This is a genomic window from Pseudomonas sichuanensis, assembly GCF_003231305.1.
In the GTDB taxonomy this organism is placed as follows: Bacteria; Pseudomonadota; Gammaproteobacteria; order Pseudomonadales; family Pseudomonadaceae; genus Aquipseudomonas; species Aquipseudomonas sichuanensis.
The window spans coordinates 1-53,859 of record NZ_QKVM01000012.1 but is presented as its reverse complement, the minus strand read 5'-3'; the positions used below and the strand labels follow the sequence as shown (position 1 = coordinate 53,859).

Sequence of the window (53,859 nt, the reverse complement as noted above, 5' to 3'; positions counted from 1 at the left end):
CTGCTTGGCGGCAGTGGCAACCTGGCGCTGGACATCGACCCGAAACTGGCCTGGGCGCTGGCCAACCGCGAGGTGTTCCCGCTCGACGTCAACCGCGCAGAACCGGCGCTTCTGGCGCGCATCCCCGGCATCGGCCTGCGCAGCGTGCAACGCATGGTGGCCTTGCGCCGCGAACGACGGATCCGCTACGACGACCTGATCCAGCTGCGCTGCGTGCTGGAAAAAGCCCGCCCGTTCATCGTCACCAGCGACTACCGACCGGCCCAGGCCGAACTGCGCAGCGGGCTGTTGCGCGAGCGCCTGCGCGAACCCCAGGCCCCCGTGCAGATGGGGTTGTGGGGGTGATCGCGCTGGATTGCGACGACTGCTTCGCCACCTGGCGCGACCAGGCCAGGCGCCTGCTCGGCCACGGCATCGACCCGGCCGAAGTCACCTGGAGCCAAGGCCCAATGGACGACCTGCTGGCCGTCCCACAGGCACCGCCCGAAGGCCCAGGCCCCTTCCAAGCGCGGGTGCCGGCGGCCTTGCTGGCCCAACTGGAGCAGGCCGGGCGCTACCGCGGTGAACAGCGCTGGAACCTGCTGTACGAGGTGCTCTGGCGCGTCGCCCACGGCGACCGCACCGCCATGCTCGCCGGCGACCGCCTGGGCAGCGAGCTGCAACGGCGCATCAGGCAGGTCGGCCGCGAAGCCCACCACCTGCATGCCTTCGTGCGCTTCGTGCCGCTGCCTGCGGCGCTGGCCGAACACCTGCAGCTGGACCTGGTGGCCTACCACGAACCGGCCCACGACATCCTCGACAGCGCCAGCGGCCACTTTGCCGAGCGCCTGGGGCGCCAGCGCTGGCTGATCGCCACGCCCCGCGACGGCGTGCGCTACGACGGTACGTCGCTCGACTACCAGCGGCGCTGCCCCGAAGCCTGGCAGCAATGGGCACGCACTGCCGAAGACCCCGACGCCGAGCTGTGGCTGACCTATTACCGCCACACCTTCAACCCGGCCCGGCTCAACCCCGACGCCTTGCGCCAGCATCTGCCCGGGCGGTTCTGGCGCCATTTGCCGGAAGGGCCGCTGATTCCGCAACTGGTGGGCCAGGCGCGCCATGGCAAGCAGCGGGACGGCCAGGCACGGGAAGTGGCGCAACAGCGTGGCAAACAGATCAGCGCCAGCCCCGCGCGGCCTGTCAGCTCGCCCTCCCCCAAGGCTTGAGCAGCGTGCGTCAACCCTGCAAAAACCATTCGCCCGAATGGCAATTGTGAAAATTACGTCAAATTTATATCCGGCCGGGCTATGACCGGGAAAGGAATCCTGACAGACTTATTGCTAATCGTTCTCATAAGCACTAGCAATAAGGATAAAGCCCGGCATGTCTCCGCTTCGCTTGCCCCGTCGCTTCACGCCCACGCGCAACCTGCTGGCCATGGCTGTCTGCATGGCTTCCCTGCCCCTGGCAGTCGCCGCCGAACCGCCGCAAACCGAGGCGCCAGCCGTGGTCGAGCTGGGCGCCACGGCCATCGACGACAGCCGCCTGGGCAGCACCACCGAAGGTTCGCAGTCGTACACCACCGGGGCCATGTCCACCGCTACCAAGCTGCCGCTGACCATGCGCGAAACACCCCAGTCAGTGACCGTGATCACCCGCCAGCGCATGGACGATCAGGCCATGACCAGCATCAACGATGTGGCCAGGTACACGCCGGGCCTGTTCCTCAACCAGTCCAGCGGCCCGGGCCGCCAGACCTACACCGCCCGCGGCTTTGACGTCGACAACATCATGTACGACGGCATCCCCAGCACGTACACCGGCTGGGTGGTCGGCGCCCAGCCCAACCTGGCGATGTTCGACCGGGTGGAAGTGGTGCGCGGCTCCACCGGCCTGGTCACCGGCGCCGGCACACCCTCGGCAGCCATCAACCTGGTGCGCAAGCGCCCATTGGCCGAGCAGAAAGTCACCCTGACCGGCGCCGCCGGCAGCTGGGACAACTACCGCGGCGAAATCGACGCCTCCAGCCCGCTCAACGACAGCGGCACCCTGCGCGGCCGGGTGATCACCTCATACCGCGATGCCAACGGCTTTCGCGATGGCCAGGAAGAAGACCATGGCCTGTTCTACGCCATCACCGAAGCCGACCTGAGCGAAGACACCACCCTCACCCTTGGTTTTTCCCACCAGAAGGACAAGACCAACTTCTTCTGGGGCGCCATCCCCAGCGACCTCGGCGGCCATCACCTGGACGTGTCGCGCTCGTACAACCCGGGCACCGACTGGGAGAACAAGGACCAGCAGATCAACACCCTGTTCGCCGAAGTGCGCCAGCGCCTGGCCAACGACTGGAAGCTGCAGGTCAACGCCAACTACAGCGAGCAGGACGCACTGTTCCGCGGCTCGTACCAGTCGCGCTGGAACGCCGCCAAGACCCTGAGCCGCACGGTCTACCAGTCGAAGCACGACGAGAACCAGCTGGGCCTGGATGCCTTCGCCAGCGGCCCGTTCCAGGCCCTGGGCCGCACCCACGAACTGGTGGTCGGCGCCAGCAAACGCCTCTACGACATGAACGAGGACAACTACAGCCCGTACGACACCGACTACCCGCTCAGTGGCGGCAAGCCCGGCTTCGTGCACACCGGCAACAACCGCTACCTGATCAACCAGGAAGGCGTCTACAGCACCACCCGCCTGAGCCTGGCCGACCCGCTCAAGCTGATCCTCGGCGGGCGCCTGGACTGGTACGACTACGACCAGCGCGACAACGATGCCGGCGACTACAAGGTGACCCGCAAGGTCACCCGCTATGGCGGCCTGATCTACGACCTGGATGACCACCATTCGGTCTACGTCAGCTACACCGACATCTTCACCCCGCAGGACGGGCGCGACGGCGCCGGCAAGCCGGTTACGCCGATCGTCGGCAAGAACTACGAGGTCGGCATCAAGGGCGAGTACTTCGACGGCGCACTGAACGCCAGCCTGGCCGTGTTCCGCATCGACCAGGAAAACCGCCAGGTCGAGGTGAAACTACCGGACTGCCCGCAACTTAGCTGCTACCAGGCCTCGGGCGAAGTGCGCAGCCAGGGTATCGACTTCGAACTGCAGGGCGCGCTGACCGACCAATGGCAAATCGGTGGTGGCTACACCTATGCCCGCGTCCACACCATCAAAGACCAGAACAACCCGCAGAACATCAACAAACCGCTCAACTCCGACACCCCCGAGCACCAGTTCAAGCTGTACACCACGTACCGCTTCCAGGGCCCGCTGGAAAAACTGCGCGTGGGTGGCGGCGTCACCTGGCAGAGCCGCATGTACAACGACATCGCCCTGACCGATGGCAGCAGCTACCGCTTGATCCAGGGCGCCTATGCGGTTACCGACCTGATGGCCGGCTACCAGGTCAGCCCGCACCTGGACCTGCAGCTCAACGCCAACAACGTGTTCGACAAGCACTACTACTCGTCGATTTCCGATTCGGTGGACTACGGTGGCGACACCTTCGGCGACCCACGCAACTTCATGCTGACCGCCAAGTACAGCTTCTGACGTTCGCAGGCGCATGGATGCGCCGCTTCCCTCCTCCCCCTGTCGCCAGACTTGTATACAAACTGTCTACCCGGTTAGACTCCGCGCCTTTTCCAGCGAGCCCGCCCATGGCCAGGATTACCGGACGCAACGCCACCCTCTGCGGCCTCGCCGCCATCCTGCTGTGGAGCACCGCCTCGGGCCTGATCCGCAGCGTCAGCCAGCATTTCGGTGCCATTGGCGGCGCGGCGCTGATCTACACCCTGGGCGCGCTGTTGCTGCTGGTATTGCTGGGCAAGCCACGTTTGCGCAAGGCCTCGCCCTGGTACCTGCTCGGCGGCTCGGCGCTGTTCGTCGCCTACGAGATCTGCCTGTCACTGGCGCTAGGCTATGCCCTGGACAGCACCCAGGCGATCCAGCTGATGGTGGTCAACTACCTGTGGCCGAGCCTGACCGTGCTGCTGGCGATCGTGATGAACCGCCAGGCGGCGCGCTGGTACATCGTGCCAGGCACCGCGCTGGCACTGCTCGGCATCCTCTGGGTGGTCGGCAGCGATGGCCTGTCGCTGGCCAGCGTGCTCGCCAACATCCGCTCCAACCCGTTGGGCTATAGCCTGGCGGCCAGCTGCGCGATCACCTTCGCGCTGTACTGCAACATCACCCGCCGCTACGCCGACGGGCAGAACCATGTGGTGCTGTTCTTCCTGCTCACCGCGGCGGTGCTGTGGCTCAAGTACGCCATCAGCGCAGAAATGCTGCCGGCCTTCAGTACCGGCGCCAGCCTGGAACTGCTCGGGGCGGGCCTGTCCATTGCCGGCGGCTATGCGTTGTGGAACCTGGGCATCCTGCGCGGCAACCTGACCCTGCTGGCCACCGCCTCGTACTTCGCCCCGGTGCTGTCGTCGGCGTTCGCCGCCCTGTGGCTCGGCGCGCACCTGGCCCTGCAGTTCTGGCAAGGCGCCCTGCTGGTCACCCTGGGGTCTTTGCTGTGCTGGCAGGCGACCCGCCAACCTCGGTCGGGCGCCTGACGGCGAAGCGGCATACCTGCCCACCGCGCAGCATGCATTCCAGGTGCTGCGCCTCGCCGCCCCCCAGGGCGCCGATCAACGCCAGGTCCAGCTCGCACACCGACGGGTGCGCCTTGGCCAGGTGATGGAACACGCAGTTGTGGGCGACGATCTCCGGCTCGCCGGATGTGCGGAAGAACACCGCCGCTTCATAGCCGGCCTGGTTCATGTGCTGCACGATCCGCGCCTCATCGACCACCTCATGCTCAAGGTCCGCAGCCAGCTTGCGCCCCAGGCCACGCAGCAGCGCCAGCAACGCGTCGTTGCCAAGCAGGCCGGCGACCTCGTCGATCAGCAGGTTGGCCAGCAGAGGGTACTGACGCGGGAACAGCTCACGGGCCTGCTCGGTGAGCTGGTGCAGTTGCTCCGGCCGGCGCCCGGTGGGCCGGGTGGCCCCGCGCTGCACCAGGCCGTCGCGCTCCAGCGCCGCCAGGTGCTGGCGCACCGCGGTACGGGTGATCGCCAGCGCCTGGGCCAGGTCATCGATGCTCATGCCCGCGGGCTGGTGCAACAGCGCATACAGCAGGTCACGCTGGGTACGGCCCAATCCTTCCAGCATTGGCGCAGGCTCCTGTTCAGAACTTGTCGGGGAACTGCTTGACCAACGCCCCGGCCAGGGCGTCGGCCAGCACCAGCATGTGTTGGCGCATCATCTGCCAGGTCTGTGCTTCGCCCGCGTAGTCACGGGCCGCCAGTTGGTCGATCTGCGCCACATGGTGGCCGCCGTGGGCGCTGAGCAGGGTCAGCAAGGTCGGTTCGGGCAGGTAGGGGTTGGCCTTGGCCAGGAACCCCGCGATGGCCTTGGCGTTGCCCGACAGCTCGTTGACCGCCGCCTGCTGCCCGGCCTTGTCCCTGGCCACCGTGGCATCGCTGTAGTGCTTGACTGCGCCCCAGTGCCCGGCCAGCAGCTTGAGCATCTGGTCCGCCGCCGGTTGGCCATACAACGGCGCCAGGCTGTTGGCGATGGTGGTGGCGTTGCTCACCACCTGCCTGGCCGCCGTGTCGGCCTGAGCCTGGTTGCCAGCCTGGTTGGCAACGGCGTAGTTGCGCACCCAGAACACATGCTCGACCCACAAATCGCGCAATGCCAGGCGCGTGCTCAGTGCCGCAGGCTCGGCGGCGGGCGCATCGGTGCTGGCCAAGGCCTGGTTGAATAGCGGCTGCGCGCACAGGGCGAGCAACAGCAGTGCAGCAATCTTGATGTTCATGACGACACCCTCGAAGTGGATGGCCCCCAACAAAGGTAATTTAAGCATCAAAATATGTTTTTATTGGCCGAAGCGCTGGATTCGGACCAATGGTCCACGGCTCATCCCTTGATGGCTTTCTCGATGGTTGCGATGTCGATCTTGCCCATGTCCATCATCGCCTCCCAGGCCCGCTTGGCCGCCGCCCGGTCACTGCCGGCTACGGCCTGGGTCAGCACGCGCGGGCTGATCTGCCACGACAGCCCCCATTTGTCCTTGCACCAGCCGCACACACTTTCCTGACCACCGTTGCCTACGATGGCGTTCCAGTAGCGATCGGTCTCCTCCTGGCTGTCGGTCGCCACCTGGAACGAGAATGCCTCGCTGTGGCTGAACGCCTTGCCGCCGTTGAGGCCGATGCAGGGGATGCCCATTACCGTGAATTCGACGGTGATCACATCGCCCTGCTTGCCCGACGGGTAGTCGCCGGGGGCCTTGTGCACAGCGATCACCTGGCTGTCGGGGAAGGTCCGGGCATAGAAATTCGCCGCCTCTTCGGCATCGGTGTCGTACCAGAGGCAGATGCTGTTCTTCGGGGTCATGTGCAGGTCTCCTGTGGCCTTGCGAAGGTCCCACGAGTCTAGCCCCCGTGCCCGCCCGCACTGGCGGTGCGCGATCAGCGGCTGGCCAGGGGTATCCACAGGTCGACGTAACCGCCACCGTGCAGCGGGTCGAAATCGGCGCTGTACAGCTCGAACTCCGGCGCATCGGCCGCCTGGTAGCCGGACGCCGGCAACCACTGGTTGAACACGGTGTAGACCGTCTGGTGGATCATCGACACATGGCCCTGGTGGCGGAACACCGCATAGTCCCGCGCCGCCAGCCGGAAGTGGCTGAAGTTCGGCGGCAGATCGCCGGCACGGGCCACCTCGACCCCGGCGATGTACTCGAAACTGCCGTCGTCGCCGGGGTTGCAGCACACCCCGTAGGTGGCGTCGCCGACCTGGCCGGGCACCCGCCCCACGTATGGGTCGAAGGCCTGCCACAGGCCTGGGATGCCTTCGTTGCGCTCGAAGGTGAAGCGCCCGCCGAGGCCAGCGATGATGAAGGCATCGCGGTGTTCGAAACGCGGTTCGGCAAGCGGGATGAAGTCGAGGGTTTTCATGCGCAGTGGCTCCAGCAAGGCAGAGGGGTCGTGGGCCTGGCCGCGCAGCTGGCTCGGCGGCATGCCGAACAGCTCGCAGAAGGCCCGGGTGAACGCTTCGTGAGAGCTGTAGCCAGCCGCCAGCGCTACTTCAAGGATGTCCGGGCAGCCGCCGCGCAAGGCCTGTGCGGCACGGCTCAGGCGCCGGGCCCGCACATAGCGCATCACCGGCCAGCCGGTGGCGGCGGCGAACTGGCGTGCCAGGGCGAACGGCGAAAGCCCGAAGTGCCGGGCGACACGGCCCAGGTCCAGGTCGGTGTCCAGGGCCGTCTCGATGTACCACAGGATATGTTCGATGCTTCGCATTCCCTTGCTCCTCAGTCGGCGCAGCCACATTACCAAGGGTGTTGGCGGACGACTTGATCGTTCTTGCGCTTGGCCATCGCAACCTGTCTCAGCGAACCTGCGGCTCGATGCTGGCTGCCGGCCAGGCGGCAACCGTTGCAGCCACGCCCCCGAACTCCAGGCGACAAGGGCTGGCAGCAGGCAGCGATACTGGCACAATGCCTCGCTCACCACCCGCCCCTATCAAGGAGGATTCATGTTGTCGCGCTCCATCCCGGCCATCCTCACACTGGCCGCCACACTGCTGCTCGGTGCCTGTGCCACAGCCCCGCAGCCCCCCGCTCCACCGCTTGGCCCCGTGCTGCCGAGTACACCGCAACGCAGCCAATGGATCGAACAGACCCTGGCCAAGGACCCGCTCGTCAAGCCCAAGGACAAACCGGCTGTCTATCCGAACAGCGACGAGACTGTGGCCAAGCTGCGCAAAGAGCGCAACCTGCCTGTGCCGGATGAGTATTGGGCGCTGTACAAACAGAACCTCGACACCCTCCACGCCGACATGCAACAGCAGAAGGTTACCGGGCGCGCCGCCTACATCGCCGTCTACACCGACCAGCTCAACCGCGCCGACGACCAGACCCTGCAACGCCTCGCCACTGCGCCCGACAGCCTGGACAAGGCCAGCAGCCGGGCCTGGACCCAACGCATGGTCGAGCGCCTGCTGACCTACATGACGGATGACAACAAGGCCACCGTCACTACCCTGCAAAATCACATGCAACGCATGGCACTGATGGACCGCCAATACAAGGTCTGCGCGCTGTACAGCGACTGCTGGGACAAGCCGCCGTCCAAATGACCTGGCCGGCGCCAGGTTTGACGCCGGGCGCCGCAGCGTTCAAGGTCGGTGCTGCACAGAGCAACCCAGCCTTACCCTGACGCGGAGACCGACATGCATTTCGACCTGATCCAGACCCTGAGCCTGGCCGGCAAGCCGGATGTGCCCAACGATGACCGCCTGGGCTGCGCCGAGCGCCATGCCTGGGTCATCGACGGTGCCACCGACCTCGGCCCGGCCGGCCTGCTCGGCGAGCGCGGCGGTGCGGCCTGGCTGGCGGGTGCGGCGCAGCGTGCCTTCGCTGGCGCTTGCGGGCCATTGCAAGGTATCTGCGAGCAGGTATTCGACACCCTGGCCAAGGCTTACGAACAGGCCCGTCAGCGCGAACCGCTGGCCCCGTGGGAACTGCCCCGCGCGGCCTTCGCCGCCGTGGCCTTGGAGGGCGAGGCGCTGGTCTGCGCGCACCTGGCCGACTGCGTGGTGCTGCACCGTAGCGCCGAGGGCGTTGCCTTCCTCACCCCGGCCCCCGACCGCGAGGCCGAACGTGCCGAAGCCGCTGCCCTGGGCCCTGGCACTGGCGCCTTCGGTGTGCGCACACCCGCGGTGCTGGCCGACCGCCGCGCCGCCCGTGAGCGGCCCCGGGCCGTGCTGGGTGTTGAGCCCGAACAAGCCCGCGCCGGCACCTGCTACAGCCGCACCCCGGTGGCCAGGGGCGACGATGTGCTGCTGATGAGCGACGGCTTTGCCGCGCTGTTCGACACCTACCGGGCCTACGACCCGGCCGCATTCATCACCCACCTGCTGGGCCACGGGCTGGCCGACCTGGCCCGCACCCTGCGCGAAATCGAACAGGAGGACGCCGCCTGCGTGCGCTACCCGCGCTTCAAGATGAGTGACGATGCGTCAGCGATCTGGTTGAGAGTGGGCTGAAGCCAGCCGCAGAGAAAGGTAGGCCATCAGAAAAGGACTACACGCAAAACGGAAAGCATGAAGTCGATTGCACGCAAAGTCGGACGCAAAATGTTTCCGCGAACTACAAGTGCAGCGGATAAACACCCGCCCTATCGACTCATGTACAAGGAAGCACGCAATGCTGATCCAGCCCCTCCCCTCCCACGGCCCCTGGGACCAAGCCATCAGCCTTGACAGGCACACCGTACTCAGCACCCCCATCGGCCTGAATGCACAGGGCCATATGCAGTTTGAAATCCTGCGCACCGACATCGGCGAGGCGCTGTTCCAGCTCAAGTACCGCGACGACTTCCAGCAGGTCGCCTTCCTCGCCCGCTCGGTGGCCGCCGCGCTGGCCGGGCAACGCTTCGACCTGGTCATCCCCATGCCTGCCAGCAGGCAGCGCCCCTGCCAGCCGGTCCACGAAGTGGCCAGGCAGGTGGCGGTATTGTTGGGCAGCACTTACAGCGACCAGCTTTTGCTGAAAGCCTGGCGTACCGAATTGATGTCCGACCTTGCCAACTATGAACAACGGGTCGAGGCACTGGCCGGCTGTTTCATCGTCAACGACACCCTGCACCATGGCACCGATGTGTTGCTGCTGGACGACCTGGTCGACACCGGTGCTTCGCTGGAGGCTGCCTGCACCGCCCTGCGCGAATGCGCCAGCGTTCGCAGCATTTCGCTGGTTGCTCTGACGCGCAGGCACTGATCAGGCAAAAAAAAGGCGCCTCACGGAGGCGCCAAAACATTCACCTGTAACCAAAGGAGCGCGTGGGCTTCTAAAGGTGAATTCGGGTAGTCACAGAATCGACAGCGGGTATTCGACGATCAGCCGCACCTCGTCCAGGTCAGACTCGAACGCCGTGGCCCGGGTGGTGGCCTGGCGCACCCGCAGCGACAGGTCCTTGGCCGCGCCGGTCTGCACCACGTACTTGACCTCGATGTCGCGCTCCCAGCGTTTCTGGTCGGTGAGCGGGTCGCCGTTGCCGTCGCGGCGCATGTAGAAGACGTTGGCATTGCTGTAGTCGGCGTCGCTGCCTCGCCCGTATCGGGTCATGAACGTCAGCCCCGGCACGCCGTAGGTGGCCATGTTCAGGTCGTAGCGCAGCATCCAGGAGCGCTCCTTCGGCGAGTTGAAGTCGCTGTACTGGATGGAGTTGTCGAGGAAGATCGAATCGGACTGGCGCAGGTAGTCGAAATCATCGTCGCCGTTGTTGCGCTGATGGGACAGCGCCAGGGTGTGGGCGCCGTAGCGCACGCCGAGCTTGGCGCTCCAGATATCGTTGTCGAACTGGCCGAGGCGCTGACGACCTTCATCCTTGGCGTTGTAGAAATTGAACCCGCCGATCAGCGCCAGCTCGTCGCTGAGCGGCCAGGTCACGCTGGTGCCGGCGTAGTACTGGTTCCACACATCCTTCAGGCGGCTGCCGAACAGGCTGACGCTGACGTAGTCGTTGATCGCGTAGTCGCCACCGCCGTAGGCAATCCAGGGCGAATCCACCGGGCCGCCATAGAAGGTGACGAAGTTGTCGCGCAGGTCGCTGGACACCGGCTGGCTCATGGCATGCAAGCGCCCGCCCTGCAGGGTGAGGCCCTTGAGGCTGGTGTTTTCCACGGTCACGCCACGGAAGCTCTCCGGCAGCAGGCGCGAGTCGCCGGCGGCCACCACCGGGTTGGCCGGGAACACATCACCCACCCGCAGCACGGTGTCGTACAGGCGCAACTTGGCGGCGCCGCCGACCTTGCTGTACTCGTCCCGGGCCTGGCCGTCGCGGTCCACCGGCAGCACATCGAACGAGCTGCGCCCGCCATTGCGCCCACCGCCGGTGTCGAGTTTGAGCCCGAGCATGGCGAAGGCATCCAGCCCCACGCCCACGGTACCCTCGGTGAAGCCGGATTCGAAGCGGGTGATGATGGCGTGGGCCCAGGCCTCGGAGTAGCCGTTGGCGCTGGCCTTGCCGCTGTTGTAGGTCGGCGCCGGGCCGTCGCGGTGGTCACGGTTGAAGTAGAAGTTGCGGTTGAGCACATTCAGGCGGCTGCCTTCGATGAACCCCTCTTGCTGCGCGTCGCCGGCCCAGGCGGCGGGGCCGGCCATTGCCACCAGGGCGGCCAGGGAAAGTGTCGGACCGTTTCTCATGCGATGCTCCTTCGCTGCGGCTGTTGTAGTTGTATGGCCTCGGCGCTGGAGCGTCCCTGGTCTGGCCAGATGCGCGCGCACCCAGCCCCTTCGGCCGAGGCTGATGCTCGCTGCCGGCGGATAACGGCAAGGTGATGGGCGGATTACAATTGCGTCATGCGCGCGCTTGCGTCCGGGATTGGGGGTACTGGCTTCACGGGCGTTCAACGTGGTGAGCGAGAGTGTCTTGCGTGGGATCGCCGCTGAAAGCTATGACGTAACTGGCCACGATGACGTAACACCTCCCCCCCGTCACCTGGCATTTCTACCAGTAGACACGCGCCAGCCCCTCCCGAAACATGCCAGCTGCCGGCCCGAAGGGAGTGCCCGCCATGCAAAGCGCCACGTTGTTCTGGAAAGTTGCCAATGGCGACCACCCCTGCCCCCATGCGTCTTCGCTGCTGGGCTGGGAGTTCATCTTCTATGAGCCGGACAAGCGCCAGGTCCGGGTGCGCTTTCATGCCTCGGCTTCGTTGACCACGCCACTGCAGTGCATCCACGGCGGCATGCTCGGGGCCATGCTGGATGACTGCATGGGCGCGGCGGTACTGGCCGCCCTCGGCCCTGAAGAGGTGGCGCTCAGTGCAAGGCTCGAGACCCGCTTGCTGGCCCCGGCCCTGCCGGGCCACCTGGCCGGCGTGGCCAGGGTCACCCGCCGCACCGGCAAACTGCATTACACCAGCGGTGAGCTGCACGCCGAAGACGGTACGCTGCTGGCGACCGCCAAGGCCTGCTACAAGGTCATCCCCATGCCGCCGGGCGGGGTCTTGCAGGGTGCCGGCGAACCGGGGTGACGCCCTTGCCGTGCATGGGCCTGGCTAAACCTTGCGCATCTGTAACCCTGGCGTCATGCCCCTGTTGGCTGGCGCTGGCTAGCCTGGGCTTCGAAACCTCACCCCTTTCGGAGGCCCACCATGCTACGACTGACCCTGAGCGCCGCGCTGCTGGCGCTGTCCCTCTCGGCCCAGGCCACAGGTTTTACCACCCGGCCCAACGAGCAACTGCTGGAGGACCACCAGCAAGCCGTGGCCGCCTACGCCGCGGAGCGCGCCAAGCCCATGCCGAAGATCGTCGACTACCGCTACGGCATGCGCCTGGACGTTGCCCGCCTGGTGCGCCAGTCAGCCGACCCGCGCAACTGCAACGTCGTGCCCCGCCTGATGACCTACGAGGACAGCCAGGGCACCCTGCGCACCGTGCGCTACGTGATGCAATCGCAGTGCATCAACAACAAATGACCTGCTGGCGTGGCCTCAGGCGTTGACGCGCCCTCGTTGTACCAGGTTGCGATAGCCCAGCCACAGCACGCTCAACAGCAACACGCCCAGCAGCACCATCAGCTCGACGCTGTAGCGTGCCACCAGCGCCGCAAAGCCGAGCACTTCGCGGTACACCTGGATATCGGCGCTGCCGTCGGCATGCCGGATGCTGATGCCGCCCTGGCGGACCTGCGCGTAGTCCGTGTCGAAATACACCCATATCCGGCTCTCGCCCGCTGCTTCGATACTGGGGATTTCGATACGGTTGGTGGGCGCCTCCAGCAAGGTGTCGTTGCCAGCGGCATCGCGAATCTGCACCAGGCCCTTGGCCGGCAGGCGAATCTGCACGGCCTGCAGCGGGCGCTGCCGGTGGTTGAACAGCTCGATCAGCAGCCCGGTGCGGTGGTCCACCAACCCTGCCTCGAAGGGGTTGGCGAACAACTGCAGGTATGGCGCCTGGGCCAGCTCCACCAGCTTGTCGACCTGCGGGTCGGCGAGCGCGCCGTTGCCGATCTCGCGGACGAGCCCATGCAGGCGCTCGTACTTGAGCAGCGCGTTGGCCGTGCTGATACGTTCGCTGAACTGGCCCGGGTAGGTAAGGTGGGCGTAGGTCAGGCGCGCTTCGAGGCGGTCGTCATCGCGCAGCAGGGCGTAGAGCGCGGTGGCGGTGACCGCGACGACCAGCAGGCCCACGAGGGCTTTACCGACTTTTTCCCAGCTCACCTTGGGGTTCCTTGTACTGCAGGGTTGGCGACAGGCAATGGCGGGCAAGGGTGCCAAGAAGCGGGGGCCGGGGCAAGGCATCTTTGCCGTGGCTGGCCCCTTGGGCGCAAGGCCGGCTCAGCCTCTGCCGAGCAACCCCGGCACCGCCACCACCAGCATCGCCACCCCGGACAGGGTCAGCAGCCCCAGCACGATCCGGCGAAACGCCAACTCGCTGATGCCCAGGTACAACCGTGTGCCGAACAGGGTTGGCAGCGCCATCGCCAGCGCCACCACGGCAAACGACGGCAGCAGCGCCGCAGTCACCAGCCCGCTGCCGATGTAGGTGAGCAGGGTCACCGCCAGCATCGACAGGTTGAAGTTCTGGATCACCGCGCGCTGGGTGTCGCGCTCGAAGCCGCGCAAGGTGCACCACAGTGTCGGCACGGTGCCGGTGAAACCGCCGATACCGCCCAGCACACCCCCGACCATGCCCACCGCGCCATCGGCCAGGCGCCCGCCGCGCAACCTGGGCAGGCGCGGCGCCAGCAGCATCAGCGGGCACCACAGCACCAGCAGGCTGCCGAACACCGCCTTGAACCACAGCATGTCCAGGTAGGGCAGCACCCACACCCCCAGCGGGATGCCAGCCAGGCCACCAAGCACGAAGGGCCACAGCAGGGCCCAGCTGAACCCCCGGCGCACACTGAACACGGCGATCAACTGGCCGCTGAGGCTGCCGAACACGGTCAGCACCGCCGCCGCCTGGGGTTCCAGGCCCCAGGCCCAGAACGACATGGCCACCATGCCGAAGGCAAAGCCTGACAGGCCTTGGACGAAACCGGCAACGACAGCGCCGAGGGCGATCAGTAACAGCGGGTCCATGAATACTCCGTACAGGTGGCCAGTGGGGCAGCATTCCCCACCCATCAGTGGGTGACTATCCCCAGGTTTGCGGCAAAACCTGAGCGTATCGCGTTCGCATATCTTGCAACATCTTGAAATATCTGGCCCTTGGCCACATTGCCTTTGGCACAGCCGTTGCTCATCCCTCCTACAGGGCACGGCGCCACCCCCGAGGGTGGGCAACAGATGCCCGTTGCACAACACGGGGCATACCGCAATGAAGAAACCCGCAGCCACATCCCTACAGGTGTTCAGGTTGTCCTCAATCACGGCGCTGCTGCTCAGCTTCGGGCTGGTGGGCGCGGTAGCCGGATCACTGGACGATGTCAGCCAGCCACCGCCCGGCGACCCTTCCGCCTACAGCGACCCACCCGCCAACCCAGTGGCCGCGGCGGCGGCCCTCGAAGCGCTGAAAAGCATGCCAGAAGCCAACGAAGGCTCGCTGGAGCTGACCAATGGGGTTTACGGCGACCGCTCCACGGTAACCATCGACAACGTGCTGCAGCCAGCGCAGCAGACCTCGCGCAAGTACCCCACCAACGGCAAGCCCAGCCCGTTGTTCGGCGCCGAGCCGTTCACCCAGCAACTGCTGCTGCTCGAAGAATTCGGCCCGGAAAAACTCGACCCGGCCACCCCGCCCTACCAACTGACGTTCCCGCCGCCCATCCTCGGCCCGGCCCCCGCCCAGGACCCTGACATCGTTGCCCGCAGCAGCCCCAACGGCAACGCCCTGGAAGCCTTCCTCACCCAACCCGGGCTGACGCCGTTCCCGTCGCAGTATGCCAACGTGCTCGACCGCAACCCGTGGAAGGCGCAGATCGAGATGTTCCTCAACCGCAATTCGGTAGGCTCGCCCGCCGAAGGCCGCCCACCAGGAAAGGGCTGGTCGCACCAGCGCTGGAACGAGTTCTACCCGCAGGCCGCGTTCAAGACCGCGCAGGCCGGTGCGCGCATCAACCAGGGCTTGCGTGACCGCAAGCAACTGCACGGCTACAGCAAGGGCGAGTTCGGCCCCGGCGGCCTGTACTACCAGACCTCGGACATCCCCACCACCCTGGGTACCACCAAGGGCATCGACACCCGCTTCCACCCGAAGATGCCGCTGCAGAACCACAAGGCGCTGTGGACCTTCGACGGCACCTTCCCGATCAAGCTGCTGATGGTGCGCTACGGCCAGCCGGTGCTGATGCGCCACTACAACGCGCTGCCGATCGACCCGTCGGCCAACAACGGGTTTGGCCTGCACACCATCTCCACCCACGAACACAACGGCCACTCGCCGGCTGAAAGCGACGGCTTCGCCAACGCCTACTTCTTCCCCGGCCAGTACTACGACTACCGCTGGCCGATCCAGCTGGCCGGCTACGACACCATCAACACCCGCGCCCAGGACCCACGCGCCGCCTTCCCCTGCTCGCCCGGCGAAACCCTGTACGTCAACGACAGCTCACCGGGCCTGAAGACCTGCGAGAACGGCAGCATCAAGATCCGCGGCGACTGGCGCGAAACCATGAGCACCCACTGGTTCCACGACCACATGCTCGATTTCACCGCGCAGAACGTCTACAAGGGCAACGCGGTGATGATGAACTACTACTCGGCCATCGACCGCGGCAACGAAGCCCTGCAGGACGGCGTCAACCTGCGCTTCCCCAGCGGCAGCGCAATGCCCTGGGGCAACCGCGACTACGACGTCAACCTGGTGGTCGCCGACAAGGCCTGGGATGCCAATGGCCAACTGTGGTTCAACCCGTTCAACACCGATGGCTTCCTCGGTGACCAGATCCTGGTCAACTGGCAGTACCAGCCAAAGCTGAAAGTGCGCGCGCGCAGCTACCGCTTCCGCATCCTCAACGGCTCGGTGTCGCGCTACTTCAAGTTCGCCATCGTGCGTGAGGTGGCCGGCAGCAGCGGCGAGTTCAAGGGCCCGAGCGGCTCCAATGTGTCGTACAACCGCGTGCCGTTCCACATGATCGGCAACGACGGCAACATCATGGAACACGCGGTGCCGTTCGACGGCAGCATGGACCTCAACGGCGACGGCGACCGCCAGGACAACAACGGCATCCTGCCGCTGCAGGGCATCGCCGAGCGCTACGACATCATCGTCAACTTCGCCAAGAACGGGATCAAGGCCGGCGACAAGCTGTACTTCGTCAACCTGATGGAACACGAAACCGGCAAAGGCCCGAAACAGCCCATCGCCCTGGCCGACATCCTGTCGGAGAAGTACAAGGCAGTGATCAAGCAGACCAGCAACGGCCCGGAATGGGACAAGGGCGACCCGGCAGTCGGCAAGTTCCTGCAACTGCTGGTGCAGCCCTACAGCGGCCAGGACGTGAGCATGGACCCGGCCCTGTATGAACCGGCCAAACCCGGCAAGGCCGAAGGCCTGGTGATGATCCCGCTGACCATCAACCCCGGCAACGCCGCCGACCAGGCCAAGATCAAGGACGCGCGCCACCGCGAGTTCATCTTCGGCCGCTCGGACGGCACCGACAGCGCACCTTGGACCATCAAGACCGACGGTGGCTTCGGCTTCAGCATGGACCCACGGCGTATCAGCGCTGCCCCGCAACTGGCCAGCGAGGCGACTGCCGCCGGCTTCAGCGGCGACGGCACGCTCGAGGTGTGGAAGATCAAGAACGGCGGCAACGGCTGGAGCCACCCGGTGCACGTGCACTTCGAGGAAGGCGTGATCCTCAGCCGCGACGGCAAGGCGCCGCCGGAATGGGAGAAGTGGGCACGCAAGGACGTGTACCGCATCGGCCCGGACAAAGACTCGTCCGAGGAAGTGGAAATGGCCATCCGCTTCCGCGAGTTCGCCGGCACCTACATGGAACACTGCCACAACACCCAGCATGAAGACTCCTCCATGCTGCTGCGCTGGGACATCGAGCACCCTGGCCAGTTCCAGCTGATGCCAACGCCCCTGCCCGGCTGGGATGGCGTGCAATACGTCAACTCCGCCGCCCTGCCGACCTTCCGCAAGGCCGACGGCGACGGTGGTGGCAATGAAGACCCCGGCAACAAACCACCCGTGGCAGTGAACGACAGCGCCGCCACCAGTGCCGGCAAGCCGATCGTGCTCAACGTGCTGGCCAACGACACCGACCCCGACGGCAACCTGCCGCTGACGGTCAGCGGCCTGGCCCAGCCCGACTCGGGCATGGGTGTGGTGAGCAGCAACGGCACCCAGGTGACCTATACCCCGCCGGACACGGTGGCCACCCCGTTCACCGCCAGCTTCACCTACCTGGCGCGTGATGCCAAAGGCCTGGAGTCGCTGGCCCCGGCCACGGTGAGCATCGCCGTCTCGCCTGCCGTGCAGGCCGACACCGTGGTGGTGAGCAGCGCCAGCGTGCAATTGCGCAGCAACAACCGCTGGACCTGGGACATTGCCGGCACCACCAGCGTGGCCAGTGGCAACAGCATCCGCGTCAGCACCAACACCACCAGCGGGCCGCTCGACCTGGGGCTTGCGACGCTGACCGTGAGTGGTAGCGGGGCACGCTGGAAGCTGTCGGTGACCACCACCGGCAGCGGTCCGGCCTCGCCACCGGCGGTGACCGTGAAGTCGGCGCTGGGGCAGACCGTGACGGCACCGTTGAGCATCAAGTGAAGTAGAAACCGTGGGAGCGGGCTTGCCCCGCGATGACGCCAGCCCAGGCAACACCGTTGCCCAGGCTCGGCCCATCGCGGGGCAAGCCCGCTCCCACGAGCCCAGGCCTTGTCACACACCCAAGAGGGTAAGACCATGCCCCACACCTGGCGCCTGCTGCTCCCCCTGCTGATCATCCTCAGCCTGCCCTGCGCCCTGCCCCCGACCCGCGCCAGCGTAGCCCCAGACACCCCCTGGGGTGCCAACTATTTCCCCAACATCCCCCTGCTTACCCAGGACGGTGAACAGGTTCGTTTCTTCGACGACCTGATCAAAGACAAAGTGGTCGCCATCAACTTCATCTTCACCGGCTGCGGCGACTCCTGCCCGGTGGAAACCGCGCGCCTGCGCCAGGTACAGAAGCTCTTGGGCGAACGCGTCGGCCAGGACATCTTCTTCTACTCGATCAGCATCGACCCCTACAACGACACCCCCACCACCCTCAAGCGCTACGCCGAAAAGTTCGCCATCGGCCCCGGCTGGACCCTGCTCACCGGCGAAGCCGCCGACATCGAACAGTTGCGCCGCAGCCTCGGCCTGTATATCGAAGGCCTGGAAAACGGCCGCAGCAAAGACCACAACCTGAGCCTGATCATCGGCAACCAGAGCACCGGCCGCTGGATGAAAGCCTCGCCCTTCGAAAGCCCGTACATCCTTGCCGACCGCCTGGCCAACAGCCTGCACAACTGGAAGACCGCCAGCGCGCAGAACCTCGACTATACCCAGGCGCCGGCCATTCGCCCGCCCAGTGCCGGCGAGCAGCTGTTCCGCACCCGCTGTTCGTCGTGCCACACCGTTGGCGAGGCCGAACGCGGTGCTACCGGCGGGATTGGGCCGGACCTGCTGGGGGTGACCCGCCAGCGCGACGAAGCCTGGCTGAAACGCTGGCTGATGGTGCCGGACCAGATGCTGGCCGAAAAAGACCCACTGGCCATGCTGCTGTACCAGCAGTACAACCAGCTGGCGATGCCTAATATGCGATTGGGGGAGACGGAGGTGACGGCGTTGCTGGCGTACCTGGAGGAGGAGACGACGCGGGTTCAGGGGGTGGTGGGGCGATAGGGTCAGGGTTCACCGTGGCGCTTGAAGGTGGGGTCCCATTAGCGGCGTAAGCGGATGGGGGAAGGGGTCAGCCCGGGGATGATCCAAAGGTGGTAGAGAATCATCGGGATCGACAGCCAGACGATCCAGGGGTGTTCCTGTACGGTCTCGTAAGAGGCGAGAGCCCGCGAGACTGACGATTGAACATATCGTGTATATGGTTAACGGGTTTTCCTGAACCACCTTTTTGGCTCCCACGGAACGGGTAGTGCGAAACAATGGAGCCACATTCCGGCCAAGCACAGCCAACTCGCCGTGGGGTTTTCATCAATATACTCAGGATAGTAACCTACAAACAAATAATAAGACCGCTCCATTACCCTCATATAGTAGGTAACAAAGAACAAATTAAATACAACTGAAAACCAGAACTTCCAAGGAGAGAAACGCCTACCCGAAAACCTGCCCCTTAGAGAGTACGAGACCACCAACCCTGACAACACACACCCTGCAAAAAGCCAAACGCTCATTCTTTATTCCATTCCACCCAAACAAGCTCACCCTTCAAAACATCAACACCAAATTTCTGCACAGCAACTTCCTCATCTATGAATCCGCAGTTGCGCCTCACTTCTTTCTAAACCATCTCTTTGGCTCCCACTGCACAGGAATTGCAAAGCTGTGTAAAACCATACCAACCAAACACCACCAAACCACGGCAGGATTCTCATACAGAAAGCCAGGCTTAAACCCAATAAACAGCAAATAGGAGCGCTCCACAATTCTCATGTAATATGTTGAAAAAAACAAATTAAATACTAGGCACGCCCAAAAAATCCACCACTTGAAGTTTCGTCCCGAGAACCTGTACCTGAGCACATATGCAGCGACCAGCCCTGTCACCACACACCCCCCAAAAAACCAAGAAATCATTCCTTATTTAACTCCACCCAAACCAGCTCTCCAGTCATGACATTCACCCCAAGTTCGAAAGCAATAAGACCTGCCCCCGCACTCTTATAAGCAGGAACCATATCCGCCCTGATATACCTGAAGAGCCTCCAAGCGTCGCGACTCACAACAAGCGTAGTCACCCCAAAAACAGACAGCGCCATTTCCGCAATTCCATATGCCACATTTCCATGTGAAGCCTTCCCTCCGAGAGCCTTGGCTATTTCTTGATAACCCTGCCTAAGTGGACCTACGGTGTCATCTCTCCGCTGGATAATATTCCGGCCATTTTCATAAATTGCGTTGATACCATGCTGCACAAGTGCGATACCACCAGTGGCACACGCGAATCCTGCGGTAAGCTTGCAGACGGCAACACCACCAGCAACCTGCAATACTCCCGCCGCCAGCCCTGCAACTAACTTTGTGTATTGGATGACCTGCAAGCCAAGTTCGACATGCTCTTTTCTTATTTGGATCAGCCCTTGCTCCGGCGTTTTCCTCCCCGTCCGAACATCCTCCACAATGCCTTTCCCGACATACGCCATCTCCTGCGTAAACTGCAGCCGCAACATCCCGTCATCCAGGCACCGCGCGGCAACTTCGCAGGCATATTGCGTCAGCCGCGCCGCGGCATGGCTGACCTCCCAGAAGTCGTCGTCCCACGGCACGTCATGCTCGCTGCGCCCGCTCATTCCTCGCCCCAGGTTGCATACCCGGTTGTTCCGGCCACATGGTGCACCCAGGAGATATCCCGGTAGCGCAGCGCCAGATACTCTTGCGGCTCCTGCTCGTTGAGCAGGACGGCGTGGGGCATGGCGACGTTCTGCTGGACGATCACCGCCCCGCCGAGTCTCACCGAGTAGTACTTTTCCAGAAGGCCCGCGGCGCTGGTGCGGAAGAACTGAATGTCGCATTCGACCCGCTCGCCGCTGTCCAGCGCCTGGGCAAGAAGCGGGGTGGCCTTGTCGACGAACTTGGTGAGGTAGACGGGACGGTGCAGCGCGCGCTGCGTGTTGTCCGCATTGGTGAGGCCATGGTCGAAGGCCAGCACCATGATTTCATCCCTATGCCCCAGTTGGCATTTGTTGCCGATGGAGTCCTGGGTGGAACAGCCCGCCGAGATCAAGCCCTGCAGCGAACCTTTGATCGACATATATCCGTGATAAGCCATGTTACGAACTCCCTGTAAAAGGCTCGCAATCTAATGGCGCACAGTGCAGCTGTATGTCGGACGCGTCCGAAAATACGCCGCTGAGAAGTTACCAAGTACGTCAGACATGCTGGACGCACGCAGTCACTGCCTGGGCAAAACTGCCTGCCGAACGGCTTGACCCCCACAGGCGTCGCGCTCCATGCTCAGCCGCTTCCACCCACGCTCAAGGAACGACTGCATGAAGCTGGAAACACTCGCCATCCACGCGGGCTTCAGCCCCGACCCGACCACCCGGGCCGTGGCCGTGCCGATCTACCAGACCACCTCGTTCGCCTTCGACGACACCCAGCACGGCGCCGACCTGTTCGACCTGAAGGTGGCCGGCAACATCTACTCGCGCATCATGAACCCCACCAACGACGTGCTCGAACAGCGCATGGCCGCCCTCGAAGGCGGAGTGGGCGCGCTGGCCGTGGCGTCGGGCATGGCCGCCATCACCTACGCCATCCAGACCGTCGCCGAGGCCGGCGACAACATCGTCTCGGTGGCCAAGCTGTACGGCGGCACCTACAACCTGCTGGCCCACACCCTGCCACGCATGGGCATCACCACCCGCTTCGCCGCCCATGACGACATCGCCGCCCTCGAAGCGCTGATCGACGAGCGCACCAAGGCGGTGTTCTGCGAGTCCATCGGCAACCCCGCCGGCAACATCGTCGACATCGCCGCCCTGGCCGCCGCCGCCCACCGCCACGGCGTGCCGCTGATCGTCGACAACACCGTGGCCACGCCGATCCTGTGCCGCCCGTTCGAGCACGGCGCCGACATCGTGGTGCACTCGCTGACCAAATACATCGGCGGCCACGGCACCAGCATCGGCGGCATCGTCATCGACTCGGGCAAGTTCCCCTGGGCCGAGCACAAGGCACGCTTCGCCCTGCTCAACACCCCCGATGCCTCCTACCACGGCGTGACCTACACCGAAGCCTTCGGCCCCGCCGCGTTCATCGGCCGCTGCCGCGTGGTGCCGCTGCGCAACACCGGTGCCGCGCTGTCGCCGTTCAATGCCTTCCTGATCCTGCAAGGCCTGGAAACCCTGGCCCTGCGCATGGAGCGCCATACCGAGAACGCGCTCAAGGTCGCCCACTACCTGCAAGGGCACGAGCAAGTGGCGTGGGTGAAGTACGCCGGCTTGCCCGACCACCCCGAGCATGCACTGGCCCAGCGCTACACCGGCGGCAAGCCGGCCTCGATCCTGTCGTTCGGCATCAAGGGCGGCCAGGCCGCAGGTGCACGCTTCATCGACGCGCTGCAGTTGGTGGTGCGCCTGGTGAACATCGGTGACGCCAAGTCGCTGGCCTGCCACCCCGCCTCCACCACCCACCGCCAGCTCAACGATGAAGAACTGGAAAAGGCCGGCGTGCCACGGGACATGGTGCGTTTGTCGATCGGCATCGAGCACAGCGACGACATCATTGCCGACCTGGCCCAAGCGCTGGAGGCCAGCCGCGGCTGATTCACCCGCGCCCCACCCAATGCCGACGGCGGGCGCACCCTTGGCAACTGCGGATACCCACGCAATGACCCTGCTCTACCTGAAACTCATCGTCACGCCGCTGCTGATGTGGGCCGTGTCCCTCGCCTCGCGGCGCTGGGGCGGCCTGCTCGGCGGCTTGCTGTCCGGCCTGCCGATCACCTCGGCGCTGGTGATGACCTTCCTGTGCCTGGAGCAAGGCACGGCGTTCGTCCTGGGCGCGGTGCCCGGCGCCCTAGGCGGGCTGGCGGCGGTGCAGGCCACCTACGCCTTCTACCTGTACATCACCCGCCGCTTCGGCATTGCCGGCGCCGTGCCGCTGGCGCTGCTGTGTTATGGCGTGGCGGCCTACGCCTTCACCCATTGGGGCGGCCTGCCCCTGTCGATTGCCGTGGCCCTGCTGCTGATCGCCGTGCTGATCCGCGCCAGTGGCCGCGAGCCCAGGCCCGACAGCCTCGCCCAGCCCCGCCACCGCTATTGGGAAATCCCCCTGCGCATGGTGTCCGCCACCGGCCTGCTGATGGTCACCACCAGCCTGGCCAGCTGGCTCGGGCCCGCCGCCAGCGGGATGCTGGCGCCGATCCCGGTGATCGCCTGGCCGTTGGTGGTGTTTGCCCATGTGCAAAGCGGGCGCGCCGGGATGGCAATGATGGTGCGCGGCAATGCGATTGGCGCGGTGGGGGTGATTGCGTTTTATCTGATCGTGGCCGGGTTGCTGGAGCGCATCGGCATTGCTGCGACCATGGGGCTGGCCGTGGTGGTGGCGGTTGTATTGACCGTGGCGTTGGCGACGGTATTGCGCCGGCGCGGGGCTTGATCCGCTCGGCCCAGTTTCGCCCATGAAAAAGCCGCTCCCGGTGCTCCGGAAGCGGCTTTGTCGTTCAACGGTCGAGGCTTATTTGTCGCCTTGCTCTTTGATCGATGGCAACTGCCCTTCGATCATTACCCTGGCCAGGCCGCTGAGGTAGAAGGTCGCGCGCATCAGCGTCTGCGCCTCGCGTGGTTTGGCAAGCGCCTGCTGGGTAAGCCCGGTGACGCAGCCCAGGATGACTGAAGCCTCCTCCAGTACCTCGCGCGTCTGCAACCCCGGCGTAGCCTGCACCCAGTGGCGTGTTGGCATCTGCTTGCCTCGCTGGGCCAGTGCGATGACGTTCGGCTTCTGCTGCCCCTGCGATTGTTCTTCTTTGTCCATGCGCTACCCCCTGTCAACGACGGCAACGGCCGCAATCGGCCACCCGCCCAGTGGAAAAAAGAGCTCGCCGCGTCTCCCCCACCAGGGCCTCCGGGTCACACCGCACGATCCTTGTGCAGTGCGCTGATCTGAAGACCCGACCAACCCCGGACGGTGAAACACGACGAGCAGGGCGAGACTGGTCGCGGTCGTCACTCGCCTCAATAGCTTGGGAAGGGAAAAGGCCCCTTTGAGAAATGGACTACATGAACCACGGAAGAAAGTCTGTAGGACGTGCAAAATCAGCCTGCATTGATGTGCGTATTGAGCCCTTGTCGAGGGCGTTTTAGTACTCCGTGGCAAGGCCTGCTGCCCGCCCACACTCATAGAGCCAAGCTGTGGGAGCAACTGACTTGCGCAGTTACTATGGAGCGGCCTCGCCGGGGCGCCGAACTGGCCGCAGACAGCTGCCCTGTCGGCACTAGCCCCCGAGCGGGCCAATATCTTGACCAAAACCTCTGTTGGCGGGAGCTGCAGCATGAACATCGATTGGGTCAACTTCACGCCTTGGGCGTCATTGGCCGGAGGCGCCTTGATCGGCCTGGCCGCCAGCCTGTTCATCCTGGCGAATGGCCGTATCGCCGGCATCAGTGGCCTGCTTGGCAGCCTGATCCACGGCGATGGTGAGGGCCGCAGCGAGAAGGCGTTGTTCCTGCTCGGCCTGGTGCTCGCGCCGGTGCTGTGGGGGCTGTTTGCCGTATTGCCCAAGATCGAGATCCACGCCGGGTGGCCGGCGTTGGTGATTGCCGGCCTGCTGGTAGGTGTGGGCACCCGCTACGCCGCAGGTTGCACCAGTGGCCATGGCGTGTGTGGCGTGTCCCGGTTGTCGCCCAGGTCGATGCTGGCCACCTTCTGCTTCATGGCGACCGGGTTTGCCACGGTGTATATCATCCGCCATCTGCTGGGGGCTTGAAGATGCGCAAGTTCACGGCCTTTCTCGCAGGGTTGGTCTTTGGCTTCGGTCTGCTGCTGGGGGGCATGACCAACCCCGCGAAGGTGCTGGCGTTTCTCGATGTGACCGGGGTCTGGGACCCCAGCCTGGCGTTGGTGATGGCAGGCGCCATCGCGGTGGCGGCCGCCCCGCTGAACTGGGCGCGCACGCGTAAGCAGTCCTTGCTCGGTGCGCCCATGCAGTTGCCGGTGAAGCGCACACTGGATGCCCGCTTGATTGGCGGCAGCCTGGTGTTTGGCGTGGGTTGGGGGATTGCCGGTTTGTGCCCTGGACCGGCGGTGGCGTTGGTGTCCACGGGACGGTGGCAGGTTTTGCTGTTTGTGGTGGCGATGCTGGTTGGCATGTATTTGTTTGCCAAGCTGGAGAGTCGACGCGGCGCTTGAGCGAGTTTTCGATTTCCGGGGCACCCTCACATGAGGGGCATGTCGCCCGAAGACACCTTCGGGCGTGTTGCTTCAGCTCTATTCGCCCCGCAAGGCTGGGGCCATCAAGCCGTGGTTCGCATCCTGGACCAGCGCCTTGGCCATGCCGCTGAGGTAGTGCATCGCCGTCAGTAGCGTGGGCAGGTGATCCGTTTCCACCATCGCCAGGTCACTGATCTTGTGCACCGCACACATCAGCACGGTCGCCTGCTCCACCGCATGGTCCAACGGATGGCCCGCCACTACGCGGAATAACGGGTCTAGCACACCGACCTCCCCGCCTTCGCCGAAATGGCCGACGCCGGTGGTGGTGAGTTGCTTGATGCGTTGGGGTTGCGATTCCTTATCCATACCACTCCTCCTGCGGCCCCGCGAACGGCGCGGGGCCTGATCGGTGAACATCAAGGGCGAGTACGAGTTCGCCAGGTCAGTGTCGGGATTGCACGCGGCTTAGCGCTACTTCCACCAGGGTGTGGGCGCTGTCGATTTCGTGGATGGCGGCGAGGGTCAGGACCTGGGCTGGGGGTTTGGTGTGGAGCAGGATGGACTGCTGGCTGACGGTCAGGGCACAGACTAGGTATTCGGAGATTTGGACCAGGAGGTCTTCTAGGGTTTGGGTGGTGTAGCGGTCGTGCAGGGGTGGATCGGGGACTATTTTCAGCATGGTAGAGCTCCTATTTTCAAATGGAGCTACCGTTCTCTGCTGTCAAACAGAAAGGTGGCAGCTGTACGCGGGTTGACAGACCGGGAAAATAGGAAACCGGCGCACCGAAGTGCCCCACGTACAGCCACCATAGACGGCCGTGCACGCGCGTTACTATCTTCCCGGTCTGTCAAAACCGGTCGCTGGGTTGGTAGCGACTTGGCGAGACTAGAGGGGAGATAGAATATCTGCAACGGCTTGTAAGCCGCAGGAGTGTGTTTCGGAAACAGCCTACAAAATAGAAGGGAAATCTGATTAATTCCCCTCCAACATGTAACAAGAATCGACGCCCAGCTGAGTGTCTAGATAATTAATCCTACCGCTTAGCTGCCCATGCTGCTCTAAGCTGTTCAAGATCCAGCCAGCGCTTTGAGGAGTGAACGACTCGATGGCAATTTGCGCACAACAGCGCCAGATCATTAAGATGGGTTTTCTCTCCTGGCCGAAGTGTATGCACAGGTTTTAGATGATGCACATCTATCAACCCCTCTCCCGCTTTCCCATACTCAGTTAAAAAGTTAAAGCCGCACACTTCGCATTCGAGCTTGCCGTACTTTGCTAACGCCTGCTTCTTCTTACTAGCCACCAGTTTACGATCTCGCTCTCGGGAGCGATGTATACGGGTCAAAACCCTACCTTCCTCGGCCTCTTGAATTTCCGGCTCATTGGCCACCCTTAGCTCGCGTAAAGGTAGTTCTAGAGACAGATCATGCTCTACAGCTGCACGAATGGCTGCAACGACTTCAGCTAGGCGGCCCTCATCGTACGCATATTCAGCCCAGACCTCTTCTTCAAGCTTATTACCTTTCGCCAGCCCCTTTTTACCATCTTTAACGTAGTTTGGATCCCAGCGCCTAAAATTACCAAGCTTCATGTAGACGCCGTTAACGTTACGAAAGTTCGTAACGAGACCGACACCCAAAGCCTTACCCATTTTCCCTAAAAATAGAGATAGCTCTTGGATTTCAGGATGATTCTTCGAGGGCAGTGATACACGATGGCGGAGGTATAGATCAAGGGCGAGGATCAGTTCATCCTGGGACCAGGCCGGATTGGACTGTGCGGAACGGGGCTTTTTCGAAAATACTTCTGCGGGGACATCCATGATCCGGAAGGCTGCTCACATGAATCCTGTTATGCCTACAGTATCATTCTCAAAATGATGTAGGAAGCGTCCCACGATAAAGACGTCCCATGTCCTTTGAGCACTTCAGAAAATTGCTTTATTTTGCAATCTCAATCAGGACTTTTTAAATTAAATCCGAGGCATAAAAAAACCCAGCCATTTAATGGCTGGGTTTTTAGGGTATTTTGGTCGGGACGGAGTGATTCGAACACTCGACCCCTTGCACCCCATGCATGCCAAGCCATCGTAACGGCATGATAACACAGGATTTCCGGCCCTGCTTTCGCTGCAACGAAGCCTCACGCGTCCGGACGCATCCTAGCGAAGTCACTTCAAAAGTCACTGGCCATGGCCAGCCCGCCCGCGGCGTTCTGCCGACCACTTCCCTTCCTTTATATACCTGCTCACAGGCCAGGGCTAATCCTGGCCTCCAATCTCGGCCAGCCGAGCCTGCGTCAAATGCTCAACCACCTCGTACAGGCGCTCGATGGCCTGATCGGAAATTGCCTTAAGCACCTCCAGTGCCTCGACCAGGCTCTCTGCTCTTGCCTGGGCGATCAGGCAATTGACTGCGCTGTCGGCCGACTCGATCTGGGCCAACCGCTTACGCAGGAGCCCGTGGATCGCTGGCGGCATGATGATGCCGGGCAAGAACTCGCCAGGCTGGGCGCTACCGTAACGACTGCTCACGATACTCTCTCCCCTTGAAGGAGAGGCCATTATAGATCGACTCGCACGCCGACCCGGCTATTCGGCTTCGCTCAAGCGCTGCTGCGCAGCTGCCCGCCATTCGGTCAGACTCTTCAAGCAATCCCCCGAGCACCATGACGGCAGAGGCTCCTGCCTTGCGCTGCTGGGCAGCGATGGCACTACAGGTTGCTGATCGTCCTGCGCGCAGTCGTTCGATTTCCCCACGCAGCCCGGCAGCAGCAGAATCAGCAGCAGCGGCGCGGCCTTGGGCCAGTTCCAGTTGTTGGCGTGCACTCTCGCCCTCCTTGTCCGCCACGGCCTGGCGGCGCTGTTCTTCTGTTCGGACCTGAGCTGCGGCGCGCCGATCGCGCTCGGACACCTGCAGGCGGTAGTCGGCGAGTTCTCCGCGGGCGGATGCAGTCTCGCTCTGGGCGACAACTACCCGGTACTGCTGGCCGCCGGCAACCAGCGCCAGGGCGACCAGCCACCAGCACCAGTCCGGTACCGCGCCCAGCCGGTTCACACAAGCACCCGCAGCGCCAGGTCATACAGCGCCTTGCGCTCAGCGGCGCCATGCGGCACCCGGCCCGGCTGGCCGGTATTGATCACACTGCCGATGTCTTGAATGCGGCCGGCGTCGGCCAGTTCGTTCAGGCCGTGCTTCGACCACCACCAGGCGGCGGACTGGGTGGCGTGCTCGGCCTGCTCGAGCAGTTCCGGCTGCTCCTCCAGCGGAAGGCCTAGGACCACGCCGGCGGCCCGGTAGTTGTCGCGGCCAGTGAGTTGGATCAGGCCGCGACCCTTGAATCGCCATCCATCGCCTGAGGCCTCGGCGCCGTTGCCCATGCGGCCGCCGTACACCTTGTTGGCGATCTTCTCGGGCTGGCGGGCATATGCGCCTGCAGTCTGAGGGGTGAATCGGCTTGGCCAGGTGCGCACCAAGGACTCGGCGCTGTAGTTCAGGTTCTCGACGAGGCTGCGCAGCTGGCCAGACTCATGGCCAACCTGGGCCAGGAACGCAGCCAGGCGCACCCGGCTATCGATCTTCCAGCGCAGTGCGGCACGGTTCAGTGCGGGCAAAAAAATGCCCGCTACTGAGCGGGCTTTGGGGAGGATCTGCAGCAGCTGCTGCTCGGTGAGAGGCGTCATGCATTTCTCCATGCAAAAAATACCGCCTCATGGGCGGTCGATGAATTCGCAGGCGTCAGGCTGGCGGCGCGGGCCAGTCGATTTCCGCTGGATACCCTGCTTGCTGATTGATCCGGTTCACGGCAACTCGGTAGCGCTTCCAGGCCAGCAGCGACGACTCCTCATCAGGCTCTGCCTCGCCGAGATCGATTGCATCCTGCAGTGGAGCAATACGCACTGCAGCAATCTCAAGCCGCCGGTCACGCTCACTCAGCGCAATCGTGACCAGTTGTTCGAACGAAAGAACCGGAGGAGAGAGATGCTCTTTCACCTCCTCCTCGGTCATTACAACGAGGCCGTCACGGACAAGTCCATTGTCAACATCTTCGCCCGAATACTCGAAGACTTCGCCGTCTTCTGGGCTCTTGTAAAAATTTCTGATCATCTCAACTCGCTCCAATATCCCGCGGACGTCCCGCTATTGATCCTGTATGTTCCACCATCTTTTACAGGGAAGCTAAACATGATGATATTGGCGCCAGAGCCGTTGTTCCCGACGGATGCACTGCTGGTACCGTCTAGAACAAGAAGAGGTGCGACCCCCGCAGCAATGTTGATGCTGGCCATTACCCAAATGGTGCGACCGGTATTGTTGGTGTAGGTGGTATTGATCGCACGAGAAGCCAAGACGTTTTGCCACGTCTGGCGATACCCTAACTCTTGAGGGATGCCAGGCGTGTAGCAAAGAACCTCAACAACGTTCGCTGACGTTGCACGAAGTTCGCAGGTATCGCCCGCAGCAGTAGTGATGTTCGCGCCGCTTTGAGTAACAAGCGCCGCGCCGTTCATCAGCGTGAGCGATGCATCGAAGCGAACGAAGTAGTGCTTCCCCGCAGCGACAGTGAAAGCAGAGATGGCTGTCGTGCCGGTGATATTAATGTGGCGAGTTCTTGGAGCAGCAGCCGTAAGGTTAACCGTACTTGCTGACGCGACATCAATCCTCGCACTTTCTAGAGGTTGTGAGGCTAAGCCAGATGGGGACACTCCCAGTGAATCACTTACCCCATCTTGCGTTTCCGATGCGGTTGCAATCCTGACGATACCGCTCACAGTAGTGGATGCAGAAGACAAACCAAGCGACAGAATACTGACCCAGCTACCACCGGAAATACTGGTGTTGTATTGCAGCCAGACCTCTCCACCTGCAGCGATGTCGCCAGCGGACAGCGCTGCATACTTCAGGTTTACGATCGGCTTTGCCGTCAGACCGTTCGGTGAAAACGTAGCAGGTCCGGTATTTGCGGTTGCTGCCTTGAAGCGCAGCACCATGCCGTCAACCAGGGCAGTCACCGACGGCACGAAGGACGCGGTGTAAGCATTCCCAGTGTTCGCGCCGACCGCGTAGTCGGTACCCATGCTCAGCAGGGAGATCGCCTTTGCGAGATTCGCCTTGAATGCGACTTCATCACCATCGTCGAGGATATCGTGCCCGGTATAGTCAGCCATGAACTGGGCGACACACGACACTGCGAACGCGGACTGCCGCCAGACCTTGTTCAGCTCTCGAGACTTTGCTGTTCCCGACGAAAATCCAGCCCCCCTGGCTCCAAGTGCAGCATATTCAGCTTGCGGCATGACATTCGAGCCGGAGCCCAAAGCAAACGGTAGAAAGTCATTCTGTGGCATATATTCTCCTGCCGTCAGCCGGCATAGACAGTTCCCCAGCTTCCTTCATCGAAGCCGGCGACGTATTGGTTGTCGATATCGAACCCGAACATTGGGCCGTCCTGGGAAGGCACGATGTAATAGTCAACGCCCACACTCTGGGGCTTGATAGGGATATAGCCACCGGTCAGCAGCGCGAGTTGAAGAGCCGTCGGCCTCTTTCCCGCAATCCCGATGGTGATGGTCATGTCCTGGTTGTCCTCGATGAACACGAAGGTGTCACCGCTGAACACCAAGTCGAGAATGGCCTTGGATTCTTCAAGCGTACCGTCCCACCGGTTGGCACCTATGCGCGCACGGATGAGGGTTCGATAGGTGTCATCGTCAAGAACAGTAATGCCGGTATCCGGGTCGAATGGCCCCTGCCATGCTCCTTCGTCGAAACCCAGACCGTCCGTATCGAATGCGAAATACACGCCGGCTAGTGGTGTAGTAATGTTCCGGGAAACCCCAGCCCACTCGCCTACCACATCTAGCTGGTCGCCTACGGATGCATCGAGATCGAACTCTTCCGGGAGACTTCTGGCAACATCGCCGGCATCGAGGAAGCACTTAGCCATGGCCTGAACCATCGCCATGTACTTCGGTTTTCCCGCGTGTTCGCTGGTTATCTTTCTGGTATAGCGATCGATATCGGTCATATCAGGTCACCGTCAGCGCGACATCTGCAGGCGTGCAGGTGGCGGCTTCGTTGAATGCCAGCGGAACGTCAGGCGTGCCAGCGCCTCCTGGTCCAGTGATCACCAGCGAGGTCAGCTTGAATGTGTTGCTGCCGGGCACGCTATTCGCTGCAGTCAGAGCGTCAGCCCACTCGACCGAGTCGCTTGGGCCGCCTCCAATCTCCACCTGGTTGATGTAGTCCGATACCGCCTGCTGCACCTCGTCGCCGATGGTCGACGTGTACCCCGGAAGAGCCTTTAACGCCACAGCAACAGTCATGGCCTGGTAGGTTGGACGGAAGAAGTTGATCGTGATCGGCATGCCGTAGACGTTGATCACCGTCACCGAGGTGGTACCGAACGTCCCGCCGCCAGGTCCCTTTTTGCTGGCAACCGCCTGGGCAATAGCGGTTGAATCGCCACCCTCGACGATCAACGCCAGGTGGTTCCCCGGGACGCCATTGCTATCGGTTATCTTTGTGTCGTTGTCGACCGCAGCGTAGCGAGTGACGCCAGCGACATTGGCAACTGCACCGATAGTTCCTTCCAGCACAGTGCGCGACGGAAGCGCAGTTGACGTTTTCTGGCGCTTTCGAAGCGCTGCGTCGGTTTCGACCGGCGCACCGGGAGAGGCTGACACAATGTTGTTGACCGACTGCCACCCCCTGGTCGGCGTCGAAATCTTGTTGACCTGGTCTGCAGATGCCGTGATCGCCCCGGTTACCGAGCAGGTCGCTGTTACTGTTATCTCGCCTTCAGGCGGGATCAGGACGCTTGGAGGAAGCGCCCACTTGTTCCCCGCCTGGTCTTCTACAACACCGTTGGTAATTGGTGTTCCAGCCTGCCCAACCAAAACCACGTCAACCTGAGAATGGCTCGACGCAGCGCGCTTGATGCCGTTGATCTTCACGTTGCTGGACAGTCCTGCCCCCTGCCCAGTGCCTGGCGAGAATGAGTTATATGCGGCGATTACAGCCGCATTGGCGTCACTGATGGCCAGCGCAATGACCCCGATGAACTGGCCGTCCTGGGAGTCGTTCTCCAGGTATACATCAGCACCGTAGATGGACCGGTACTGGCCTTTAACGAATTCAAGCACCTCGGCGTAGGTCGGCGCCGAGATGCCATTTTCGGTGATGATCGGAGCGGTGGACGAGGCCATTTACAGTGTCTCGCTGATGGTGGTCTGGCCGTAGGCCGTGGTGATCGTGGCGGACACAGTGAAACGCCTGGTATCCGCAGCGAACGAACTGGTGTAGGTGTCGATCTGGATAACGCCATTCGTTCCCAGAATGCGCTTCTTCACGGCGGCGTCGCGGGTGGCCACCGTTCGCTCGCCGAGCACTTCGGTCGACCACGGCATTCCGTCGGCGACATCAAGAAACCACTCGCCTTTGTTCAACTGAAGCCGTGTCTGCACGGCCTGGGCCACTACTTCGGGCGAGTTTCGATAGAAGTCGACTTGTTGGTTGCCGAACGTGTAATCGCCGTTGGCGTCGAGTTTCCGATACCTCATACGACTGGCACCCCGCTCGTTCCTGGACCAGGTATCACACCGCTGGTCCTGTGGGCCTGCAGGCTGATGTCGCCGGCCTTGACGTCTTCGGTCGTGTCGACACGCCCATTCACCTGGACATTCCCATTGATGGTCACCAACGGTGCCGTGAGCGTCATACCGCCTTCTGCACTGGCAGTCATGGCGCCGATGGTGGTGGCATTGATGGCGTGAGATGTCGGGTTCACCTCGATGAAGGCCTGCCCGTCGTCGCTGCGCAGCTGAACGGCCTGCTGACTGACGCCGCCGATCACCCGCGGCTGAGACCTGAACCCCAGCAGCGCGAATCCGTCAGACAGGTCATGCATCCGCAACTCGGCCTGGGCCTGGACGCCTCCGGACTGCCACCAGGAATCGATGCAGCGAGAAGCGAATACCACCAGGCACTCGTCGTTCGGCTTGACTGGGAAGGTCAGCGTGCACCCGCCGCCGGCGGGAAACTGCACTGGGCAGTCGAGTAGCAGGGGTAGTGACGTCAGCACCATAGCCCCGTCATCGGTCGTCACGAACGCCTGAATCGCCGGCTGCACCACACAGGTCATTGCCACCGGATCGAATGACTGGATAATCCCAGGCAATGAGGTCCACAATTTCGACTGGGCAGAACGCTGCGCGACCAGCACCGGAGTCAGCGGGTCGTCGAGCCTCTCGTTTACGTTCAAGGAGATTCACCATGATGAGGATGTTGGCTGCCGCGTTCTTGATAGCTGTAGGACCGGCTATGGCAGAAACGGTCTTGGTAGAGCCTGGCGATGGGCACAAGTACGTAGGTGACCGGTTTGATGCTCGCGCTGTCAACCAAGTTCTATATGAGGAACGCGCATGCAATCTTCCCATCATCAATGCGAAAGACATGCGCGAGTACAGCACGAAGTCGATCGCGATTCAGATGAGAGCTTGCTGGGGAAGGCTTCTTGGCGGAGGCCTGGTAATTGTCTTCGAAGACGGCGCCACTCGAACGGGCTATGAGAACGCTTACGTAACAACCACGATTGACAAGAACGGCAACGGCGTCGTTACAAAGTCAATTTACAAGCGCAAACCTTAACCATATGGCTTGACTGGCCCTGGATCTCCGATGGCGCCAGGCGTATTACTGTTTATGAGCGCAGGGTTGAGGATTGTTGCGTCAACCGATATGCAGATTACATCGGTATACCACTCGTTACCGCGAGTATCACCAAAGCTATCAGCGATCAGTACCTTGTACAGTCCATCTGCGTTCAGGTCGTTCTGGACTTTTGTTCTCATCACCTGAGCTTCTTCCAGCGGGTTGGGGTCATATCGGTACTGCTGAATGCTCGCATTGTCTATTTTCAGCAAGCGGCCGATCTTCACGCTTGGGTTCAATAGCATGCGAACGCTTACGCCGTTCTGGGTTTGCTCAGGAAGCCCGACCATTCCAGTCTGATAATTCACCACAACTGCATCGCCGGGCAGATAGGCCGTGTTGGGAATCAGCGTTAGCTTGCCATCTTGTATGCTCCAACTGACGTCCTGGGTGCGCCCAAGGTTGTCCATTACGTCCCGGGTCAGACCGAACATAACCTTGCCGCGCGGGAGCTTGTTGGTCGACAGCGGGCCGCTATCACCCATAGTCACACCACGCCCCTCCATGGCCTGCACGGCCGCCTTCAGGTGGTCCTGGGCGGTCGACCCAGCCGCCAGTGACATGTTGATCACTGACCAGTTGTAGGCGCTGTCGCCGTCAGCAGCCGTGATGTCCAGGTAGGTGTCGGTCTGGCTCTCGCGTCCGCGCCGAACCTGCTTGATGGTGCCGTCGAAAATCACGCCGTAGTTTCCGGCGTATCCGGCCTGAAGCACCACGCGACCGAACTCCTTTAACTGGGCCTTCTTGGCCGTGGCCGCACTTACGTTGTAGACCCGAATGTCAGCAGTATTTGGTGTACGGATATCGCCGCGGCGCGTAGCGAATCGAATGCGGAGGTCTGAAAGGTCTATGGCCTCGGAGTCGTTTCCGATCTTGAGGCTGATCTTGCGCAGGTATTGGGGTACGCTCATTCCAATCTCTCGAAATGGAATCGACCAATGCGGTTACTGCTCATCACGCTTGCCATCTTTCCCCTGTTGGCTTCTGCATCCCCGCGGTACGTGGGAGACGCGATACAGCCATTAATCGAGAAGTCTGACCAACTGAATGACCAGTGCAGAGGTGGATCTGGTGACAAAAAGGAGACCTTGGATGCCTGTGATGCCAGGGACAAGGTCATTTCTGAAATCAACAGCCGAGGCTGGTGCTATGGAGGTGATTATCAGATCCAGGCCAACAAAGAATGGCGACCATGTTCGAGTACCATTCCCCCTAAATTCGACCCGGAAATCCATTGCGATCGAGTTGGCGCTGTTACCGGTGCGCCTTCCGAGCTGATCAAGAACGGCTGCCTAAAGTCTGAGCAAGAAAGCTATAACGCCGTAAAGAGAAAATGGGCAGATATCCCTGACGCAACGCAGAAGCACTGCACTACTGTCGCGCTTACCCAGGAGGGTGGCTCCTACATGATCCTCTATGGCTGCCTACAGCAAGAGGCTGAAGCCAAGAAGAGCAACAGTTCCTTCAAGTTCAAGTACTGACCCACCAGTACAGGTGCGAGCCGACCCCGAGGTTGTCGAAGGTCGGCACCGCATCCGGATCATCAGTGGTCTGGCACCAGAGCACACCGCCTAGGCCTAGGTAGTCGTACTGCTCGAGCAGGTTGGTGCCGGTCACCAGGGGGATTCCCTGGATGATCGGGTTGCCGTTGGCGTCCGAGATGTCGACCACCCATCCGGCCTGCTCGGCATTGCGCCAGATCACGTCAATACGGTGCTGCACGCCGGATAGCGTGATGCTGAAACGCTGAGGCGATGGCGTCAGCGGGATTTCGAAGTTGGCCATTGATCACCCGTTAGGTGGTTGCCAGCCGCCCGGCGCCGGAAAGGCCTGAGCAACCTGCTTGTCACCAGCGTTCTCCACCTCGGCAGTGTCGGCCGGCGATGCCTGATCATCGCGCGGTGGTAACGTGGTCGCGGCCGTGCTGACGATCAGCACCTGTCGAAACACGGCCGTCACCATCAGCGTGTACTCGCTGGTGGGGTCAGTAGTTTGCGTGAGGCTGCGCATCAACATGTTGGTGTAGACACGCTTCCCAGTCGAGACATCGAACGGAATTCGTGACTGCTGCAGCGCCAGCAACTGGTTGTAGACGCCTGATACGTAGTCCGAGCCGAAAGCATCTCCGCCGGTGATAGCCGAGAAGAGCCCCTTCACGCCGTCGATCACGCCGGCCAGGCTGGCATTGCTCCAGCCACACCGGATGACGACCTCAGGGTTTTTCTTGTAGGCATGGTCGGTGATCTCGGCGCCGCGCTCTACCGGATGGTCGGTGATCTGTAGCTCGTCGGTACCGACTTCCTCCAGCGTGACATGCGCCTCGATGCTGGCGATCGACCTTTTCGGATCGATCGTGATGAAGCCTGCAAAGTTGGGCATGTCAGTTCACCGGATTGCTGAGGTTTCGCACCAGGTCCTGATTGACCTGCTTTTGCGCGCCGCCGACGGCGCTTGCAGTAGCGTTAGGGTCGGTTGCCCCGTAGACGTTGATGGTGTTGCTTTGCGAAAGCTGTGCTGCCGCACTACCGCGGGCGGCGGCTTCTGCATCGGCCTTCGCCGGGCGCTCGTAATAGCGCGATACCACGGCACCCGCATCCCTTGCATTGTCCGCAGCGCGCAGAAGCTTTCCAGCGGCCACTTCGGCTCCCTGGGTCAGTTCGTAGTGCACAAATCCAAGTTGATCTTCCAAGGTGGCCTGGCGGATGTCCTTGCCTGACCACTGCTTGAAGTTTGCCTGGCGGTCCGGATGCCACTGGGCAACACCATAGGCCTTCCCGCCATCGCCAACCGCGGTTGGATTGAAACCGCTCTCTGCTGACAGGTTCGCGGTGATCCCTACAGCCTGATCTTCCGTCCATCCAAGACCCGTGAAGAACTGGATGATGCGGTAGGCCATGTCGGTGCCGCCAGGGATCTCGCCGGAGGCCCTGTCTTCGGCAAGCTTGCGCTGATGGACAAGATCGTCTTCGCCCTCATTGAGGGAGGACGAGTAAAGCGCTGCGCCAAGCCCAGTGGCGAGCGTGCCAAGCGCTACAGCTCCAGCGCCAGATGCAGCTGCGCCTGCTCCGCCTATGGCCGATCCAAGCCTCAAGAACGCAGCGGCCAGATTGGAGATGCCCGCCACCACCCCAAGCGCCCCAATGGTGTTCAGCAAGCCGATAAGCACTAGCAGTCGAGTGCTCCACCCGTCCGTTGCGGTATCCAAGTCGACAAAGAACTTCCAGATCTGCTGCAGGTAAGGCCCAGCCTGCTCCGCAAGGTCGAGCAGCTTCGCAACGATTTCAGCGAGGCGATCAGCGATCATCGGCGAGTTCTTTTCGAACCACTCCGAAAACCGCTGCAGTTCAGGACCTAGCGTCTTCATCAAAGACGCCTGTACCCTGACGGTGAAACCTTCGAACTGGATCAGTATCCCGCGTAGCGCCTCCATGAACGCATGGGCGTCCTTGGTGGCCTGGTCAAGCCCACTGCCTGCCAGGTGCTTGCGATTCTCCTCAAGCTTCCTGCCGAAGTCTCCGCTGATGATCGCGCGTAGCGTGTTGTCGTCGATGCCCAGGATGCCGGCGTACTGTTTGGCCTGGTACCAAGGCATGCTGCGCAGGCGGTTGCCCAGGTCAACCATCAGGTCAGCCGTATCGCGCAAGTTGCCATTGGCGTCGCGCGTCTGTACACCGATCCCCTTGAGGAAGCTCTCGCCACCAGGGTTGTCCCGAAGGAAGCGCGCCATGGATTCAAGCGAGCCACGCGCCTCAGCCGCCGATGCGCCAAGGTCACGCGCCGCATATTCGGCCGACTTGATGCTGGTTGCCGATGCACCAACGCGCTGGGCTGCGAAATACAGGCCTTCAAGGTTTGAGGCGAAGGCAGAAACACCAGCGGCTACCGCCAGGGAGGCCCCGGTTATCGCCGTGACGAGGTTCTTCACCGTCTTGGTAGCGCCGTCGACCCCATCGGTGAAGGACTTCATCCCCGTCTTGTCCACCTTGAACCCAAGGGAGACTAGGAACTCCTTCATGACGTCCTGATCAGCCATTCTGACTCTCCGCGGCGAGGCGCATGCGCTCTTTGTTTTCAGCGCGCACCAGCAGCGCGTCGTTCATCTTGGCGATGTCGGCCAGGTCAAGGGTGCCATCCAGCAGCGATTCATACCGGCACAGGCCCTCCAGTACCGGCAGCAGAATCCAATCCTCCCCGCCGGGCAACTTATCCAGTTCGACGGTCAGTCCTGGGGCGTGCTCTGGCCGGTAAGCATCCCGCTGAAAAAAGGGCCGAGCGACTCCTTGATGACCCTGAAGCAGAGCTGAATCATCGAGCCTAGGTCGATGTCATCAAACATGCACACCGCCCCTTTGTTGCTCCAGATCGGCACCCATGCATCGCCCTGCTTACGCTGCACGACCGACAGGCAGGTACTCAGGATGAACTCGGACGATTCGTTGTCCATGTTGGCGATCCCGTCCGCGAACGGCGTGATCAACTCGGCCATCCCGGCAAGATCACCGCTCAGCGGGCTGACGCCGCTGGCCTGCTGCAGCTTAACGAACACCGGAATCAGTGTCGGGATGATCGGCGCCACCTTGCGGGACAGGTGCCATTGGTTGAAGACGCTCAGCTTGCTGATGCGATAGGTGTTGTCACCCAGCTGGAACTCGCTCATCAGTAGGTCCCCAGGAGTCCGTCGATTTTCACTGCGTCGAATACCCATTCGACGATGTCGCCATCTTTTCGGTAGTTCAGGTCAGGGCGTTTCTTGAACGCGCAGGACCGAGCTACCGTGGTGTCGCCACTCGACGAGTTGGTGATGGTGATCAGGTTTTGCCCCCACAGCGAGGAGCTCAGCGACTGGGCATCGTACAGCGCCATCAGCTGGGCATTCTTCGGAGAGGTCTTCAGGAAGCGAATGGTGACCTGCCCGGACTTGTCGGCGTGCAGCGAATGCATGCCCTCGCCGTCTGCGCCGATGGTCATGGTGTTCTTGTCGCCGGCAGCGACTATCGAAATGCCTTCTTCAGAGTTCGCAGAACCGGAGCCCAGGTCGAGCACGGCCCCGGCGCCCACCAGCGTGGCGTTTACATCGAGGAACGAATAGGTTGCCATGGGTGATCAGCTCCGATCAGCGGTTGACGTTGATGATGACGTCGGCGAAATGGACAGCGCCGGCCAGCTTTACCGCTGACTGAAGCACGGTGGACTTGCGTGCCTCACGGTCCGCCTGGGACTGAGAGGCCACTGGAGGCGCATAGGTGTAGTAGCCAGTGGAAAGGAACTGGCCAGTGGTCAATGCGCCAAATGAAGGGCCATTCCATTGACCTGGAGCGATGAGTCCGTTTGCGACCCCCTGTTCATGCCTGCTGTTTACCGTGGTGACGAGCCTGTTCATGCCGCCATCCGTTTGCGGAGTCTTTGTGGGGCTCGTATACAGAACGTTCCACACTGCGGTTTGCACATCGTTCTGCAGCCAGTCAAGACCGTGTACCTCATCGAAGAAGTACCCGTTGGCCATCACACCTTCCTGGATGATGGCGGTATCGTTGTCGTAGTTGACGAAGACGTTGCAGTTCTTCGCCTTCAGCGCCGCCGCCTGCGTTGTGTTCAGGCTTTCTGCAACAACACCCGGTTCCTGCTTGAACTTCAGGGTAATAGTGGTGTTGTTGCCCTGGAAGTTAACGGTGAAGGCGCGGCCAAAGATCGAAGCCGTGGCATAGGGGCTGGAGCTGGAGAACTGGGTAAAGGTGCGCTTGTAGTTGGCGGCCTTGAGCTTCGACGCGATATCAGTGGTGATCGAACCGTCCAGGGCCTGCGGGTTCTGCGTGGTGTAACCGAAGATTCGAGACTGGCCAGACCCTTCGATGAAGGCCGCGACAGCCAGCACATCGTCAGCAGGAATCGATGCATCCGCCACCTGCAGCCCGTACCAGGCATTGGACATGCCGGCCAAGGCTGTCACGGCGTCAAGCAAGGACTCGGCGGCAACACCATCAACCGGGACCGAAGCCACCCCAGTGACGAGGCCCAGCAGTGCAGAGATATCGGTACCCGACGTCGGGGCTTCTGCATAGGTGATGGTCGAAGTGATGCCAGTGGTTGCGCTGGTGATCTCGAAACGACTGAAGGAGGCATTCCAGACGCAAGATCCAGAGGCGCCAAGCTTCGCCGTTACCGCCGAAGCCACACCGTTCAGGTTGGTCACTGCCGACAGATCAACGGCGCTCAGGGCCTTGACGGTGCCGTCGATGGTGATTTTCATGCCGCCGGCAGTCACCGCGGTGAAGTTGTCCAGTTCCTGCTGATCGGCGGAAAGCGCGCCGCCCTTCAGTAGCGCGGCAGTTGCTGTCTTGGCCCAGCGCCCCACGAACAGGGTCTCTGGCTGAGGCGACTGACTGTAGTACAGGTTGGCAGCCAGGTACTCTGGCGCGGTATTGCCGAAGTCCGACACTACACCATCCAGGTTCGAGTACTGGCGAATTCGTTCAGTGACGTCCACCACCGGGGAGGCGCCCAGGATCAGCAGCGCGCCGAAGTCACGGGTTGCGGCCGCCTTTGGAGACATGACGATCTGGACGCTCACCACGTCCGAAACGGCGAGAGTTTGCATTGATTTCTCCGATGGAGTCAGCCGGTGATGATTGGGGTATCAGCGGACAGGATGTTGAGCACCTGATAGGTGCGTTCGATCTTCCGGCGCAGCCGGATGCGCAGGTCGTAGCGGCGGACCCATTGCTGGTTCACCAGTTCGGGGGCGGCGATCAGTTCGCCGGCCTCTACGAATGCCATATCGCGCAGCTTGAGCGCCTCGCTGTTCTGCGGGACGTACATGCCGTCGCTAAGGATCTGCCCATAGGCCTGGGCGTTCGGCCCATAGAAAGTGGCCAGCAGGATGATTTCCTGGTGCCGTTGGTACTTGTCGTGGCCATCTTCGATGCCGACGTGGATGATCGCGGAGTTCGCGTCCTGACGCGTGGACATGACACCGATGGCGCACCAATCGACGCCAGGTTCTGGCTGCTTGGGGTTTCCCGGCTGCCAGCGTGGCCTGACGTACTTCCCGGGCAGACTGGTGATACCGGCCACCATCGCCTGAAGCGTGTCCTCCAGCGACTCGTCCGTAGGCGTATAAGATGACCTCACAGAAGCGTTACGAATGCAGTACAAGAAGCCGGTCTAGCCACCGGCTTTTTTGCGCCTGCGTTTTGGGGTGGTGGTGAATTCAACGGCAGTTCCTCATGAGTCCCTCAGGGGCTTATTAGCCCTTTCGAAACGACCGAACATTGCTTCGGCCAGGCTCAGTTCTCGTCATCCGGTTCAGAGCCTCATTGATGATTTGTGCCGCCAGTTGCTCAGGGGTTAAGCCCTTCTGCCTAGCGAGATACGCCAGATCTGAATTGCCCTTCCCGTCGAGCTGGATCTCCAGCTCTTCGCTTTCTGGCACAGGGCCTCCTCGGCCACTTCAGGCCACGTCAGTCTTCGCGTTAAGCTCTTGCATCATTTGGTCGAGCCCGCGCTCCAGGATTTCCCGCGCAAGGACTGCTTTCTGCGTCCGCTTGAACCTGGCCATGGCTGACAGCAGGTCATCTGCGGCCGCATCAAGGCGAACCTTGGTGGGCTTGTCATGCAGGTGGTCGGAATCGAAGTACGACATCAGTGGTTCCTTTGTGATGTGAAGTGGTTAAGCGGCTGATTTCTTGATGTGCGCTTGGCAGGGGAATGGGCGGACCTCTTCGGCCGAATAGGTGCCGTCAGCATTCTTCGTCACGTACACGTCCCGCCCAACACGGATGGCTTTGCTGAGAGCTCCCTGCGTCATGCCGAGCAGCGAAGCCGCTTCCGTCTGCCCTTTCTCGACAGCGAATTCAGTGATGTGGGTTCGGCTCATGGCCATATCTCCTGGTGGTTCTACCAATGGAGATTATATCCAAGGGATATTTTTATCAAGCCCAAAGGAAATAGCAATATATTTCCCTTGGCAATAGGATTGGCCTATGACCAAATCGAATACCGACCGGCGACAGCTGGAAGACTGGGAAAAGGATGAGTGCGCAGCGCTCAAGGAGGCGCTTGCCGCCTTTAACGCCCAGCTTCCAAGGGAGCAGAAGCTAACCCAGGACAAGCTGGCCGCAGAGCTAGGAATGACTCAAGGGAACCTGAACGGCCATCTGAACGGAAAGAGACCGCTCAATAAGGAAATGGCCGCAAAAATCTACTCGCTAACGGGAATACCGGTTGGTAGGTACAGCAAGAGACTGGATGCCGAGATCAAGGCGATAGCCTCAACAATGTTTCCAGAAGGTTTGCCGAGAGAGCCAGAAACTACATCGCGCTGGGTTTCGCATGCGGACGATCTGCTTCTAGAAGTCACGGCTGCCATTTCTGTGATAGCAGCTCAGGCTTCGGCAAAAAGCCTGACTCGGAGTCAGGTTGAGACCTTGATCAAGCTTCGCAATGAAATCATTCACATGAATGGTATTGAGCCTGGAATGAGCTTCTCAGGCCATATCGCAGGCCTTATCGGGGCAGCCTTCAGGGCTGCAGAAAGCGGAGACAGCCCTGATGACCTCCTCTCCATGGTTAAGCATGGAGAAACCAAAGAAAATCTGAAGGAACAGGGCAGCAAAAATGTCCATGCTCGAAACAAAAAAACGGGTTCCAAGCCAGATTGATCTGGGGCTGTTCCTAACAGGTAAGCGTGTATCAGACCCATCGGTCTGTGGCCAACATCCGCTTTTCTATGGCACCGTCCAGGTAAAGGGTCGCGAACGATTTAACGCCTACGTGAAGATGCTCCCAGCAAAGCTGATTTACGCCGAGGTGCTGAGCTCGCTCTTAGGTCAATCCCTGGGGCTTCCGATCCCCGTGACGATTCCCGTATACGCGCGCGGCCAGACGGTCGGTACCGCATCCGACTATGAGCTCTGCGTCGCGAGCCTGGATTGCGGCGCTGCACCTATCTCCCGCATTGCCAGGCTCGATGACGTTAATGACCTGCTTAACAAGTGGGCTCACGTGCGCATGGCGATCGTGTTCGATGAATTGATCGCCAACGGGGACCGCAACCTCCGCAACATCCTCATGGGCGCCGATGGGAAAATTTGGCTTATTGACCACGAGGAAGCGCTAAGACACCCGATTGTCCGAGCGCATGAAAAGGTCCAGAATTACCTTCTTGCCCGCTTATCCGAAGACTTGGGCAATTTCGAGCTTCGCAGAACCGAGCAGCGTCTCAAAGAAGAGGCCCTTTGCCTCTCTGAGATCGACTACCATGCTCATGGCAGTGGGTCCCTGCCAGGGCCATGCAAGGTCACTGAAGCTCACGTCACCGAAGTGATGCAGTTTCTACAGGACCGACTCAGCCATATGCCTGCGCTGCTAGAAAGCGGCCTAGGACTTCGCCAAGTTCACATAGATCTATCCAATGAACGTCCACGCGCCTGATTTTGAGGGAATCCCGGAATTCCCATCCTGCGAAGCCCAGTGGGCTCCAGTCTATCTCGAGCCCGTCGTTGAATCTGGCGAACGACTGACCATAGGAATTGTGGCTGCGGCAAACGGTCAAGTCGCTGGCGAACTGACCATCACTGATAAAGCGCTTCAATGTCTTTACGGTGACTCCGCTCCAGGAATGAAGTCGATGATGAGCCTCGCGCTTTCCAAGGCCATGCGCCATGCAAAACGCGGATTCATCAAGGGCCAATCCTCCGGCATTCACGGAGTCATATTTGGAGATGCTCGCGAAGGGATTGGCTATGACCTGCAAGACGTTATCTCCCAAGGATCTGATCTGTGCTCCAGCCTCAGTCACATTCATGCCGAGGAAGGGAAATCTAGCCATGATCGCTCCTCGTACTGGAAGCGCGTCTGCAAAGCTATGGAAAGGGTCGACTCCGGATTGACCCCATATTTCAATGCCATGGTTGACGTTACTATTCGCGGAGCATCCCTTTCTCTTCAGTGCGACTATTTCTCATCGAGAGTAGCGGTGAACGTTTGTAGCATTTCTCCCAATTATCGCCTGGGGTCTCTGTTCGAAACCGCTACAGCGAAGGTTTTCAGGCTTGAACAGCTCAAAGACCATGATGCCCTTATTCGGCATGAACATCGCGCTGCCATGATGCTCGTCGTCCCATATGACTCAAGCATAGAGTCATCTAGACCGGCCACCAGGAAGAGCTACAACGACCGAATTCTGCAGCTCCAAGACATGGCTGAGAAGAAGGGCTTTGATCTGGTCACGGTTCACAGCGCATTCGACGGCGCGAAAGAAATCCAGAGGCTGGAGCGTGCCGTAGCCTAGACCTGGCAAAATTACCCCTCACCCTGACGAGCCCGCCTAGCGCGGGCTTTTTCATGCCCGAAGAAAATTTTATATCCATTGGAGTTGACCAATGTATATCCCATGGATATATTTATCTCCATCGAGGCGCTACACAGCCCCTCGGGAGGCCCTCACTGGCCGCCGCTCTTTAACAGCCAGCGCCATGCCCGACTACCCGGCCAAGCCGGTTAGGTCACTCCCGGCTCCATCGGTGGGAGGTCAGTAAACCGATGAAAAAAACCGCACTTGCCTCTACCGGCGACCGGCGATCCGACAGGCCCGAAAGCCTGCCAACGCGCAGCCCACTGCGACGGCGGACGAGGTATTGACCGAACTGAGTGAATGACCTGGTAAGCGGGTGCGGAGAAAACAGATTTCACTGGCAGCCCTTCTCACGAGGGGCTGACGGGAAATCAAACGAAGGATTTACGGTGCTGATGAATGCGCATGCTTAGCGCACTGCGAGGCCGAAAGGCGGCAGCCGGAGGCTGTGCAGAAAAGCCGGGTCAGCGCCGGCCGTCAGCACCACCTATCCCTTGACTGCCAGGAAAGACTGGCCCGATGACCTGCACCCCTTCGCAGGCTGCATCGGAGTGTGATCTGAAAAGGCAGGCCGAAAGGTTCCCTCAAACAGCCGGTTTTTCCGGAGTAAGTAAGGGCAGATCACACCCCGATGCACCCTACCCCCACCCGACACAGGAACACCTCATGAACGCACCCGCACATCTCACCCCGCCGGCCATCGGCCAAGTCTGGCCAGGCCAAGGCGGCATCTACGCCGGCATCGTCCCGGCACGCAACGGCCAAGAGGCCTACCACCTAGTGATCGGCGCCGAACTGGGTCGCTTCGAGTGGGGCCCCTATGAAGTCGATGCACCGGCCAAGAGCCTGATCGATGGCCTGTCCAACACCAAGGCCCTGGTCGAGGCCGGCGAATACCCGGCGGCCAATGCCGCAGCCGCCCACCAAGCTGATGGCCACACCGACTTCTACCTGCCGGCCGCCGCCGAGCTATACGAAGCCTGGCTGAACCTGGGGAGCAACGATTTCGGCTGGTGCTGGTCGAGTTCGCAGCGCTCAGCCGACTACGCATTCAGCCTGTCCTTCGCTGATGGCACTCAGTACGGCCTCGTCAAGCTCAACGAGCTCCGTGTCCGCCCCGTCCGCAGATTGCCCATTCAGTAATTCATTCATTTCTCTCGCAGGCGATTCCGGAACTCAGGACGAGTTAGGCCAGAAGCTTCCGGGGCAGCTCCCGGCGCCTGCATCCCCTCAATCACGACCGCATCGACAGGTGCCGGGCTGGCTTTTCACGCCCAGCTTGGTCACTGGTGCCCGGCATCTGATCAATGCGGTTTCCAGCAGGAGGCGTCCATGAGTCGTGAACATGAGCTATACGCCGACAGCGCCCAGGCACGCGAAATGGATCGCCGATTCACAGGCGACTCCTGCTGGGTGGATGTCGATTCAAGGCAGGCCAAGGCTAATAACAAGGCCTGGCTACAGATGGTCCGCGAGCAGGAAGAGCACCATAGCAACCAGATGCGCAACAAGGTCGCCGCGGCGGTGAATCAGATCGGAAGTCGATGGGGCTATACGGGTCCTAGGAGGTCGCAGTGAACAAGAAGACCAGGCAGGACGTTGTCGACATCATCGAGTCGCGGTTTGAATGGGCGCGCGAGCGTTTCACAGATGTTCTGCACGCCGAGCTCGAAATTGCGATAGACCTCGCCGGCTTGACTGGAGCAATCGATATGCCGGAGCAGAGAAGCTACAAGGATCGGCTAAACGGATTCGTTGAGCGACATCACCAGGAATTTATGAAGAAGCACGGGTGGTCGGCATGAGTAGTTATCGAAAGCCAGAGATCTACACCGATGCTGACTGGGACATGGTTCAGGGATACATGCGCGGCAGCAGTGGATTGCCTATGGAGCGCTCCACTGCAGCTTACAAACACGGATGGATGAATGGGCGTGATGACCGATCTGGGATGCCGCGTGAACGTGCAAACGTTCTGATCCGCCGGGCAAACATGATTCCTGGAATCACACCAATGAATGAAATCGGCGTGGCGTCATGACCTCCTACCAGCGCGCGCGGCGATTCGCCTTTTGCCGCGGCAGCCTGATCACCCTTTCGCTCTGCACCGCATGGATGCTTGCCAGCGCATACGCCGGCCGTATCACCTCCTGAGGTAACCATGAACACAACACCCCGCCTGGCCGCCCAGCTCGACTGGATGACGGTCGGATCGTTCTCGCCTGAGCGGTACCAGGGCGATGAGCGCAAAGAATACGAAGAGGAAGCGGCGCGCATTCAGCGCCAGTGGGACAACCAACCGAACTGAGGTCGCCATGAGCGTCTACAAGAAGCTCCAGGAGGCGCGTTGCGAAATGCAGCGCATGACTCTCACCAAGTCTGGCGAGAACAAATTCGCCAAGTACTTCTACTTCGAGCTGGGCGACTTTCTGCCAGCTATCAACGACCTGTTTCGTGAAAAAGGACTGTGCGGAGTGATCTCATTCACTGCCGATCTGGCCACGCTCAAGGTTGTCGATGTCGATGACGGCACCTTCATCGAATTCACTAGCCCGATGGGGCGAGCTGATCTGAAAGGCTGCCATGAGGTGCAGAACATTGGCGCCGTTGAGACGTACCAGCGCCGCTATCTGTACGTGACAGCGCTGGAGATCGTCGAGCACGACGCGCTTGAGCCTGTTACAGGCAGCCCGCCGACCGACAACATCAGAGCAATCGCCCAGCCAGACTGGACTGGATTGATGGCTGACATTGCCCAAGCAAGGACGATGGAAGATCTCAAGCCTGCCTTCGACAAGGCTATCGCTGCCGCCAAAGCCGCAGGAAACAAGAACATGGTCACCAGCTTCACCAAGGCCAAGGACAAGCGAAAAGCTCAACTTTCCCCTCAGGAGCAATCGGCATGAATGCCTTCATCTTCGACAGCGAAACTACTGGCTTCAACGAGCCGCACTTGGTCGAGGCCGCGTGGCTGCAACTTTTAGCTATCCCAGGTCTGCCAGTGGCTGGCGAATTCCTACAGCGATACAAACCTGGCAAGCCGATTGAGCTTGGCGCCCTGGCCACCAGCCACATCCTCGATGAGGACCTGGCGGACTGCCAGGGCCATGCCGAGTTCGCGCTGCCTGCCGAGGCTGAGTATCTGATCGGCCACAACGTCGACTACGACTGGGGAGTCATCGGTCGGCCAGAGATCAAGCGGATCTGTACTGCTGCCCTGAGCCGTCGGCTGTGGCCCGACGCCGATTCCCACTCGCAGTCGGCGATGATCTACCTGCACTATCGCAGCGAAGCGCGAGATTTGCTGCGCAACGCCCATGCCGCCCTGGACGACGTGAATAACTGCCGACTGCTGCTGATCAAGATCCTTGACGCTCTGGCTGCCGAACTTGGCCGCCCGGTGGCCGGCTGGGAAGAACTCTGGATCATCTCCGAAGACGCCCGTATCCCGACCGTGATTGGATTCGGCAAGTATCGAGGCGCCAAGTTCAGCGATCTGCCGGCCGACTACCGCCGCTGGCTGCTCAACCAACCTGACCTCGACCCATTCGTTCGCAAAGCACTGCAGCGCTAGGAGACAACATGGCCCGCGGAGTAAACAAAGTCATCCTGGTCGGCACCTGCGGCCAGGACCCCGAGGTCCGCTACCTGCCCAACGGTAACGCCGTGACCAACCTGAGCCTGGCTACCAGCGAGCAGTGGACCGACAAGCAATCCGGCCAGAAGGTCGAGCGCACCGAGTGGCACCGCGTTTCGCTGTTCGGCAAGGTTGCCGAAATCGCCGGTGAATACCTGCGCAAAGGTTCGCAGGTGTACATCGAAGGCAAGCTGCAGACCCGCGAGTGGGAAAAAGACGGCATCAAGCGCTACACCACCGAGATCATTGTCGACATCAACGGCACCATGCAGCTACTCGGAGGCCGACCCGACAACCAGGGCGGCGGTCAACAGCAACAGCAACAGCAGCGACAACGGCAGCCTCAACAACAGCGGCAGCAGCCTCGCCAGCAGCACAACTACAACCAGAATGAAAACTACGGACAGCAGAGCCAGCAGGCCGCTCCGCCGGACAACTTCGACGACGACATCCCGTTCGCCCCGCTCCACTACCTAGTTGGTGCATAGCCATGAGCGATTGCGGAGAGCATCCCAGCGTTTACTACCTTGGCCGGGAATGCCGCCGCAACGGTGGCGGCAAGATGGCCAACCCATTCGCCTATCACACGTTTCATGGCTCTTGGTTCTTGGCCGGTTGGAATGACATGGATCTCGAGATTGAACAGAAAAATCCGAAGCGCGCAGCAAAGAACAAGGCGGCATGAGCAGTTCAACTTGCCGCCTAGCGGATTGAAGGAGGTTCTCCATGGCGATGACCCAGCAACAACGCGACGAGAAGCGCAGGGCAAAGGCCGGGCGCTTACAGGAAGAAGACCTGCGCATGAAGGCCCGAGCAGGAACCAGGCAGGCTCTGAATGACATCAAGGCTTGGGCTGAAGTCGAGGAAAACGGCGAGGCCATGACCCTGCTGATTCACCGCATCCATGAGCTAGGGCCTGAAGCGGCCCGCCACTTTCTCAGTGCGCCGCGCCACGAAATCAGCATTTCGAGAATCGTGGCGCAGAAGCTCGACAATTTCAGCAGGCAGCAAGCCCTGCGCATATGCCATGACGAATAACCTCAAGGAACCAGCATGAAACCTGAAAAAATCACGCTCTCCATCGGTGAAGCCACCATAAAGATCCCCGCCTCGACTGTCGCTCAGTTAGCGCTGGCTTCGATCATCGGGCAGCTCGGTGCTTTACCTGACCTCGTTACTTCGCCGACCGCGCCTGTAGATGTTCCCGGGATCGGCCAGCCATGGCCAGACCAAGGCGGCATCAATGGCGGCTTCGTACCATCCATCGGCGACGTGCCGGCGCACTACCTGATCCTCGCCCATGAGGATGTGGGCGAGCATGAATGGGGCGGCCGCAATCAGGAGTCGAATGCAGCCAGTCGCCACGACGGCAAGGCGAACACTGATGCGCTGATTGCCGAGGGCGGCCACCCTGCTGCCGAAGCTGCGCGCAAACATCAGGCTGACGGCCACTCCGACTTCGATCTGCCAGCGGCCTCGCAGCTCTATCAGGCCTGGGTGCACGGACTGATCACTAAGGGCTATTACTGGAGCAGCTCGCAGCGCTCAGCCAACGGCGCATTCTACATGACCTTCGCGGATGGCCTTCAGTACAACGACGCCAAGTACTACGAGCTCCGTGTCCGCCCCGTCCGCAGATACTTCATTTAATCCTTCATTCATTCGAACACAGGGGCGCAGCAGCGCCTTTTTTGTTGCCTGCACGTCAAGGAGCAGCACATGAGCGCAGTTGAAAAAAAAGAAACCCCAGCAATTGGCCAGGCCTACGGTGGCGGCTTTGTCACCGGCATCACCCGCGACCCGGACACCGGCGTGCGCTGCTTACACATCACTGCCGGCGCCGAGCATGAACTTGTGGGCGCCTGGGGAGAGTACGGCGTCAAGATTGAGGGCGCCGGCAGCTTCACGAACAGCCGGGCCAACACCGAAGCCATGGCCGCCGCTGGCAGTGATCTGGCAAAACGGGTGCTGGCCCTAGATATTGGCGGCCACAGCGACTGGGCGATCCCTGCCCGCGACGTTCAGGAACTCCAGTACCGGCACTTCAAGCCGACCACCGAAGAAAACTGGCAGTACGCCCGCAGCGGCGATAACCCAAACAGCGAGCCTGTAGGCCTGCTGTACACCGAAGAAGATCCGGTCCAGACGGCGCACGAAGCATTCCGCGAAGGTGGAGCCGAGGCGTTCCGCAATGCAGCGTACTGGTCATCTTCGCAGCGCTCAGCCCTCAGCGCATTCTCCATGCACTTCGGTGATGGCATTCAGTTCTACTACGGCAAGTTCAACGAGCTCCGTGTCCGCCCCGTCCGCAGCGAAGTTATTCAGTAATTCATTCATTTAACCGGCCGCTTGCGGCCGGCCGCCCAAGGAGGGGCATGACATGGCAATGCACACCGATCTATCCATCTACAAAGCCGCCAGCGGCCTATTGCAGATGGCGACCAATCTCACACGAAACATTCCGCGCGAGCTGAAACAGTCTCTGGGACGTCGGGTGATCGACGAGTGTATTGACGTGCTCATGCTTATTGCCAGGGCTAATGCTGCCCGAGACAAGCGTCCGCACCTGACCGACCTGGCCGAGAAGGTTCAGGTGATTGAGCTGCTGATGCGACTGTTTAAGGACAGCCGTTTCATCAGCGTCCCCCAGCATGCCGCCACCATGGAGGTAACCACCTCTATCGGAAAGCAGGCCAATGCCTGGAAACGCTCCACCCCATCCGCGCCCGCTGCCTGAAGGTTACGGCTTTCAGGCCTGTGCGAATTGAATCTGGTCGTTGCCGCTGCTCTGTGAGCACCGCCATGCGCATCCATGGATACCGCCGGTCTAAAGCGTCCGTGTAGGTCCAGCGCAGTTTCCCCGCTGAGTGATCGCCGGGGCGACGTAGATAGCACGACCGGTCGCAGCGCTCAGCCAACAACGCATTCAACATGACCTTCGATGATGGCAATCAGAACAACAACGACAAGAACAACGAGCTCCGTGTCCGCCCCGTCCGCAGATTCGACCCCTTACCCGTTCAGCGAACTGGTTCAGGCTTACTACGATTGCCGACGCTCGAAGCGCAACAGCAACAGCGCGCTGGCTTTCGAAATGAACCTGGAGCAGAACCTGGAAGAGCTGCACCGCGATCTGGTCACCGGCCGATACCGGCCAGGTCGCTCAATCTGCTTTGTCGTCACCCGGCCAAAGGCACGCGAGGTATGGGCCGCCGACTTCCGCGACCGCATCGTGCACCACCTGCTATACAACCGCATCGGCCCCGGCATCGAACGCAGCTTCATAGCGGACAGCTGCGCCTGTATCCCAGGGCGAGGCACGCTATACGCCGGTAAGCGGCTGGAAGCGAAGATCCGCAGCCAGACGCAGAACTGGTCACGCCCGGGCTTCTACCTCAAGTGCGACCTGGCCAACTTCTTCGTGTCGATCGACAAGCGCGTGCTGGGTCGCCAGCTGGCCAGCCGTATCGATGACCCATGGTTCAAGCAGCTTTCCCTGCAGGTGCTGATGCACGACCCGCGCGAAAACTACGTAGAGCGCAGCCCGGCGCACCTGTTCAATCGTGTGCCGCAGCACAAGCGCCTGACTGCGCAGCCTGCATACCTGGGCCTGCCGATCGGCAACCTGTCGTCGCAGTTCTTCGCCAACGTCTACCTCGACGCCCTAGACAAGTTCTGCAAACACACGCTCGGCGTGAAGCACTACATCCGCTATGTCGACGACTTCGTGCTGCTGCATGAGTCGCCGCAACAGCTGAACGACTGGCTCCGACAAATCGAAGACTTCCTGCCAAGCCTGGGCGTCAGGCTCAACCCGTCGAAGACCATCCTGCAGCCCATCGACCGCGGCGTGGACTTCGTCGGGCATGTGATCAAGCCCTGGCGGCGCACCACTCGCAAGAAGTCGGTAGCGCAAGCACTAAAGCGAACGGCCCAAGCGTCTGCAGAAGACCTACGCGAGACCGCCAACAGTTACTTCGGCCTGCTCCGGCAGGCCAGCCACAGCCAGAAAGATCGGGCCACCCTGGCGAACCTGGTGTTACGCCGCGGGCATACGGTCAACGGTGACCTGACTAAAACCTACCCCAATCGACGAGGCGCACCATGCAAGCAGCAGCCGCTGAGCGCCGGACAACATCGGCGAACCTGACTATCGCTCAATGCATTCGCAGGTCGAGTGACCCGTACAACGCATCGGTTGCGGCCTTCACCCGGCGGGAAGTCACCGATAAGCGCAAGGTCTTCTACTTCGAAGACGGAAGTTTCTTGTGCTTCGAAATCACCTACACCGCAGTAGACGATGGGACGTGCACCTTATGACCACAGCAATCGACCTGTTCGCTGGCCTCGGCGGATGGAGCGCAGGCGCGCGTGCCGCAGGCGTCCAGGTTCTCTGGGCGGCCAACCACTGGCCCGTTGCCGTTGAATGGCACAGCGCCAACCACCCTGAAACGCAGCACGTTTGCCAGGACCTGCACCAGGCTCGGTGGGAACAGGTGCCAGCGCACGACATTCTGCTCGCCTCGCCGTGTTGCCAGGGCCACGCCAAGGCCCGCGGCAAGAAGTCCGGCAACCCGGAGCACGACGCCTCGCGCTCGACAGCCTGGGCCCCGGTGTCTGCGCTGGAGTTCCACCGGCCGCAGGCCGCAGTAATCGAGAACGTGCCGGAGTTCACCGACTGGGTGCTCTACCCAGCCTGGCTACAGGCTGTGCAGGCGCTGGGATATCAGGCCGCGCCGCATATCGTGGACTGCGCCGACCTCGGCGTACCGCAGCACCGGGTCCGCCTGTTCATGGTGCTGACTCGCAGCAAGGCGCCACTGATGCTGCAGCTGCCGCAGGAGCGGCATGTGCCGGCCAGCAGCTTCCTCGATTTCGACGCCGGGCGCTGGTCGCAGATCGAGAAGCCAGGCCGGGCACAGGCCACCCTCGACCGGGTGCGCAATGGCCGCCAGCGCTTCGGAGACCGGTTCATCATGCCCTACTACGGCAAAGGATCCGGCACCACAGGCCGCGACATCAACCGGCCGATCGGCACAATCACCACCCTGGACCGCTGGGCCCTTGTTGACGGCGACCGCATGCGGATGCTCAGCGCTGACGAGGCCCTGGCCGCAATGTCGTTCCCGGCTGACACCCTGCGGCCGCACAACCATCGCCTGACGATGCACATGGCAGGCAACGCGGTGCCACCCCTGGCCGGTCAGCGTGTTATCGAGGCTTTGTTGAAGGCCGCATGACCGAAAGAGCACACTTGTACTCCGACCAACTATAACCCCTCTCCCCTCTATTCACTGCCGCGATATGGCGGCCAAGGAACGACCGTGCCTATAGAAAAAACCGCCCTCGACTCCATCGATCTGGACGCCCTGCATGTCGCCGCCAAGGCCGCTGCCGAGGATGTGATCCGCTCCCACGGCTGGAAGGGAATGGTCGAAGACGCCGACCTGCTTGGAACAGATGAGCGCTACCTGGTTCTGGCTGACCCTGCCGTCATGCTGACCCTGATTGCAGAAGTCCGCACCCTCCGAACTGACGCAGAGCGGTACCGCTGGCTGCGCGATCCTGACGGCCAGGAAGACCTGGGCAGCGAATACAACATGCCGCCCATCATCTGCGGTTACGCCGAGCATGAGGATATTCTCGCCAATGATGCGCTAGACCGCGCAATCGACCAGGGCATGGAGGCACTTAAGTCATGACCCGCCTCGCCCTCTGCCTCCTGCTGCTGTCCACCGGCGCCAGCGCAACCGAGAAAGTCATCGACGTACAGCACGACAGCCAGCGCGGCGTCACCTGCTACCTGCTGAATGGGGTCGGCATCAGCTGCATCCCCGACAGCCAGCTGCAGGCCGGCAACGAGCGCCAGCTCTCCCCGCACGAACAGCAGAACGGACCAACACCTGCAGGTGCGCCTGCGCCATGGAATGAAGAGAGGTATCAGCTGTGAAGAAATCCACTGATTTCCTGCAGGCCGCCATCGACGTGCAGGCCGAACGCGGCAAGCAGTACGACGCACCGGACGGCACCCGCAGCATGGTGAAGACAGTCCAGGCCTTCAACGCCATCACCGGCCATAACCTCACTGAGGCCGAAGGCTGGCTCCTGATGCAGATCGTCAAGGACGTGCGT

The 53,859-nt window shown here is 61.5% G+C and carries 71 protein-coding genes (1 of these 71 only partly in view); 38 read left to right on the top strand and 33 right to left on the bottom strand.

Features of this window, described 5'->3' with window-relative positions:
• The 4 genes from DM373_RS08655 to yddG all read left to right on the top strand — a co-directional run.
• On the top strand, window positions 1-345 hold the 3' end of the coding sequence (locus DM373_RS08655) for a putative DNA modification/repair radical SAM protein (RefSeq protein WP_110993158.1). The gene continues 876 nt to the left of window position 1, outside the view; the window shows 345 of its 1,221 coding nt (coding positions 877-1,221); its start codon lies beyond the left edge, outside the window; the stop codon is at window positions 343-345.
• A complete protein-coding gene (locus DM373_RS08650) occupies window positions 336-1,208 on the top strand; it encodes a TIGR03915 family putative DNA repair protein (protein WP_110993157.1) in 873 nt (290 codons plus the stop codon). The genes DM373_RS08655 and DM373_RS08650 overlap by 10 nt, the downstream gene beginning before the upstream one ends.
• 157 nt (window positions 1,209-1,365) lie before the next feature.
• Complete coding sequence (locus DM373_RS08645) at window positions 1,366-3,537, top strand: TonB-dependent siderophore receptor (RefSeq protein WP_110993156.1); 2,172 nt, start codon at window positions 1,366-1,368, stop codon at window positions 3,535-3,537.
• A gap of 107 nt (window positions 3,538-3,644) precedes the next feature.
• On the top strand, window positions 3,645-4,544 hold the full coding sequence (gene yddG, locus DM373_RS08640; protein ID WP_110993155.1) for an aromatic amino acid DMT transporter YddG: 900 nt from the start codon (window positions 3,645-3,647) through the stop codon (window positions 4,542-4,544).
• On the opposite strand, the gene DM373_RS08635 is transcribed toward yddG, so the two are convergent.
• The 4 genes from DM373_RS08635 to DM373_RS08620 form a co-directional block, all read right to left on the bottom strand.
• On the bottom strand, window positions 4,486-5,142 hold the full coding sequence (locus DM373_RS08635; protein WP_110993154.1) for a helix-turn-helix transcriptional regulator: 657 nt from the start codon (window positions 5,140-5,142) through the stop codon (window positions 4,486-4,488). The two genes, yddG and DM373_RS08635, sit on opposite strands and share 59 nt — an antisense overlap.
• A gap of 16 nt (window positions 5,143-5,158) precedes the next feature.
• The gene (locus DM373_RS08630) at window positions 5,159-5,791 is read right to left on the bottom strand and encodes a hypothetical protein (protein WP_110993153.1); all 633 of its coding nucleotides are present in this window, start codon (window positions 5,789-5,791) and stop codon (window positions 5,159-5,161) included.
• 101 nt (window positions 5,792-5,892) lie between these two features.
• Window positions 5,893-6,372, bottom strand: coding sequence for a VOC family protein (locus DM373_RS08625; RefSeq protein ID WP_110993152.1), 480 nt, complete (start codon window positions 6,370-6,372; stop codon window positions 5,893-5,895).
• Between the two features lie 74 nt (window positions 6,373-6,446).
• Entirely contained in the window at window positions 6,447-7,280 is an 834-nt protein-coding gene (locus DM373_RS08620; RefSeq protein ID WP_110993151.1) for an AraC family transcriptional regulator, read from the bottom strand.
• 235 nt (window positions 7,281-7,515) lie between these two features.
• Here DM373_RS08620 and DM373_RS08615 point away from each other — a divergent pair, with 235 nt between their 5' ends.
• The 3 genes from DM373_RS08615 to DM373_RS08605 all read left to right on the top strand — a co-directional run bounded on the left by DM373_RS08615 (window position 7,516) and on the right by DM373_RS08605 (window position 9,760).
• Window positions 7,516-8,118 carry a hypothetical protein gene (locus DM373_RS08615; RefSeq protein ID WP_110993150.1) on the top strand — a complete coding sequence of 201 codons (603 nt, stop codon included), beginning with the start codon at window positions 7,516-7,518 and terminating at the stop codon, window positions 8,116-8,118.
• 93 nt (window positions 8,119-8,211) lie between these two features.
• Window positions 8,212-9,027 (top strand): protein phosphatase 2C domain-containing protein, encoded by an 816-nt coding sequence (locus DM373_RS08610; protein ID WP_110993149.1) that lies wholly within the window; start codon window positions 8,212-8,214, stop codon window positions 9,025-9,027.
• A gap of 160 nt (window positions 9,028-9,187) precedes the next feature.
• On the top strand, window positions 9,188-9,760 hold the full coding sequence (locus DM373_RS08605) for a ComF family protein (protein WP_110993148.1): 573 nt from the start codon (window positions 9,188-9,190) through the stop codon (window positions 9,758-9,760).
• Window positions 9,761-9,850: 90 nt separating this feature from the next.
• Here DM373_RS08605 and DM373_RS08600 read toward each other — a convergent pair whose 3' ends face one another.
• Window positions 9,851-11,188, bottom strand: a complete 1,338-nt coding sequence (locus DM373_RS08600) for an OprD family porin (protein WP_110993147.1) — start codon at window positions 11,186-11,188, stop codon at window positions 9,851-9,853.
• 371 nt (window positions 11,189-11,559) lie between these two features.
• On the opposite strand from DM373_RS08600, the gene DM373_RS08595 reads away from it, so the two are divergent.
• Window positions 11,560-12,021, top strand: coding sequence for a PaaI family thioesterase (locus DM373_RS08595; protein ID WP_157966829.1), 462 nt, complete (start codon window positions 11,560-11,562; stop codon window positions 12,019-12,021).
• A gap of 120 nt (window positions 12,022-12,141) precedes the next feature.
• The gene (locus DM373_RS08590) at window positions 12,142-12,465 is read left to right on the top strand and encodes a DUF2790 domain-containing protein (protein ID WP_110993145.1); all 324 of its coding nucleotides are present in this window, start codon (window positions 12,142-12,144) and stop codon (window positions 12,463-12,465) included.
• A gap of 15 nt (window positions 12,466-12,480) precedes the next feature.
• On the opposite strand, the gene DM373_RS08585 is transcribed toward DM373_RS08590, so the two are convergent.
• On the bottom strand, window positions 12,481-13,209 hold the full coding sequence (locus DM373_RS08585) for a hypothetical protein (RefSeq protein WP_110993144.1): 729 nt from the start codon (window positions 13,207-13,209) through the stop codon (window positions 12,481-12,483).
• A gap of 117 nt (window positions 13,210-13,326) precedes the next feature.
• A complete protein-coding gene (locus DM373_RS08580; RefSeq protein ID WP_110993143.1) occupies window positions 13,327-14,073 on the bottom strand; it encodes a sulfite exporter TauE/SafE family protein in 747 nt (248 codons plus the stop codon).
• Window positions 14,074-14,311: 238 nt separating this feature from the next.
• Here DM373_RS08580 and DM373_RS08575 point away from each other — a divergent pair, with 238 nt between their 5' ends.
• Window positions 14,312-17,716, top strand: coding sequence for an Ig-like domain-containing protein (locus DM373_RS08575; protein ID WP_110993142.1), 3,405 nt, complete (start codon window positions 14,312-14,314; stop codon window positions 17,714-17,716).
• A gap of 135 nt (window positions 17,717-17,851) precedes the next feature.
• Entirely contained in the window at window positions 17,852-18,817 is a 966-nt protein-coding gene (locus DM373_RS08570) for an SCO family protein (protein WP_110993141.1), read from the top strand.
• Window positions 18,818-19,725: 908 nt separating this feature from the next.
• Here DM373_RS08570 and DM373_RS08565 read toward each other — a convergent pair.
• Together DM373_RS08565 and DM373_RS08560 are read right to left on the bottom strand one after the other, a co-directional pair.
• Window positions 19,726-20,442 carry a DUF4225 domain-containing protein gene (locus DM373_RS08565; protein ID WP_110993140.1) on the bottom strand — a complete coding sequence of 239 codons (717 nt, stop codon included), beginning with the start codon at window positions 20,440-20,442 and terminating at the stop codon, window positions 19,726-19,728.
• Entirely contained in the window at window positions 20,439-20,921 is a 483-nt protein-coding gene (locus DM373_RS08560; protein ID WP_110993139.1) for an Hcp family type VI secretion system effector, read from the bottom strand. The genes DM373_RS08565 and DM373_RS08560 overlap by 4 nt, the downstream gene beginning before the upstream one ends.
• A gap of 220 nt (window positions 20,922-21,141) precedes the next feature.
• Between DM373_RS08560 and DM373_RS08555 the strand changes: the two genes are divergently transcribed.
• Window positions 21,142-22,419 carry a bifunctional O-acetylhomoserine aminocarboxypropyltransferase/cysteine synthase gene (locus DM373_RS08555; RefSeq protein WP_110993138.1) on the top strand — a complete coding sequence of 426 codons (1,278 nt, stop codon included), beginning with the start codon at window positions 21,142-21,144 and terminating at the stop codon, window positions 22,417-22,419.
• 64 nt (window positions 22,420-22,483) lie between these two features.
• A complete protein-coding gene (locus DM373_RS08550) occupies window positions 22,484-23,254 on the top strand; it encodes a hypothetical protein (protein ID WP_110993137.1) in 771 nt (256 codons plus the stop codon).
• Window positions 23,255-23,332: 78 nt separating this feature from the next.
• Here the strand turns inward: DM373_RS08550 and DM373_RS08545 are convergent, their stop codons facing one another.
• Window positions 23,333-23,629, bottom strand: a complete 297-nt coding sequence (locus tag DM373_RS08545; protein ID WP_110993136.1) for a DUF3077 domain-containing protein — start codon at window positions 23,627-23,629, stop codon at window positions 23,333-23,335.
• 517 nt (window positions 23,630-24,146) lie between these two features.
• Here DM373_RS08545 and DM373_RS08540 point away from each other — a divergent pair.
• Both DM373_RS08540 and DM373_RS08535 read left to right on the top strand, forming a co-directional pair.
• Window positions 24,147-24,581 (top strand): YeeE/YedE family protein, encoded by a 435-nt coding sequence (locus DM373_RS08540; protein WP_110993135.1) that lies wholly within the window; start codon window positions 24,147-24,149, stop codon window positions 24,579-24,581.
• A 2-nt stretch (window positions 24,582-24,583) separates the two neighbouring features.
• A complete protein-coding gene (locus tag DM373_RS08535; RefSeq protein ID WP_110993134.1) occupies window positions 24,584-25,003 on the top strand; it encodes a DUF6691 family protein in 420 nt (139 codons plus the stop codon).
• Window positions 25,004-25,081: 78 nt separating this feature from the next.
• On the opposite strand, the gene DM373_RS08530 is transcribed toward DM373_RS08535, so the two are convergent.
• The 12 genes from DM373_RS08530 to DM373_RS08475 form a co-directional block, all read right to left on the bottom strand.
• Window positions 25,082-25,393, bottom strand: a complete 312-nt coding sequence (locus DM373_RS08530) for a DUF3077 domain-containing protein (protein WP_157966828.1) — start codon at window positions 25,391-25,393, stop codon at window positions 25,082-25,084.
• 76 nt (window positions 25,394-25,469) lie between these two features.
• The gene (locus DM373_RS08525; protein ID WP_110993132.1) at window positions 25,470-25,706 is read right to left on the bottom strand and encodes a hypothetical protein; all 237 of its coding nucleotides are present in this window, start codon (window positions 25,704-25,706) and stop codon (window positions 25,470-25,472) included.
• Between the two features lie 355 nt (window positions 25,707-26,061).
• A complete protein-coding gene (locus tag DM373_RS08520) occupies window positions 26,062-26,850 on the bottom strand; it encodes an HNH endonuclease (protein WP_110993131.1) in 789 nt (262 codons plus the stop codon).
• A gap of 438 nt (window positions 26,851-27,288) precedes the next feature.
• Window positions 27,289-27,561 carry a hypothetical protein gene (locus DM373_RS08515; RefSeq protein WP_110993130.1) on the bottom strand — a complete coding sequence of 91 codons (273 nt, stop codon included), beginning with the start codon at window positions 27,559-27,561 and terminating at the stop codon, window positions 27,289-27,291.
• Window positions 27,542-28,084 (bottom strand): DUF2514 family protein, encoded by a 543-nt coding sequence (locus DM373_RS08510; protein ID WP_110993129.1) that lies wholly within the window; start codon window positions 28,082-28,084, stop codon window positions 27,542-27,544. The genes DM373_RS08515 and DM373_RS08510 overlap by 20 nt, the downstream gene beginning before the upstream one ends.
• Complete coding sequence (locus DM373_RS08505; protein WP_110993128.1) at window positions 28,081-28,710, bottom strand: glycoside hydrolase family 19 protein; 630 nt, start codon at window positions 28,708-28,710, stop codon at window positions 28,081-28,083. The genes DM373_RS08510 and DM373_RS08505 overlap by 4 nt, the downstream gene beginning before the upstream one ends.
• Window positions 28,711-28,765: 55 nt before the next feature.
• A complete protein-coding gene (locus tag DM373_RS08500; protein WP_110993127.1) occupies window positions 28,766-29,134 on the bottom strand; it encodes a tail fiber assembly protein in 369 nt (122 codons plus the stop codon).
• Window positions 29,131-30,375, bottom strand: coding sequence for a hypothetical protein (locus DM373_RS08495; RefSeq protein WP_110993126.1), 1,245 nt, complete (start codon window positions 30,373-30,375; stop codon window positions 29,131-29,133). Before DM373_RS08495 ends, DM373_RS08500 begins: the two co-directional genes overlap by 4 nt.
• 14 nt (window positions 30,376-30,389) lie before the next feature.
• Window positions 30,390-31,055 carry a DUF2612 domain-containing protein gene (locus DM373_RS08490; RefSeq protein ID WP_110993125.1) on the bottom strand — a complete coding sequence of 222 codons (666 nt, stop codon included), beginning with the start codon at window positions 31,053-31,055 and terminating at the stop codon, window positions 30,390-30,392.
• Window position 31,056: 1 nt separating this feature from the next.
• Window positions 31,057-32,235, bottom strand: a complete 1,179-nt coding sequence (locus tag DM373_RS08485; RefSeq protein ID WP_110993124.1) for a baseplate J/gp47 family protein — start codon at window positions 32,233-32,235, stop codon at window positions 31,057-31,059.
• Entirely contained in the window at window positions 32,236-32,589 is a 354-nt protein-coding gene (locus DM373_RS08480) for a contractile injection system sheath initiator (RefSeq protein ID WP_110993123.1), read from the bottom strand.
• Window positions 32,586-33,290, bottom strand: coding sequence for a Gp138 family membrane-puncturing spike protein (locus tag DM373_RS08475; protein ID WP_157966827.1), 705 nt, complete (start codon window positions 33,288-33,290; stop codon window positions 32,586-32,588). Before DM373_RS08475 ends, DM373_RS08480 begins: the two co-directional genes overlap by 4 nt.
• Window positions 33,291-33,301: 11 nt before the next feature.
• On the opposite strand from DM373_RS08475, the gene DM373_RS08470 reads away from it, so the two are divergent.
• A complete protein-coding gene (locus DM373_RS08470; protein ID WP_110993122.1) occupies window positions 33,302-33,676 on the top strand; it encodes a hypothetical protein in 375 nt (124 codons plus the stop codon).
• On the opposite strand, the gene DM373_RS08465 is transcribed toward DM373_RS08470, so the two are convergent.
• Window positions 33,673-34,650: a phage protein gene (locus DM373_RS08465; protein ID WP_110993121.1), complete on the bottom strand. Its 978-nt coding sequence runs from the start codon at window positions 34,648-34,650 to the stop codon at window positions 33,673-33,675. The genes DM373_RS08470 and DM373_RS08465 overlap by 4 nt on opposite strands.
• A gap of 27 nt (window positions 34,651-34,677) precedes the next feature.
• Here DM373_RS08465 and DM373_RS08460 point away from each other — a divergent pair, with 27 nt between their 5' ends.
• Entirely contained in the window at window positions 34,678-35,220 is a 543-nt protein-coding gene (locus DM373_RS08460) for a hypothetical protein (RefSeq protein WP_110993120.1), read from the top strand.
• Here DM373_RS08460 and DM373_RS08455 read toward each other — a convergent pair.
• The 10 genes from DM373_RS08455 to DM373_RS08405 form a co-directional block, all read right to left on the bottom strand.
• Complete coding sequence (locus tag DM373_RS08455; protein WP_110993119.1) at window positions 35,210-35,524, bottom strand: phage baseplate plug family protein; 315 nt, start codon at window positions 35,522-35,524, stop codon at window positions 35,210-35,212. The two genes, DM373_RS08460 and DM373_RS08455, sit on opposite strands and share 11 nt — an antisense overlap.
• Before the next feature lie 3 nt (window positions 35,525-35,527).
• Window positions 35,528-36,118 (bottom strand): phage baseplate protein, encoded by a 591-nt coding sequence (locus tag DM373_RS08450; RefSeq protein ID WP_110993118.1) that lies wholly within the window; start codon window positions 36,116-36,118, stop codon window positions 35,528-35,530.
• A 1-nt stretch (window position 36,119) separates the two neighbouring features.
• The gene (locus tag DM373_RS29060; RefSeq protein WP_110993117.1) at window positions 36,120-37,772 is read right to left on the bottom strand and encodes a phage tail tip lysozyme; all 1,653 of its coding nucleotides are present in this window, start codon (window positions 37,770-37,772) and stop codon (window positions 36,120-36,122) included.
• The gene (locus tag DM373_RS08440) at window positions 37,765-37,941 is read right to left on the bottom strand and encodes a DUF6889 family protein (protein WP_208642786.1); all 177 of its coding nucleotides are present in this window, start codon (window positions 37,939-37,941) and stop codon (window positions 37,765-37,767) included. The genes DM373_RS29060 and DM373_RS08440 overlap by 8 nt, the downstream gene beginning before the upstream one ends.
• A gap of 17 nt (window positions 37,942-37,958) precedes the next feature.
• Complete coding sequence (locus DM373_RS08435) at window positions 37,959-38,396, bottom strand: phage tail assembly chaperone (RefSeq protein WP_110993115.1); 438 nt, start codon at window positions 38,394-38,396, stop codon at window positions 37,959-37,961.
• On the bottom strand, window positions 38,396-38,836 hold the full coding sequence (locus tag DM373_RS08430) for a phage structural protein (protein WP_110993114.1): 441 nt from the start codon (window positions 38,834-38,836) through the stop codon (window positions 38,396-38,398). The genes DM373_RS08435 and DM373_RS08430 overlap by 1 nt, the downstream gene beginning before the upstream one ends.
• A 16-nt stretch (window positions 38,837-38,852) precedes the next feature.
• Window positions 38,853-40,334: a DUF3383 domain-containing protein gene (locus tag DM373_RS08425; protein ID WP_110993113.1), complete on the bottom strand. Its 1,482-nt coding sequence runs from the start codon at window positions 40,332-40,334 to the stop codon at window positions 38,853-38,855.
• Window positions 40,335-40,351: 17 nt separating this feature from the next.
• Window positions 40,352-40,867 carry a phage neck terminator protein gene (locus DM373_RS08420; RefSeq protein ID WP_425272572.1) on the bottom strand — a complete coding sequence of 172 codons (516 nt, stop codon included), beginning with the start codon at window positions 40,865-40,867 and terminating at the stop codon, window positions 40,352-40,354.
• A 319-nt stretch (window positions 40,868-41,186) separates the two neighbouring features.
• Window positions 41,187-41,378, bottom strand: coding sequence for a hypothetical protein (locus DM373_RS08410; RefSeq protein WP_110993110.1), 192 nt, complete (start codon window positions 41,376-41,378; stop codon window positions 41,187-41,189).
• A 27-nt stretch (window positions 41,379-41,405) separates the two neighbouring features.
• Window positions 41,406-41,612, bottom strand: a complete 207-nt coding sequence (locus DM373_RS08405; RefSeq protein ID WP_110993109.1) for a Cro/CI family transcriptional regulator — start codon at window positions 41,610-41,612, stop codon at window positions 41,406-41,408.
• Between the two features lie 106 nt (window positions 41,613-41,718).
• On the opposite strand from DM373_RS08405, the gene DM373_RS08400 reads away from it, so the two are divergent.
• The 21 genes from DM373_RS08400 to DM373_RS08310 form a co-directional block, all read left to right on the top strand.
• Window positions 41,719-42,396, top strand: a complete 678-nt coding sequence (locus DM373_RS08400) for a helix-turn-helix domain-containing protein (RefSeq protein WP_110993108.1) — start codon at window positions 41,719-41,721, stop codon at window positions 42,394-42,396.
• Window positions 42,353-43,168, top strand: coding sequence for a HipA family kinase (locus tag DM373_RS08395; protein ID WP_157966826.1), 816 nt, complete (start codon window positions 42,353-42,355; stop codon window positions 43,166-43,168). Before DM373_RS08400 ends, DM373_RS08395 begins: the two co-directional genes overlap by 44 nt.
• Window positions 43,149-44,027 carry a hypothetical protein gene (locus DM373_RS08390; protein ID WP_157966825.1) on the top strand — a complete coding sequence of 293 codons (879 nt, stop codon included), beginning with the start codon at window positions 43,149-43,151 and terminating at the stop codon, window positions 44,025-44,027. Before DM373_RS08395 ends, DM373_RS08390 begins: the two co-directional genes overlap by 20 nt.
• A 729-nt stretch (window positions 44,028-44,756) precedes the next feature.
• On the top strand, window positions 44,757-45,233 hold the full coding sequence (locus DM373_RS08385; protein ID WP_110993105.1) for an Lcl C-terminal domain-containing protein: 477 nt from the start codon (window positions 44,757-44,759) through the stop codon (window positions 45,231-45,233).
• A 189-nt stretch (window positions 45,234-45,422) separates the two neighbouring features.
• Window positions 45,423-45,668: a hypothetical protein gene (locus DM373_RS08380; RefSeq protein ID WP_110993104.1), complete on the top strand. Its 246-nt coding sequence runs from the start codon at window positions 45,423-45,425 to the stop codon at window positions 45,666-45,668.
• Window positions 45,665-45,895 carry a hypothetical protein gene (locus tag DM373_RS08375; protein ID WP_110993103.1) on the top strand — a complete coding sequence of 77 codons (231 nt, stop codon included), beginning with the start codon at window positions 45,665-45,667 and terminating at the stop codon, window positions 45,893-45,895. Before DM373_RS08380 ends, DM373_RS08375 begins: the two co-directional genes overlap by 4 nt.
• Window positions 45,892-46,131 (top strand): hypothetical protein, encoded by a 240-nt coding sequence (locus DM373_RS08370; RefSeq protein WP_110993102.1) that lies wholly within the window; start codon window positions 45,892-45,894, stop codon window positions 46,129-46,131. The genes DM373_RS08375 and DM373_RS08370 overlap by 4 nt, the downstream gene beginning before the upstream one ends.
• Before the next feature lie 120 nt (window positions 46,132-46,251).
• Entirely contained in the window at window positions 46,252-46,398 is a 147-nt protein-coding gene (locus DM373_RS28700; RefSeq protein WP_157966824.1) for a hypothetical protein, read from the top strand.
• 7 nt (window positions 46,399-46,405) lie between these two features.
• Window positions 46,406-46,996, top strand: coding sequence for an ERF family protein (locus DM373_RS08365; protein ID WP_157966823.1), 591 nt, complete (start codon window positions 46,406-46,408; stop codon window positions 46,994-46,996).
• Entirely contained in the window at window positions 46,993-47,664 is a 672-nt protein-coding gene (locus DM373_RS08360) for a 3'-5' exonuclease (RefSeq protein ID WP_110993100.1), read from the top strand. The genes DM373_RS08365 and DM373_RS08360 overlap by 4 nt, the downstream gene beginning before the upstream one ends.
• An 8-nt stretch (window positions 47,665-47,672) precedes the next feature.
• Window positions 47,673-48,215, top strand: coding sequence for a single-stranded DNA-binding protein (locus tag DM373_RS08355; protein WP_110993099.1), 543 nt, complete (start codon window positions 47,673-47,675; stop codon window positions 48,213-48,215).
• A gap of 2 nt (window positions 48,216-48,217) precedes the next feature.
• Entirely contained in the window at window positions 48,218-48,412 is a 195-nt protein-coding gene (locus tag DM373_RS28695; protein WP_157966822.1) for a hypothetical protein, read from the top strand.
• 41 nt (window positions 48,413-48,453) lie between these two features.
• Entirely contained in the window at window positions 48,454-48,765 is a 312-nt protein-coding gene (locus tag DM373_RS08350) for a hypothetical protein (protein ID WP_110993098.1), read from the top strand.
• A 15-nt stretch (window positions 48,766-48,780) separates the two neighbouring features.
• Window positions 48,781-49,377 (top strand): Lcl C-terminal domain-containing protein, encoded by a 597-nt coding sequence (locus tag DM373_RS08345; protein ID WP_110993097.1) that lies wholly within the window; start codon window positions 48,781-48,783, stop codon window positions 49,375-49,377.
• A gap of 69 nt (window positions 49,378-49,446) precedes the next feature.
• Window positions 49,447-50,055, top strand: a complete 609-nt coding sequence (locus DM373_RS08340; RefSeq protein ID WP_110993096.1) for an Lcl C-terminal domain-containing protein — start codon at window positions 49,447-49,449, stop codon at window positions 50,053-50,055.
• A 52-nt stretch (window positions 50,056-50,107) separates the two neighbouring features.
• Entirely contained in the window at window positions 50,108-50,464 is a 357-nt protein-coding gene (locus tag DM373_RS08335) for a four helix bundle protein (protein ID WP_110993095.1), read from the top strand.
• A gap of 204 nt (window positions 50,465-50,668) precedes the next feature.
• Window positions 50,669-51,877 carry an RNA-directed DNA polymerase gene (locus tag DM373_RS08330; RefSeq protein ID WP_110993094.1) on the top strand — a complete coding sequence of 403 codons (1,209 nt, stop codon included), beginning with the start codon at window positions 50,669-50,671 and terminating at the stop codon, window positions 51,875-51,877.
• 166 nt (window positions 51,878-52,043) lie between these two features.
• Window positions 52,044-52,967 (top strand): DNA cytosine methyltransferase, encoded by a 924-nt coding sequence (locus DM373_RS08325; RefSeq protein WP_110993093.1) that lies wholly within the window; start codon window positions 52,044-52,046, stop codon window positions 52,965-52,967.
• A gap of 84 nt (window positions 52,968-53,051) precedes the next feature.
• On the top strand, window positions 53,052-53,429 hold the full coding sequence (locus tag DM373_RS29190; RefSeq protein ID WP_244215052.1) for a hypothetical protein: 378 nt from the start codon (window positions 53,052-53,054) through the stop codon (window positions 53,427-53,429).
• Window positions 53,426-53,677, top strand: coding sequence for a hypothetical protein (locus DM373_RS08315; RefSeq protein WP_110993092.1), 252 nt, complete (start codon window positions 53,426-53,428; stop codon window positions 53,675-53,677). Before DM373_RS29190 ends, DM373_RS08315 begins: the two co-directional genes overlap by 4 nt.
• Window positions 53,674-53,859 (top strand): hypothetical protein (locus tag DM373_RS08310; RefSeq protein ID WP_110993091.1); only part of this gene is annotated, 186 nt, incomplete at its 3' end. The genes DM373_RS08315 and DM373_RS08310, both read left to right, overlap by 4 nt.

Coding starts and splice junctions, on each gene's coding strand:
- DM373_RS08500 (WP_110993127.1), bottom strand. CDS start 29,134: ATGATCAGAAATTTTTACAAGAGCCCAGAAGACGGCGAAGTCTTCGAG.
- DM373_RS08505 (WP_110993128.1), bottom strand. CDS start 28,710: ATGACGCCTCTCACCGAGCAGCAGCTGCTGCAGATCCTCCCCAAAGCC.
- DM373_RS08550 (WP_110993137.1), top strand. CDS start 22,484: ATGACCCTGCTCTACCTGAAACTCATCGTCACGCCGCTGCTGATGTGG.
- yddG (WP_110993155.1), top strand. CDS start 3,645: ATGGCCAGGATTACCGGACGCAACGCCACCCTCTGCGGCCTCGCCGCC.
- DM373_RS08335 (WP_110993095.1), top strand. CDS start 50,108: ATGGCAATGCACACCGATCTATCCATCTACAAAGCCGCCAGCGGCCTA.
- DM373_RS08525 (WP_110993132.1), bottom strand. CDS start 25,706: ATGCTGAAAATAGTCCCCGATCCACCCCTGCACGACCGCTACACCACC.
- DM373_RS08620 (WP_110993151.1), bottom strand. CDS start 7,280: ATGCGAAGCATCGAACATATCCTGTGGTACATCGAGACGGCCCTGGAC.
- DM373_RS08400 (WP_110993108.1), top strand. CDS start 41,719: ATGACCAAATCGAATACCGACCGGCGACAGCTGGAAGACTGGGAAAAG.
- DM373_RS08600 (WP_110993147.1), bottom strand. CDS start 11,188: ATGAGAAACGGTCCGACACTTTCCCTGGCCGCCCTGGTGGCAATGGCC.
- DM373_RS08495 (WP_110993126.1), bottom strand. CDS start 30,375: ATGCCACAGAATGACTTTCTACCGTTTGCTTTGGGCTCCGGCTCGAAT.
- DM373_RS08450 (WP_110993118.1), bottom strand. CDS start 36,118: ATGCCCAACTTTGCAGGCTTCATCACGATCGATCCGAAAAGGTCGATC.
- DM373_RS08590 (WP_110993145.1), top strand. CDS start 12,142: ATGCTACGACTGACCCTGAGCGCCGCGCTGCTGGCGCTGTCCCTCTCG.
- DM373_RS08575 (WP_110993142.1), top strand. CDS start 14,312: ATGAAGAAACCCGCAGCCACATCCCTACAGGTGTTCAGGTTGTCCTCA.
- DM373_RS08570 (WP_110993141.1), top strand. CDS start 17,852: ATGCCCCACACCTGGCGCCTGCTGCTCCCCCTGCTGATCATCCTCAGC.
- DM373_RS08360 (WP_110993100.1), top strand. CDS start 46,993: ATGAATGCCTTCATCTTCGACAGCGAAACTACTGGCTTCAACGAGCCG.
- DM373_RS08385 (WP_110993105.1), top strand. CDS start 44,757: ATGAACGCACCCGCACATCTCACCCCGCCGGCCATCGGCCAAGTCTGG.
- DM373_RS08615 (WP_110993150.1), top strand. CDS start 7,516: ATGTTGTCGCGCTCCATCCCGGCCATCCTCACACTGGCCGCCACACTG.
- DM373_RS08595 (WP_157966829.1), top strand. CDS start 11,560: ATGCAAAGCGCCACGTTGTTCTGGAAAGTTGCCAATGGCGACCACCCC.
- DM373_RS08520 (WP_110993131.1), bottom strand. CDS start 26,850: ATGGATGTCCCCGCAGAAGTATTTTCGAAAAAGCCCCGTTCCGCACAG.
- DM373_RS08610 (WP_110993149.1), top strand. CDS start 8,212: ATGCATTTCGACCTGATCCAGACCCTGAGCCTGGCCGGCAAGCCGGAT.
- DM373_RS08630 (WP_110993153.1), bottom strand. CDS start 5,791: ATGAACATCAAGATTGCTGCACTGCTGTTGCTCGCCCTGTGCGCGCAG.
- DM373_RS08390 (WP_157966825.1), top strand. CDS start 43,149: ATGAACGTCCACGCGCCTGATTTTGAGGGAATCCCGGAATTCCCATCC.
- DM373_RS08405 (WP_110993109.1), bottom strand. CDS start 41,612: ATGAGCCGAACCCACATCACTGAATTCGCTGTCGAGAAAGGGCAGACG.
- DM373_RS08540 (WP_110993135.1), top strand. CDS start 24,147: ATGAACATCGATTGGGTCAACTTCACGCCTTGGGCGTCATTGGCCGGA.
- DM373_RS08395 (WP_157966826.1), top strand. CDS start 42,353: ATGTCCATGCTCGAAACAAAAAAACGGGTTCCAAGCCAGATTGATCTG.
- DM373_RS08635 (WP_110993154.1), bottom strand. CDS start 5,142: ATGCTGGAAGGATTGGGCCGTACCCAGCGTGACCTGCTGTATGCGCTG.
- DM373_RS08340 (WP_110993096.1), top strand. CDS start 49,447: ATGAGCGCAGTTGAAAAAAAAGAAACCCCAGCAATTGGCCAGGCCTAC.
- DM373_RS08410 (WP_110993110.1), bottom strand. CDS start 41,378: ATGTCGTACTTCGATTCCGACCACCTGCATGACAAGCCCACCAAGGTT.
- DM373_RS08350 (WP_110993098.1), top strand. CDS start 48,454: ATGGCGATGACCCAGCAACAACGCGACGAGAAGCGCAGGGCAAAGGCC.
- DM373_RS08465 (WP_110993121.1), bottom strand. CDS start 34,650: ATGAGCGTACCCCAATACCTGCGCAAGATCAGCCTCAAGATCGGAAAC.
- DM373_RS08430 (WP_110993114.1), bottom strand. CDS start 38,836: ATGGCAACCTATTCGTTCCTCGATGTAAACGCCACGCTGGTGGGCGCC.
- DM373_RS08490 (WP_110993125.1), bottom strand. CDS start 31,055: ATGACCGATATCGATCGCTATACCAGAAAGATAACCAGCGAACACGCG.
- DM373_RS08530 (WP_157966828.1), bottom strand. CDS start 25,393: ATGGATAAGGAATCGCAACCCCAACGCATCAAGCAACTCACCACCACC.
- DM373_RS08605 (WP_110993148.1), top strand. CDS start 9,188: ATGCTGATCCAGCCCCTCCCCTCCCACGGCCCCTGGGACCAAGCCATC.
- DM373_RS08580 (WP_110993143.1), bottom strand. CDS start 14,073: ATGGACCCGCTGTTACTGATCGCCCTCGGCGCTGTCGTTGCCGGTTTC.
- DM373_RS08645 (WP_110993156.1), top strand. CDS start 1,366: ATGTCTCCGCTTCGCTTGCCCCGTCGCTTCACGCCCACGCGCAACCTG.
- DM373_RS08555 (WP_110993138.1), top strand. CDS start 21,142: ATGAAGCTGGAAACACTCGCCATCCACGCGGGCTTCAGCCCCGACCCG.
- DM373_RS08365 (WP_157966823.1), top strand. CDS start 46,406: ATGAGCGTCTACAAGAAGCTCCAGGAGGCGCGTTGCGAAATGCAGCGC.
- DM373_RS08485 (WP_110993124.1), bottom strand. CDS start 32,235: ATGGCCTCGTCCACCGCTCCGATCATCACCGAAAATGGCATCTCGGCG.
- DM373_RS08625 (WP_110993152.1), bottom strand. CDS start 6,372: ATGACCCCGAAGAACAGCATCTGCCTCTGGTACGACACCGATGCCGAA.
- DM373_RS08535 (WP_110993134.1), top strand. CDS start 24,584: ATGCGCAAGTTCACGGCCTTTCTCGCAGGGTTGGTCTTTGGCTTCGGT.
- DM373_RS08480 (WP_110993123.1), bottom strand. CDS start 32,589: ATGAGGTATCGGAAACTCGACGCCAACGGCGATTACACGTTCGGCAAC.
- DM373_RS08325 (WP_110993093.1), top strand. CDS start 52,044: ATGACCACAGCAATCGACCTGTTCGCTGGCCTCGGCGGATGGAGCGCA.
- DM373_RS28695 (WP_157966822.1), top strand. CDS start 48,218: ATGAGCGATTGCGGAGAGCATCCCAGCGTTTACTACCTTGGCCGGGAA.
- DM373_RS08545 (WP_110993136.1), bottom strand. CDS start 23,629: ATGGACAAAGAAGAACAATCGCAGGGGCAGCAGAAGCCGAACGTCATC.
- DM373_RS08370 (WP_110993102.1), top strand. CDS start 45,892: ATGAGTAGTTATCGAAAGCCAGAGATCTACACCGATGCTGACTGGGAC.
- DM373_RS08565 (WP_110993140.1), bottom strand. CDS start 20,442: ATGAGCGGGCGCAGCGAGCATGACGTGCCGTGGGACGACGACTTCTGG.
- DM373_RS08345 (WP_110993097.1), top strand. CDS start 48,781: ATGAAACCTGAAAAAATCACGCTCTCCATCGGTGAAGCCACCATAAAG.
- DM373_RS29060 (WP_110993117.1), bottom strand. CDS start 37,772: ATGGCTGATCAGGACGTCATGAAGGAGTTCCTAGTCTCCCTTGGGTTC.
- DM373_RS08315 (WP_110993092.1), top strand. CDS start 53,426: ATGACCCGCCTCGCCCTCTGCCTCCTGCTGCTGTCCACCGGCGCCAGC.
- DM373_RS08460 (WP_110993120.1), top strand. CDS start 34,678: ATGCGGTTACTGCTCATCACGCTTGCCATCTTTCCCCTGTTGGCTTCT.
- DM373_RS08560 (WP_110993139.1), bottom strand. CDS start 20,921: ATGGCTTATCACGGATATATGTCGATCAAAGGTTCGCTGCAGGGCTTG.
- DM373_RS08455 (WP_110993119.1), bottom strand. CDS start 35,524: ATGGCCAACTTCGAAATCCCGCTGACGCCATCGCCTCAGCGTTTCAGC.
- DM373_RS08355 (WP_110993099.1), top strand. CDS start 47,673: ATGGCCCGCGGAGTAAACAAAGTCATCCTGGTCGGCACCTGCGGCCAG.
- DM373_RS08380 (WP_110993104.1), top strand. CDS start 45,423: ATGAGTCGTGAACATGAGCTATACGCCGACAGCGCCCAGGCACGCGAA.
- DM373_RS08435 (WP_110993115.1), bottom strand. CDS start 38,396: ATGAGCGAGTTCCAGCTGGGTGACAACACCTATCGCATCAGCAAGCTG.
- DM373_RS08330 (WP_110993094.1), top strand. CDS start 50,669: ATGATGGCAATCAGAACAACAACGACAAGAACAACGAGCTCCGTGTCC.
- DM373_RS08425 (WP_110993113.1), bottom strand. CDS start 40,334: ATGCAAACTCTCGCCGTTTCGGACGTGGTGAGCGTCCAGATCGTCATG.
- DM373_RS08470 (WP_110993122.1), top strand. CDS start 33,302: ATGATGAGGATGTTGGCTGCCGCGTTCTTGATAGCTGTAGGACCGGCT.
- DM373_RS28700 (WP_157966824.1), top strand. CDS start 46,252: ATGAACACAACACCCCGCCTGGCCGCCCAGCTCGACTGGATGACGGTC.